The sequence below is a fragment of the Natronococcus pandeyae genome, from assembly GCF_008122205.1.
Classification (GTDB): Archaea; Halobacteriota; Halobacteria; order Halobacteriales; family Natrialbaceae; genus Natronococcus; species Natronococcus pandeyae.
The window spans coordinates 1-43,965 of sequence record NZ_PHNJ01000025.1 but is presented as its reverse complement, the minus strand read 5'-3'; the positions used below and the strand labels follow the sequence as shown (position 1 = coordinate 43,965).

The window sequence follows — 43,965 nt, the reverse complement described above, 5'->3', positions numbered from 1 at the left end:
AGTGCAACAGGGCGCTGGTAGTGTAGTGGTATCACGTGACCTTGCCATGGTCACAACCTGGGTTCAAATCCCAGCCAGCGCATTTCTCTGAACACAACATCGCGAGCGTTGCGTAGCAATGCGAGTATCCGTGTTCGGAGAAATCGTTCTCGGATTTGAACCACGGAAATCGAGCGTAGCGAGATTTGCATCGGGTTCAAATCCCAGCCAGCGCACTTTTCACTGAACAATTCCGATGAGCACCGCGTAGCGTGTGCTCGTCATCCGTGAGCGATGAAGTCGTCCAGGATATGAACTGGACGAGTTGCAGCCGGAGAACGAGCGGAGCGAGCGACCCGAACCGTCTGGGCGGAGTTCAGATCCCAGTCAGCCTGCTAGGCCCGTGAACGAACTCCTCGAGGCGGACATCCCAGGCTCGAATCGATCGATTCGTAACCCTTATGAATTCTCTCGAGAGAAATGCGAGTGCAACAGGGCGCTGGTAGTGTAGTGGTATCACGTGACCTTGCCATGGTCACAACCTGGGTTCAAATCCCAGCCAGCGCACTTTTCACTGAACAATAACGACGAGCGAAGCGAGTCGTCTGTTCAGTGAAAATCGGTCCTGGATTTGAACTACGGAAGACGCAGTCGAGCGAACGAAGTGAGCGAGAATCGTCTTCAGGTGGTTCAAATCCCAGCCAGCGCAGTCTCTGCATTCAACTCCCACGAGCGACCGCGGTGGGGTGTCGCGAGACGAGCACGTACTAATCACACACTGAGTCAGGTAACCACAGTGAAACCGTCCTCGAGAAAGACGCCGATAGCGCCACGACCCGGAGACTCGCGGTGAAACCACGGCCGGTCTTTATCCCGTTCGCTCGCGTGATTGGTATGCGATGACCGGACCAAATACTGCCGATCGGACCCGAGAACTCGGTATCGACTTCGGTCCGCTCGCCCGAGAACTCGAGGAACACCAGTATCCGACGACGAGCGACGAACTGGTCGAGGCGCACGGGAGCGCCGTACTCGAACTGCCCGGCGGGGAGGAGACCCTTCGCGAACTGTTCGAGTTGCTACCCGACGAGGACTTCGAGTCGGCTGCGGAGGCTCGTGCGGCCATCTTCAACACCGTCAGCGAACGGGCGATCGGGCGAAAGGGGTACAGCGATCGAACGCCGCCGGCGCTCGGCGAACGACAGGAGTGGCCGAACGAGTCGTTCTGAGCGGCGACTGCGTTTCGATCGTGTAACTCTCGACGATACCGAACCCAGCGACCGCGACGCGACTCGTCGGGCGAGGCTGTTCAACTCGTGAGACGATTCGGACGAGCGGACGCTCCGGCAGGGACGAGAGTCGTCTACAGCGACGCTACCGGCTGCGATCGGCTTTTATACTCCGAGACGTTATGATCAGTGGACAGTTGAACGATCGAGTTCTTCCTATGCAAACTGAAACCACATCCGACGACGAGACGAACGAGGTCCAGTACGACCAGGCTAACGACCGCTACGTCTTCCATTACGACGACGACGGAACTGCGACGTTAACCACGACGATCGTCCACGCGCTCGCGTCGATCGCGGACACCGACGTCTCCCAGGGAGAGTTCTCGCTTTACGACAGTATCGATCCCGACGCGCTCGATCGGATCTTCCGGCCCAAAGCGGACGGCACCAGGCGAACCGGTGGTCACATCGCGTTCACCGCCCTCGAGCACGAGGTGTACGTCTACGCGAACGGTGACATCATCATCTACCCGCCGGCGGAGACCAATCATCCGGGACCGGTCCGCTAACGAGCAGTCAATCGGTCGATCCGGTCGTTTGCAGCACGGCTCTTTCGTCTCGACGGCGGCGCCTGCTCGAGGAATCACAGTCAAGGGATGGTTTTAGAAACTGCGCACGCGTCACTGTCGAGTATGACAGTTGTTGCACTACTGAGCGTCGCGCCGGTAACCGAGGAGAGTATGGCCGGGGAAGTCGCGAAGGCAGTCGAGGCGCTCGAGGAGTACGACGTCGAGTACGAGACGAATCCGATGGGAACGGTGATCGAGACCGATTCCACCGACGAACTGTTCGCGGCGGCACAGGCCGCTCACGACGCGGTCGACGGCGATCGAGTGAGCACCGTTCTGAAGATCGACGACAAGCGAACGCGCGAGGTGGCCGCGTCGGAGAAAGTCGAGGCCGTCGAGGAGGAACTCGGACGGCCGGCGAGAAGTGGGAGCGAGTAGCCGTCGATCCGTTACGGGTCGACGTGTGCCGGGACGACCGTCACCGGTCGGTCGACGTCGAGCAGCACCGACTGGACAACGCTGCCGAACAGGACCTTGCCGACTGGGGACTGCCGTCGCGCCCCGAGGACGAGCTGGTCGGCGTTCCGTCGGTCGGCGACGTCGACGATCGCGGCGGCTGGTCGGCCGGTAGCCGCGTGGACGGCCGTTTCGATCCCCGACTCCCGTAATTCGGTCGCGATCAGTGACGCCGTCTCGGGAAGTGACGACAGGTCCTCGAGATCCGTCTCGAGCGTCCCGATCGAGACGTCCTCGATGTCTTCGGCGGAGAAATCGAGTTCTTCGCGGACGTGCAGGACGTCGACGGTAATCTCGGCAGGGGCTGCCGGCAGCCCGCGAATCGTCTCGATCTGGGACTCGACTCGTTCGTCGTTCTCGTCGATCGGCACGAGGATGGTGTACATACCCACGGTATTTGCGGGAGTACATATCAAACTACCACCCGTTTCTGGCTCCGGTAGAACGGAAAGACGAACTCCCTGGAGCGAGTGGCCCCGTGCATGGAACAAACGAAACTCGAGGTCACCGGGATGTCCTGTGGCGGCTGTGAGGCGAACGTAACCGAGACGCTCGAGGCTCTCTCGGGAGTCTCGTCGGCGACCGCCAACCACGAGAACGACGAGGTGCGCGTCGAGCACGACGAGGCGACCGACGTCGGCTCGATTCGCGACGCGGTCGAGAACGCGGGGTACGAGGTCGTCGCCTGAGATCGCAGACTCCCTCCCTCACGGAACCGAACTGACAAACTGTTTTACGCGCGGCACAGAAGGGAGTGTATGGAGAGTCTAAACCGGATGGCGATCGAGTTGGTCGACGAGGCCCTCGAGTACGCCGAGGAGCTAAACATCGGCGGCTTCGATCTCGAGAACGAGGCGACCGTCCTCGACTTCGGCGTCGAGTTCGACGGCGGAGTCGAGGCTGGACTCCTGCTCACGGAGATTCAGACCGCCGGGATGGCGACACCGAGCCGAAAACTGGGAGAGATCGATGGCGCACCGATTCCGTACGTCGAACTGAGCACCGACCAGCCGGCGCTCTCGCTGCTGTGTTCGCAGAAGGCGGGCTGGGAACTGACGACGGAGGATTTCGAGGGACTCGGTAGCGGCCCGGCTCGGGCGCTCGTCGCAGAGGAGGAGGAGTTCCGGCAGATCGGCTACACGGACGCGTTCGATCTGACGGCGCTCGCCGTCGAGAGCGACGAACTCCCGCCGGAGTCGGCGGCCGAACAGGTCGCCGACCTCGCCGAGGTCGAGACCAGCAGTGTCTTCCTGCTCGCCTATCGGACCGCGAGTCTCGCCGGGAGTATCACCACTGCCGCGCGCGCGGCGGAACTCGCCACGTACCGACTCACGGAACTCGGCTACGAGCCGCTCGATATCGTCTCGGCGACGGGTCGAGCGCCCGTCGCACCCGTCGCGGCCGACGAGGAGACCGCGATCGCCCGGACGAACGACGCGCTCGCCTACGGCGGCACCGCACACCTCACCGTCCGCGAGGATGCCGACGTCTTCGACTCAATTCCGTCGACGGCCGCGGAGGACCACGGCCGCCCGTTCGCCGACGTCTTCGACGACCTCGACTGGGAGTTCGAGGAAGTCCCGTCTGACCTGTTCGCCCCCGCGAAGGTCACCGTCGACGTGCTCGGCGGGCCGACGTACGTCCATGGCGAGACCGACGAGGAACTTCTCGCCGAGTCGTTCGATCTGTAGGCGTGCAGTTCAAACCCGTTCCTCCGGCGTCCAACTCGCTCGAGTTTCTCGAGACCGTTCGACGGGCCGTCCCTCGAGATCCGGAGGATACGGACGACTGCTGTGCCCGACTCGTCGACCGAACCGAGATCGAATCGCGCGACGCGGCCGCCGAGTGGCTGACCTTCCTCCGTGCGCTCGAACTCGCGACCGAGCAAGCGGCGGGCTTCGCTCGCACGCAGGTGGATCTCGACCTCGACGAACTCCAGCGGACGTTTCGCGACCGTCTCTACGGTGCGGACGAACTGCTCGCTCGACTCGAGGAAGCGGACGAGCCGCTCTCCGCGACGGCGGTCGCGACCCGACTCGAAGCGGCAGGTCGAGGGGATGAGCGACACGAGCGCTCGAGTCGCCTCGAAGCGCGCCGAGAAGAACGAATCGAGCGGCTGCTCGAGTGGGCAGTGCTGCTCGAACTGGTCGAACGAACCGACGGCGGGTACCGACACGAGTAACCTCCAGGTCCAGCGCGGATCGCGGTCGACCGATCGATTTTTCTCCCGCTCGGTCGTCTCTGCAACCGATGGAGGCGCCGACCGAGGCCGTCCTGTTCGATCTCGACGACACGCTTTGCAGCTACCGTCGCAGTGCAGCCGACGTACTCGAGGTGGCGTTCGAGCAGGCCGGCGTCGGGCCCGTCTTCGAACCGGCGACCTACTACGGACGGTATCGCGAGTACCTCGAGAAGGACGTCGAGTTCGCCGACTTCCACGAGCAGTGCTTCGGCGACCTCGCCGTCGAGGCGGGTCACGATCGAGCAGACGGGGTCGCCGTCGCCCGCGCGTTCCGCGAAGAACGCGACCAGCGAAACGTCGAACCGCTGCCGGGAGCGATGACCGTGCTCGACGCGTTCGCCGACGAGTACGCCCTGGGATTGGTCACGAACGGCCACCCGGAGATGCAGCGACAGAAACTCGAGGCGATCGAGTTCCTGGAGTCGTTCGAGACGATCGTGTACGCGGGATGCGACACCAGGCCGAAACCCGACCCCGAACCGTTTTCGGTCGCGCTCGAGGCGCTCGAACTGGAGGCAGAACGCGCGGTCTACGTCGGGAACTCCCTCTCGTCGGACGTCGCGGGCGCCAGGGCTGCGGGAGTGCGATCGGTCTGGATCCCCGAGGCCGGATCGGCGTCCGAGGCGCCGGATCCGGAGCCGGACTACGTCCTCGAGTCACTGACCGATCTGCGGACGCCGCTCTGGAACTAACCGAGGAAGTCGCGTTCGCGACGAAAAACCGGTGCGTCACCGGGCCGGGTGGACGTCGGTTACGGTCCCGACGCCCTTGCTTCGACCTTCGCGAAAGACGAACTTCTGGCCCTCTTCGACGAGATATGGACGGAACTTGAACCGGACGGTCGTCTCGCCTGTGTCGCCGGGGAGAAGCCGGCCGTCTTCGGGGTAGAACGCGGCGGCCTCGCCGATCGTCTCGAGGTGGACGACCGGTTCGTAGCCGTCGCCGATGCGGGTCGGGTGGTTGAGCACCATGACCTCGGCCTCGAACTCCCTGACGGGGTCGGGATCGGCGTCTCGCGGGAGCAAGACCATTCCGCGTTCGATAGCGCTCTCCTTGATCCCTTTGAGCGCGATTCCGACGATTCGACCCGCCTGGGCCCTGTCGACGCGGTGGTAGTGCATCTCGATCGAGCGAACCTCGACCTCCTGAAACCGACCGTCGGGCATCGGGCCGATCAGCAACTCGTCGCCGGCCTCGACCTCGCCGGCCATGACGGTGCCCGAGGCCACCGCGCCGACGCCGGTTACGGAGTAGCTTCGGTCGACGTACATCCGGAACTCGCCGGCGTCCTGGGAGGTCTTCGGCAGGCGATCGAACAGTTCGTCGAGCGTCTCGAGGCCGTCCATCGTGATCGCGCTGGTCGCGACGATCGGGACCACTCGCTCGCTGATCTCTTCGACGGCGGCGTCGACGCCGTGGCGGGCGACCCGTAGCGGTGATTTGTCGACGTCCCGGAGGAGTCGCTCGACTTCGCGTTCGACCTCCTGGACCCGTTCCTCGCTGACCGCATCCGTTTTCGTGATCGCGACGATCGTCGGGAGATCGGTCGCCAGCAGGACCCCGAGGTGTTCCCGCGTCGTTCGCGTCGGGCCGTCGTCGGCGGCGACGACGAGCAACCCGTAGTCGAGTTTCTGCCCGACGAGTCCGCGGATGGTCGTCCGGAGCCACGGCTCGTGGCCGACGGTGTCGACGAACGAGACGAGTCGATCAGCCTCCTCGACGACCTCGGCGCGGTCGGCTTTCCGGTTCGGGTTGCGTACGCGGACCGGCCCGTCGTCGTCGAAGCCGTAGACGGCGTACGAGAGGTCTGCCGAGAGCCCGCGCTCGACCTCGTGGGGTTGGACGTCGAGGTATGCGCGCGTCGCGCCGTCGCCGTCGTCGGCCGTCCCCGTGACGAGCGAGCCGACGAGCGTGCTCTTTCCGTGGTCGACGTGGCCGGCCGTCCCGATGACGACGTGTTCGTCGTCGGTCTCGAGGATCGCGCCGTCGCAGATCCGCGCGACGCCGACGATTCCCCCCTCGAGACCCCACGTCTGGACGTCGTCGATGTGGGCGTCGGCTTCCTCCGCGAGCAACGAGAGGACGTCCATCGTTTCGGAGAAGGTGTCGGGATCGATACCGGCGAGGCCGCCGTCGTCGGTGACGCCGACGACGTACGTCGCCTCGCCGTCACCCGAGAGCATGCGGTGTCGGAGTTGCGCGGCCAGACTCTCCCTGCGTCCACCTTCGAGGTGGACGTCTCGGAGCAGCCGTTCCTTGAATTCGACGCTACCCCCGTCCTGTTCGCCACGTTCCAGGGCCCGGTCGAGGAGGGCCCGGTCACGGCTCATGCGTGCGGGTAGCAGGCGAACTGATAAAAACTTCCCGCCCCGGTGAAGTGTTACCACAGTACACAGCCAGTGGCTAACTCGCGGGGAGAGCGACTCACGAACGAAGACAGTCGCGGTCAAATTTCGTTTCGATCAGTACAGGGATCAGCCCAGTCGGTGCTCGTCTCGCCGATCGACGAATCTCGAGCGAAATCCAGTATTATCCCTGGAAAACACGTATTACGTCCCGGCAACTGCGGCACCGCTCTGGACCATTTCACGGGTACCTCTCGGGCTTGTTTCGGTTCTGATCCAGTAATCTGTAATAAATACAGTATTACAGTCTCTGATTTTTTGATGACGTATGGAAGGCCTTATTGATCACGTTCTAAAATTCTTAGGAAAATTATATGATCTCGCACGATCACAGTAATGATGTAATGTCATCGAGTAACAGCCAATTACGAGCGTTCTTCGCAGACCACCCCCGACTGATGGGCGTCCTGTTCGCCGCCTGCCTCCTGCTGTCACAGGCCGGCACCGTCGCTGCCGGGAACGGCGGCGGCACGTGGTAACGCCCGACTCGGAACGCCGTCGCTACAGCGTAGCGAACCGATCGTCCGTCGACCAACAAAATTCTTCGTCGTACTCCACGGGTATCTGAGCGAGTCGCAAGAACCGCGACAGCGTCTCACCGGAAACCTCCATCGGCGGAAGTTCGTTGCCGGCGAGGAAGTGACAGTCCACGCCGTCGAGGTAGGGGATGTACTGCGCACCGACACCGCTGTCGACGTGATACAACCGCAACTGAAGCCGGTACGTCTCGTCGTCGATCCGGTCGATACGACAGCTGTTCGGAACGCCGCTTCCCGCCTGTCCGACGGCCACGCCGCCGTCGCCGACGACGATGTACTGATTGCCGACCAGGCGGTGAGAACGCGCCAGTGAGACCGCAGACCGGAGCGTAAACCCGTTGTTCAGGAGTTTCGCGACGAACCGGCCGACCGCGATCGCGTCCTGATTGCCGACCTCGCTAAGCGTGACGATTCCGCCGACACCCCCTTCCTCGATGAGCCGAGTTCCGACGTCGTACGAGCGACACCCGTTGAGCAGGAAGGCATCGACACCGATATCCGGGAGCGATCCGGTGTCGAGCGTCCCGTCGGAACAGACGAAGGCGCCATTCCTGACGTGGCCGACGTAGTGGAGGAAGTCGACGTCTTCGGCGAAGAGCCGACGCAGGTCGCCGCTGGAGACGTTTCGGTGGACGGTGACGTCGAAGGGGAGCTTTTCGCGCTCACCGTAGAGGCCATCTTCGCTCGCTTCGAACTCCGCAGCCATCTTCGGATCGTTACAGACGATCGTCACCTCGACACCCTCGCTGGACGTCGATCGATCGAGTCCGTTCTCGAACGCGGTTCGTGAGAGTTTGTTCGCCCCGATCGGAACGCCGTCGCCCAGCCACGCCTGTTCGAAGGCGTCGACGTCGGGCGGTGAGACGTAGGAGTCGATCGAGGCCGAGTCGAGATCGTCTTCCGCCGACCGGGTGCTCGAGCGCGTGAACTCGTCGATGGCGGCTGGTCGCGCCGACGAGGAGGCGTCGCGTTCTCTCCCTTCCGGGGCCGTCCGGACGACGGAGAGCTCGTTTGCGAGAAACGGAAGCGTCGCCACGTTCTCCGACGCCGCCGTCGCGTGTGTAACGAGGTGCCACTGCGGGGCGAGGTCAGCGACGGTCTCGAACGGCACCGAAAGCACGGTGGCCAGCCGATCGGCCAGCGGCGCCTCGTACAGCTCGTCGAACGCCAGCTCGACGCGCTCCTCGAGACGGCGGCGCTCGTGGAGGTCGACCTGATACAATCCCTCCGTCCGAGTCACGCAGTCGAAAAAGAACACGTGTTCGAGAACCCGCTGGACCGTCCGGTCGAACGGTTCGTCCGACCGATCGAGCGAGAACTCGAATCCGCGATCGGTTTCGATCCGGGGGTACGACCCCGTTTCGACGGTCGCCCCGAGGTAGTAGGCCAGCGGGCTGACGGCGTAGACCGCCGTCCGCTCCGGTGGCACGACGATCGTGATGCCGGTATCCGGCGATTCGACCCCCTCCGGAATTCGGAGTTCGTCCTCGAGTACGAGACGAGGTGGATGGCCCCGAAACGAGGGAAGCGATCGATCGCAGCGGGTCGTCTTCAGTGCGGAGCCGAACGTGGAGACGGCGCGCGCCAGATCGGCCGGTTCGGCCGTCGTCGCGACCGTCGCCGCGGGACGCTTGTGACGCGAGCGTGCGCCCAGTCGAACGGACGTCGGTCCGCCGAAATCGAACGACAGGCGGTCGTCGGAGGACGCGATCGTCAGCCCGCTTCGAACGCGGACGTAGAGTTTGATCGGAGCCATCAACTCGAGGATGTACGTTCCCTCGGGTAGCGTCTCGTAGGCGTAGTGTTCGGCCTCGAGGATCATCTCGCCCGACGGATCCCGGACGTAGATCGGGACGACGTAGGGCAACACGAGCTCGTTCGTGGTGAACGAGACGGCGGCGTCGACCGGAAAGTAAAACCCCTCGGCGTCGGTCGAGTGCGGCGAGACTGCGCCGGAGGTCTGGAACGGATACTGTTTGTTTTCGACGGGATCGACGACGGTCAGTCCGGGTCTGTCGTCGACCGGTTGAAACGTTGGGTTCACGCTTATCCTCGAGTGGCGATCGCGTTTCGTTCGCGAGCGACACGTCCTCGGGTGGGATCGCGGGCGTTCACTGAACGGAGGTGAGGGCGAACCAGTCGGTCGTGTAATTGCTCTCGTGGAGGTGCCACCGCTGTTCGGGGCCCGACTCACTCACTCGAAGTTCGATCGTCGCGTCGAACAGCGACTCGAGCGTCCGGACGACCGGATCGTCTCGGTCGACCGGAAGGACGTAGTGTGCGAGTCCCGACGCGTCTCGGATCGAGTCGAAGATCGGTTCGAGAAACGCGATGGTCCCCTCCGCGCCGCGCTGATCCAGCACCGGCCGCAGCGAGTCGACACAGAGGCGAATCTCTCCGGGTTCACAGAGGGGCGTTCCCGTCACGAGCGTCTCGATCTGCGTTTCGATCGCTGCCCCGAGTTCGTCAAGGTCGGCCGGTCGGTCGGTGACAGCGGAACCGTCGTCAGCGCTTGGCTGTGCGCTCGCTGCAGAACGCGACGCCGCTGCGTAATCGACGACGCGTGCGGCCGTCTCGTCCGTCGAACCCAGACGGGCGGGGACGACGGTGTCGTCACGGTCGAGTAACGCGAAGACGTGTCGTCGACCGCGTTCCGGATCGCCGAGCAGGTTGGCGCTGGCGACGTCGGTGAGCGCGTCGGGGACGACGCCGGCGATGAGCACGTTTCCGCCGGTTTGCTTCAGTCGTTTGAGTGTGGATCCGACGGCGATCGTCCCGTTGGACTCGACGACGACGTCGTAGCCGAGTACCGAGAACAACACGGTGGCTCCGGATCGCGACGCCCCGTTTCCGCGGTCTTCGCCGAGTCGAGCGATCGCGTCGATATCGACGACGTTTCCGATCGCAGACTGAACCCGTTCGAGGTCCCGTCCGGAGTGTTCGGCGACCGCCGACACGGTGCGCGTCGCGACGTCCGCCTCGTCCGACGTCTCTACGATCGAAACGTGCGTCCACTCGTCTACGACCGAGATCTCGGTCGCGTCGGGACTCGAGAGCGTCACCTGGCCGTCCGCGGTCACACAGACGCGGTGGTTCGCGTACGTGAAGACGACGGTCGGCCGCGCGTCGCTCGCTGACTCGTCGGTGTCACCGAGCAACTGGGACAGCGCGTCCGCGTCGATCGTGTCGTTCAGCGGCGGCAACTCGAGCGGCGAAATCCCGGATTCGTCCGCGATCTGCTCGACGATTGCGACACTCGGACAGGTCCGGATCTCGGTAGCCGTAGCGTCTTCGCTACCCATTCGAGATCCGTCCTCGGTCCGAGGGCAGTCGTTCGTCATCTGCAGCGGAGTACGAGGGTGCTCCACGAAAAGGTCGCGGATATCCTACCGGAAAAGAGGATAGAAATAATGCGAACTCCTGTCAAAACAATCGTGCCTGTTACATCTGACTTTGTATTTGTTTCCGACGTTCCGGCAGAGTACTTCTCTAACAAGTTTATTAGCGTTGATCGATACTGCACAGATATATGGGTGATTATCGTTCGGAAAACTCCGACAAACGGTCAGCACCGGGCGAATTTCGGCTCGACACGCCTGCTGTCGGCGGCCAACGGTCGCCGATCGACGAACTGCTCTCGGCGCTCAGCCACCGACGACGCCGTGACGTTCTGTACGCTCTCTCCGAGAACGAGGTCACGGACGTCGACTCGCTGGCGACGACCATCGCCGCCCGCGAGGCCGACCTCCCACCTGAACAGATCGACGACGACGAACGGGAGCCGGTACTGATCGACCTCTATCACAATCACCTGCCGAAACTGGCCGACCACAACCTGGTCGAGTACGACAGTCGGAGCGGCGCGGTCAGGTGGACGCCGCTGTCAGACGACCTCGAGCAGATCCTCGAGTGCTGTCACGCACTCGAGATGGACACCGAGTAGCACTCCGATCGACGGAGACCGATTCGTGTCACACCGTCATTTCCCACCACTGACCGCAGGAGTCGCGACGGCGACCCGGTACTGCCGGGCACCCTTTCAAGCCCCTCGAGTCCGTATGGACTGACATGAGCATCAGTGGCCTCTGTCAGATCTGTGAGTCGCGGCAGGCTCAGGAGCGGTGTCCCAACTGCGGGACGCTCGCGTGTGAGGTACACTACGAGTCGGAGCTGGGCCTCTGTGCCGACTGCGCTACCCAGGCACAGCCCGATCGACAGTCCGACGACGTCGACATCCACCGGTTCTGACCGATGGGGCGTGATCCGCAATGACGTCGATTCGAGACCTGCTGAGCGAGTCGCTCGCGGTCGGTGAGACGTTCTGTCTCGAACTCGAGCAGCGAGACGAAACCCTCGTCGCCACCCATCCCTACGACGCGAGCCCGATGGACGTCGCCGTCGTCGAGGGACTCGACCTGCTCGAGGAGCGACCGCCGCCGCAGCCGGTCGAGGTGGAGATCGTCGGCCGGGTCGTCGACGGACTGGTCGCCGGTCGCGTCGTCTCGCCGACCTGCGAAGATTAGTCCCGGTACTGATTCAGCCGCTTTTTGAGCCGTTTCGCCGCCTGGCCGCTGGCGCTCGCGAACCCCTCACCCCGGTTTTCTCCCGCGAAAATGATCCCTCGCGAGGAGTTGATCAACCCGACGCCATCCGCCAGTCCGTACTCGACGGCGGCCTCGGCGTCGCCGCCCTGCGCGCCGACGCCCGGTACGAGGAACGGGAGGTCGGGAACCTGCTCGCGGAGGTCCTCGAGTTCCTCGGGTTTGGTCGCGCCGACGACGAGACCGACGTTGTCGTTCTCGTTCCAGAGGTCCGCCAGCGCAGCCACTCGTTCGTAGACAGGTTCGCCGGTCTCGAGTTCGAGATCCTGGACGTCCGCGCCGCCGGGATTCGAGGTCCGACAGAGGACGAAGACCCCGGACTCCTCGTCCGACAGGAACGGCTGCAGTGAGTCCCGTCCCATGTAGGGGTTGACCGTAATGGCATCCACGCTGTCGAGCATCTGGGCGTACTGGCGCGTCGTGTTCCCGATATCCGCCCGCTTTGCGTCGAGGAGGACCGGTACGCCCTTCCCGTGCGCGTACGCGATAGTCTCCTCCAGAGCTCGCCACCCGTCGGGATCCTCGTAGAAGGCCGCGTTCGGCTTGAAAACGGCCGCGTGCTCGTGCGTGGCGTCGATGATTCGCCGGTTGAACGCCCACCGCGGGAGGTCGTGCTCCTGGAGATGATCGGGAATGCGCGACGGGTCGGGATCGAGTCCCACCGAGACGACGCTGTCGACCGTCCGAATTCGGTCGTGCAAGCGGTCGAAGAAGTTCATAGCGGGGAGTCGCTACCGAACGGTCGAAAAGATTGCTATCCTGTCGGGATCGGTCGACGTGACTCCGACCGGAAACTGAACAGTGATCTGAAAACAACTCCAAATTCTGGGCGAGTTTCCCACGGGGTGGGAACCTTCTACTCGGTATATGTAATGAGGGAACAAACGAATAACTGTAAAGGTGACCGAAAATGTCTACGACAACTCGAAACCGGCTCGAAAGCCGCTATGGGGGAATCGATCTGACTGGCGAACCCCACGCACTCAGCGCGTGGTTCGTCGTCGCACTACGAGCCGTGATGGGGGGCATGATGCTGTTCGCCGGGCTCGGCAAATTCGCGTTCGTCAGCGGTGAGCCGTTCGACGCCGGCGGCTTCCTCGTCCACGGTGTCGACCCAGTTAGCCCCGTCAGCGGGCTCTACGCCGCGATGGCGGGCAACGCGATGCTGCTCGAGGTCATCAACGTCGTCGTCCCGGTGACCCAGGTGCTGATCGGCGTGGCGCTCATCGCCGGCGCGTTCGTCCGACTGGCCGCCCTCGGCGGGGCGATCCAGATGAGCGCGTTCTACCTCGGCGGCTGGGAGGGACAGTGGCTCGCGCTGTTCGACTCGACGCTGATCTACGCCGTCGTCTTCCTGGCCATCGCGGCCTTCGGCGCCGGCCGGATCCTCGGCCTGGACCGCTACATCGAGCGGATCGAGGTCGGCGGGCAGACGCTCGTCGAGCGCTTCCCGACGCTCCGGTACGTCCTGGGCTGAGGGCCGCGGCGGATCTCTTTTCAGTACCTTCGCTACTCGCTTCGAACCTTCGTTTCTTCACGCCTTATGTCTCGAGCAGTTCCACGAGGTTCCCCTCGGGATCGCGCAGAAAGCAGATCGACGTTCCGCTCTCGGTCGTTCGCGGCTCGCTTATCGTCGGAACGTCGTCAGGGAGGGACGCGTAGACGGCCTCGAGGTCGTCGACGGCGAGTCCGACGTGGGCCGCTCCCGGCTCGTTGAGGTCGGGCGCCGGGCGGGCCGGCTCCGCGGGCTCGTACGCGACGAGTTCCAGCCGGATGTCGCCGGCCTCGAGGTGGGCGAACCGGGCGCTCGCACCGTCGACGTCGACGGCGTCGGCGAAGGCATCGCCGCCGACCTCGAACCGATCGACGACCGAGAGACCGAGCGTATCGCGGTAGAACGCGAGCGTCTTCTCGAGGTCGCTGACGGTGATCCCGACGTGGTGTGCGCTGAGTGTGGACATGCGTTCGATCCGGTGGGGAGGCGCCAAAAGCGCTTCGTCCCGGGTCCATTCGCGATGGTGGTCGTCTCTCTCCGTTCCCATCGAAATCCGTTCGGTCGTGTTTCGCCCAGTGTTATGTCCCTCTGGACCGACGGTCAGGTATGACTCGCGTCGCGCTCATCGCTCACGACGAGAAGAAGTCGGATCTCATCGAGTTCGCACAGGCCCACGAAGAACAGTTGCGGGAGTACGAACTGATCGCGACCGGGACGACGGGGAAGCGACTGATGGACGAAACCGACCTCGAGATCGATCGGAAGCAGTCGGGCCCGCTCGGCGGCGACCTGATGATCGGCGCCGACGTCGCGGAGGACAGACTCGATGGACTCGTCTTCCTTCGCGATCCGCTGCGCGCCCAGCCCCACGAGCCGGATATCTCCGCGCTCCTGCGGATCTGTGACGTCCACGACACGGCGCTGGCAACGAACCTCGCCTCCGCGGAGTTCCTCATCGAAGGGCTCGCCGACTGATACTGTCGGACAGACGTCAGTGAGGGGTCGGTCGCGAAATTCAGGCCGTCACCACCGGTGACGACCGAGTTCGAGCGACAGATCTTCGACTGGTGTTGTCCGACAGTATGGGCGGCCGTCGCTCACTGGGCGAGGCCGGCCCACAGGTTTCGAACTGCCGGTCGGTTCAGCGTCCACCACCCCACGGCACCGCCGGCACAGCCGGCGAACGCCAGCAGCCCGTCGGTCGCCCCGCCGGTGACGAACAGCGCCAGTCCGCCGAGTGCCACGGCGACCGCGAACGCCCGCTCCGGATCGCCGTCGAGCGCCGCTTCGGCCGCGAGCAGGTATGTTGCGCCGAAGCCAACCGACGCAACGATGTCGACGAAGTAGTGGACCCCGATGACGAGTCGCGACAGGCCGACGAGTCCGACGAGGATCGCCGCACCGAGCAGCCGTCGGCGGCGCGTGGACGTCGTACTCCAGAGCGCCAGCGCTCCCCAGAGAATCGTCGCCGCCATCGTGTGTCCGCTGGGGAACCCCTCACCCTCCCGCGGAATCGCCTGCATCGATTCGGGCGGCCGCGAGAACCCGAACGCGCTCTTCAGAACGAGCGTCAGCGCCAGTCCGCCGAGGACGATAGCCAGGACGAACCCCGTCCGCCTCGAGAGCGGTCGATCGGCGCCCCGTCGGACAGAACGGACCGCTTCGGCGGTCGCGATCCCCAGCAGGACGGCCACGACGAGGTACTCGTCGCCGAGAAGCGCGATCACGTCGAAGAGGGAGACCGTCCACTCCGGCACTGTACGACGGACCGCTTCGGTGACGCCGAGATCCCTGTCCATACTCCAGTTGTACCGTCGTTCACCCCCGAATCAAAAGACTGCTTGGAAAACGATCGATCGTTCACCCGCTTCGGAGAAAAGCGTATCTGTGCCGAATCTCCAAACCCTGGTATGATCCGGGTCTCCCAATGAGTCAGATCGCCCTCGCCGCCGATTTTGCAATCATCGTCGTCGTCGCGACAGTCATCGGTATCCTCGTCAGGCAGCTTGGGCAGCCGACGATCATCGCCTACATCGCCGCGGGAGTCATCCTCGGCCCGGTCGCGTTCGACGTCGTCACCGACGAGGGACTGGTCTACCTGATGTCCGAGCTCGGCCTCGGATTCCTCCTGTTCCTGCTCGGGATGAAGATGCGGTTTTCCGATATCCAGGAGATCCTCCGTCCGGTGACGAACGTCGCCGTCGGACAGACCGTTCTACAGACGGCGCTTGCCTTCCTGGTCGCGCTGGCACTCGGGTTCGGAACGATAGAGATCATCGTCATCTCGCTGGCGACGGTGTTCGGTGCGACGCCGATCATCGTCAAGGTGCTCTCTGACAAAGACGAGATCACCACCCTCCCCGGAAAGATCGACGTCGGGGTCCTCATCGTTCAGGACATCTACCTCGTGGTCGTTCTCGCGATGTTCAGCGCAGACTCGCTCGACAACGCGGGCGAGATCCTCCAGACGCTCGCGGTCGTCTTCGCGATGATGGCCTTCATCGGCATCTTCTCGATCGCCTCCTCGAAGTACCTCCTCCCGCAGCTGTTCCGCCGCGTTGCGGACAACAAGGACGTGTTCCTGATCGTCGCGATCGCCTGGGCGTTCCTGTTTATCGCCGCCGCGGAGAGCCAGTTCGACGGTGGCATCGAGATCGGTGCGTTCCTGGCAGGACTCAGCCTCGCACAACTGCCCTACAGCAAGGAACTCGAGGACCGGATCACGCCGATCACCGACTTCTTCATCCTCGTGTTCTTCGCGAGCATCGGTCTCCAGATCGAGGGCGGCGCCGCGAGTCTCTTCGCCTACTGGCAGGAGGCGATCGTCGCCTCGATCGTGCTGATGGTCGGAAACTTCTGGATCATGTTCTACCTCATCGATCGGGAAGGGTTCGGCGTCGAGCCGACGTTTCTCGCCTCGGTCAACATGATTCAAGTCAGCGAGTTCTCGCTGATCGTCGGGGCCTTGGCAATCCAGCAGGGGTATATCGGTCCCGACATCCTCGGCTATCTCACCCTGATGGCGCTGCTGACGATGACCGTCTCGACGTACATCGTCGCCAACAACCACGCGATCTACGCTCGCGTCGAGCCGTGGTTCCGTCGATTCGAGTCGGAAGACGACCGCGACGCGGAGATCGCGACCTACAGCGATCACGCCATCGCGATCGGTCGGGACGACATCACCGAACGGCTCCTCCCGTTTCTCGCGGAACGGTACGACGATGTCGTCCTCATCGACCGCAGGGCAGGACAAGTCGAGAGCGACGAGGACGAGCCCTACGATTACATCTTCGGGGACTTCCGCCACTCCGAGATCCGAAAGGAGGCGAACCTCGCGGAGGCGAGTTTCGTGTTGAGTTCGAGCGTCGAACGCGAGGTCAACGAGGCCCTGCTCGAGGAGGTCGACGACGACGCCGTCGTCTTCGTCGAGGCCGAGCGGATCGACGACGCTCGCGCCCTCTACGACCGCGGCGCGACCTACGTCGTCATGAGCACGCACCTGACCGCAGAGATGCTCGGCGAGTACCTCGAGCGGTATCTCGAGGATCAGTCGTCGTTCGACGAGACGATCAACGACGATCTCGAGCGGCTCAGACGGCGCGGTCACGAGCCGGCCGACAGGATGGTCGGAGACGGGGGTGAGACCGATGGTTGAGGCGCTGATCGTCGATCTCGGCATCATCTTCGTTGCCGCCGGTGTGCTATTGTTCGTCGCCAACCAGTTCCGGCTGCCGACCGTTCCGTTCTATCTCCTCGCCGGGCTCGCCGTCGGATGGACCATCGGGCTCGACGAGCTGCTGGTGTTGGCCCAGTGGGGGATCGCGTTTCTCGTGTTCGTCTTCGGGATCCGGCTCGACCTCGGCGACGTCCAGTCGGTGCTCAGAGACGGCGAGATCGCCGCGATAACCCAGCTACTCGTCGTCGCACCGATCGCGTTCGGCGCCGGCTACGTCCTCGGCGAGGTCTTCGGCTTCGCCGATCCGCTCAGAAATGCCATCTACTTCAGCGCCGCCGTCACCCTGAGCTCGACGCTCGTCGGCGCCGGGATGCTCGAGACCGAGATCCGCGACAACCTCGTCCACGGTCGGCTCGCGTCCTCGATCCACTTCTTCGACGATCTGGTCGCGATCGCGCTCCTCCTGATCCTCAGTACGGAGGTAATGACCGCCGACGCCGTCGCGTCGAAGATCGGATACGGCGTCGTGTTGATCGTCGCCGGGCTCGTGATCTACCGTCATGGGTTTCCGCTATTGGTCCGGGCCGCCGACGGCTCGGACGAGCTCGTGTTGATGGGGAGCGTCTCGATTCTGGTCGCTTTCCTCGCGGCCGCCGAGTACTTCGGGATCTCGATCGTCGTCGGCGCCTTCGCCGCCGGGATCGCGATCAGAAACGATGGCACGCAGTCGCTCGCCGTTGGCAACGGAATCGACTCGATCAGGGACTTCTTCGTCACCATCTTCTTCGTCACCGTCGGCGCGCTGGTCTCGATCCCGACCCTCGAGACGGCGACGATCGCGCTGGTGCTCGTGGCGCTGGTAGCGGCCGTCAATCCGATCGTCTTGCTTCTGGCGTTCGTCTACGAGGGGTACGACGTTCGAACGGCGTTTTTCGCGACGACCGGACTCAACCAGGTCAGCGAGTTCTCGCTCGTCATCGCGATCCAAGCGCTGCTCATGGGGACCATAACCGAGGATATGTTCAACGCGATCATCCTCGGAGCGGCCGTGACGATGCTGCTCACCGCCGTCGCCAGACGCACCGAGGAAGATCTGTACTCGGCGGTCATCTCGCGGTTCTTCACCGAGCAGCGAACGCGGAAGGTCGACCAGTACAGCCGCGTCGCGGACGACCTCTCCGATCACGTCGTGATCGTCGGCTACGGCCGGCAAGGCCGTCGCCTCGTCGAAACTCTCGAGGACCTCGATCGGGACTACGTCGTCATCGAGAACGATCCCGCGCTGTACGACCGGCTCGAAGCCGAGTGCCGGAACCACGTCTTCGGCGACGCGATGTCGACCTACCCGTGGCAGAAGGCCAGCCTCGAGGACGCCGCGCTCGTCGTTTCGACCGTCGATCACCGCCCGGTTTCCGACCACCTGCTCGAACTCGAGACCGACGCCAACGTCGTCCTTCGGTCCGACGACGCCGAACAGGCCGCGAAACTCGTCGAGACCGGCGCGACGTACGTCACCGTCCCGGACATCCTGGCTGGCGAACAGCTGGTCGAGATCGTCGACGCGTTGCTCGAGGACGAGACGGACGCGGAGACGCTCGCATCGGACCACCTCGACAGCCTGGCCGAACTCGAGCGGTACGGGTTCACAACGCAGCGCGAACAGTACTGAGTGGGGCCAGGTGCCCTCGCTTCCGTCGACGGCGAGCTCGATGGGGCTTAGAACGGGCCGTCGAGGTACTCGTGAACGGCGAGGACGACCCCGAGCCCGAGGGCGAGCAACAGTCCCGCGATGACCGCGGGAACGTCGATCACGTCGATCAGTCCGATCGCGCCGACGATCGCGACGAGAACCGCTACGACGTAGATGCCGAGGTTCCGGAGCAGACGGACGGGATCGACTGACTCGAACATCGGTGTCGCTACCGTACTCAGGGCAGATGGAAAACCCTTGGCGGTACGACGCTTGCGCCCTCAGGATCGCTTCGAAGCCGACGGGTCGAGACCACGCTCGCCGACGGACGGCGCCTCAGTGGAAAATATGTGGGAGACGGTCGGCACGGTCCTCCAGTTCGGCTTGCTGTCGTTCGCGAAGCTCCGCCGGCGTCAGTTCGCCGTCGACGAGCGCCCGGATCTGCTTGGCGAGTTGCTGTCCGGCGAGCAGATCCGAGTGGCTGACGTACAGTGCCCCTTCGTCGAGCAGTTCCAGGGCGCTTTCCCGGTCACCCGAACGCAGGGTGAGGTCGGTGTCGAATCCGAACGAGAGGATGCGTCTGGAGACGAACTCGGATTTGACCGTCGAAACCACGATTCGTGCGTCCTCGGCGTTCGCTTTCTCCCAGGTGTATCGTTCCATCGCGTCGCCGAAGACGAACGCGTCACAGTCGGCGACCGCGTCCCTGCGGGCCGGGTCGTTTTCGATGACGACGTACGGGTGGTCGAGGTGTTCGCAGGTTTCGACGAGGGTCTGCCCTTGCCGGCCGTAGCCGACGATCACGACGTGATCGGAGAGGTCGGCCGGCACGTCGCTCCACTCGTCGATTTTCTCGTGTCTGCTGCCGAGGAGCCCGTGGTCGGCCAGCGTTCGGTAGATCTGCTCGTCGTAGCGCTGGCTGAGACTCGAGGTCGCCATCGTCACCGCCGCGGCGAGGATGATCGCGTCGAACACCGACTGGGACAGGAGTCCGAGCAGCAGCGCTTCGATCGCGATGATGAGCGCGAACTCGCTGACCTGGTCGGTGTTGAGGCTGGTCAGCGTCGCCGTACGAGCCTCGTACCCCTGGGAGATCAGGATCGCCGTGGTGACCGCCGGCTTCACCACCGCGGTCAGGAGCACGAGGCCGCCCGCGAGAAGCAGCTTTTCGACGGATTCGGTCCATCCGAGTTCGACGAACGGCAGGACGACGAGCGCGCCTATCGTCACGAAGAAGATGGCGACGAAGAAGTCTTTGATCGACTCGAGGCCGTTGAACAGACCCAGATACTCGACGGGGTCGTGACGAACCGCGAGCCCGGCGGCGAAGGCGCCGACGACGATCGAGATGCCCGCGAACTCGGCCGCGCCGACGAACAGCGCGAGCAACGCGACGACCGCGAGGATCATGAGTTCGTCCGAATCTCCAGCGAATTCGCCGACGACGTCGAACAGATAGCGGTTGACGATGAGGGCGGCGACGAGCAACCCGACGCCGTATCCGACCACCGTTGCGACGGAGTCGACCGCGAGCGTCGCGGCGCTCAGGACGAGCACGAACAGGATGGCGAGCAGGTCCTGTACGAAGTGGATGGATCTGGCCAGCCGCCCGCGAACCAGGTTCGTGTCGAACTCCCGTTGCAACAGTGCGGCCCCGACGATCGTCGAGGAGAGCGCCGCAGCGGCGCCGAGGTAGATCGATTCGCCGGGCGGAACGCCGAGCAGGAGTCCGAGGCCGAACCCGAGCGAACCGACGACGAGAATCTGTCCAAACGCGGCGAGTTCGCTGTCGACCAGCACCGTCCGAACTGTCGAGAGTTCGATGTCGACGCCGAACGAGAACACGAGCAGTGCGATCCCGTACTGGGCGAGTTCGAGGGTGAGCTCCGGGTCGACGAAGAAGCCGACGATGACCCCCGCGAGGACGAAAAACGGGACGGTCGGGAGCTCGAACCGGTTGGCCACCAGCAGAAACGGTCCCGTGATGATGAACATGATCGACACCGCAGTGAGCAGGTCAGTCATCGAGATCACCTCCGAGGCGGTCGGCGGGTTCCGGGAACGGTTCCGGACTCTCCAGTAACTCGACGTCGTCGTCGATCGCCTCTTCGAAGGGCGCTTCCTCCTCGAGATACGCCCGCAGGTAGTCGGCGAGTCTGTCGGCGGCGAAGTACGGCGGCATGACGACGCAGTGTGCACCTCTGTCGTAGAGTTCGGTCGCGTGCTCGATCCGCTCGGCCTCGACGAAGACGACGGTGTCCTCGCTGACCTCTCTGAGCAGCGCCTTGTTCACTTCCGGCTGGACCGACGACGAGAGGGCGAACGCCGCCTTCTTTATGGCCGCGTCCTTCCGGATCGTGGCGTTCCGGAAGTCCCCGTAGATCGCGTCGTACCCCTCTTCCTCGAGCGTCTCGATGTGATCGACCGTTCGGTCGACGACGACGACGTCCTCGTAGCGGTCCGCGAGGATCGGGAGGGCGTTGCGCGTCACTTCGTCGTAGCCGATGACGACCGCGTGATCGCGGTACTCCCGCTTGCCGCCCTCGAACGAGCCGTCGCCGGTCCACCTCGAGAGCGTCGGTTCGAACCGCTCGAACAGCTGGTGGTTGAACTCGATGAAGTACACCGAAACGCTCATCGTGAAGATTGCGAGCAGCGTCATGAAACCGAGTACCTCGGCGTCGATGAACCCGCCCTCGAACGCGACGGCGGCGACGATGATGCCGAACTCGCTGACCTGCATCATGTTGATACTGCCCAGAAACGTCGTTTCGGTACCGAACCCCTGCCAGTCGATCAGGTAAAAGAACACGAGGAACTTCACGGGCATCAATACCAGCGCGGCAATAACCGCCTCCTGTGCGTAAAAGAGGAGCTGATCGGTCCCGAGGTCGAGCGCGACCGAGACGAAAAACACCATAACGAACAGGTCGGTCAACGGATTGACGCGGTCCTGCAGCTCCTTGCTGTAGGGGAGCTGTGCGATCGCCAACCCGGCGAGGAACGCCCCCATCTCGATCGAAAGGTACGCCTCGATGCCGAGCGGCGCCAGAAAGAGGTTGACGTTGTCGGAGACGAATACGAACAGGAACGCCCAGGAAAGTGCGACGAGGAAGAACACCTCCTTGTTGTCGGCGATCCGGCGGAAGACGAGCGGTAACACCGTCTGCGACGCGGCGACGGCCGCGACGGTGACGAGTGCGACGAGGACGAGCACGACCCCGAGCGTCGTCGCGACCTCGGCTACGTCGTCCGGACGGCCGGCCGCGAGCACGGCCAGAATGATGACGACAACGATGTCCTGGACGAGCAGGACGCCGACGTCGATCTTGCCGTGTAGCGACGTCGCCTCGTCTTTGTCGGTGAGCATCTTGACGACGACCGCAGTGGAGCTGTACATCACCGCGAGACCGATTAGCAGCGACTCGAGCGGGGTGAAGCCGAGCGCCAGCGAGATCCCCGCACCCGCGAGAAAGACCGCCGTCATCTGCGGAATCGAAATCTTGACGATCGGCGAGAGGATGTACTGGATCTCCTCGAGTCGCATCTTGATTCCGAGCAGAAACAGCAAGAACGCGAGCCCGAGTTCGGACAGCAGCTCCGTCAGTTCGCTCACTTCGACGAGTCCGAGGGCTGCCGGACCGATCACTATTCCGGCGACGATGTAGGCGATGATCGTCGGCTGACCGGTTTGCTTGGCGACGAACCCGGCGAGCGTCGCACTGAAAACAATAATTGCGAGATCGATGGTGAGTGCAACCTCGGAGACCATTCGACCGGGCGTTTGCGTCGAACGGGAATGAGAGTACCGGAACCCGTTTCGGCGGATTCCGTCGAAACGTACCGTCCCCGCCTCGCTCCGTCTCCGGTGATTTAATAGCGACGACGACGGTCACTGACGTATGCCGATTACCGAAAGTGACCTCCCCGGCGTCGGGAAGAAGTTCCAGATCGACCTCGACGATGGACAGACGCTCGTCGTCGTTATCCACAACACCGGTCAACGCGACGTCTTTCTGAAACCCGACGAGGACGCCGATTCCGAGAAGCTGTTCGAACTCTCCGATCAGCTCGCTCGAACGGTCGGCACCATCCTCGAGGGAGCGTACTTCCAGCCGATCAAGACCGAGGACAAAGAGACGACACTCGGCGACGGCACCAGCATCGAGTGGTTCGACGTCCCGGCCGGCTCGCCGCTCGCGGGCGAGTCGATTGCCGACATCCTCGCGGACGAACGGATCGACGTCGCGGTCGTCGCGGTACAACGCGGCGACGATGTCATCCCCGCTTCGACGGCCGAAAAGCGGATCGAGGGCAGCGATACGATCGTCGCGGTCGGCGAAACGACTGCACTCGACCAGTTCGAATCGATGCTCGAAGCTACCGACGGGTCCGCCTGAGATATGCCTGGAACGAGACCGGTAGGAGACGGAACGCGACCACGAGGAGGGAGAACCGATGGCAGCTGAATCGACCGCCCTGATCGACGTCGGCGTCCTGTTCGCAGCCGTCGCTTTGGCCGGACTGCTCGCCAACCGAATCAACCAGTCGGTCATCCCGTTTTACATCCTCATCGGGATGGCGCTGAACCCGTACGTGCTCGGCCGGATCGACTTCCCAGCGCTGCTCGGGACCGATCTCGTCTCGCACGGCGCAGCACTCGCGCTCGCGGAAACCGACTTCATCCATCTCGCCGCCGAACTCGGGATCGTCCTCCTGTTGTTCTTCCTCGGCCTCGAGTTCAACCTCGATCGGCTGATCGCCGCCAAGGAGCGAATCGGGAAAGCCGGAACGGTCGACCTGATAATCAACTTCGGAATCGGCCTCGTGATCGGCTACGCCGTCTTCGGCGCGTTCCTTCCGGCCTTTCTCACCGCCGGGGTCGTCTACATCTCCTCGAGCGCGATCATCACGAAGTCGCTGATCGACCTCGGCTGGATCGCCAACGACGAGGCCGACCCGATGCTCGGGACGCTGGTCTACGAGGACCTGTTCATCGCCGTCTACCTGGCGATCGCGTCCGCGCTCGTCCTCGGGGGCGGCGACATCGGCGAGGCAGCCGGCCAGATCGGCATCGCGGTGGCGTTCATCCTCGTCTTGCTCTTGCTCGTCTACCTCGGCACCGCCTGGTTCCAGCGCAGCCTGGAGATCAACTCCCACGAGTTCGTCGTCCTTCGCGCACTCGGGATCACCGTCCTCATTTCGGGCGCCGCGCTCGCACTCGGGGTCAGCGAGGCCGTCGCGGCCTTCTTCGTCGGGATGGCGTTCTCCTCGACCGACCACGTCCACGAACTCGAGAACCTGCTCGAGCCGCTTCGCGACACCTTCGCGGCGATCTTCTTCTTCTGGATCGGCCTGATCACCGATCCGACGCTGTTCCTCGGCGTCGTCGGACTCATCGCGCTCGCCGTGCTCCTGACGGCACCCTCGAAACTCGTCAGCGGCTACCTCGGCGGCCGCATCTACGATCTCGACGAGCGCCGCTCCGTGCGGGTCGGCCTCGGTATGACGACCCGCGGCGAGTTCTCGCTCATTATCGCGAGTATCGCGCTCGCGGGTGCGGGAACCGGACTCGCGGTGGAAACGGCCGAAACGATCTACGCCTTCGCCGTCGGCTACGTGCTGTTCATGAGCATCCTCGGCACGACGTTCATGCAGTACGCCAACCGGATCGAGGACGTCGTCGTCCCGTTCCTCGAGAGCGAGACGGAGCCGACACCGCAACCGAGCGACGACTGATACTGTCGGGCAGCACTAGTCGAAGATCGGTCGCTCGAACTCGGTCGTCATCGCCGGTGACGGCCGGAATTTCGCGACCGACCCCTCACTGACGTCTGTCTGACAGTATAAGCGCCACTCGAGCGGCGGATCGACCGACTCGTCCCCGCGGTTCGTTCGCGTCCCCTCCGTTCCTGAAACAGTAGGTTCAAGCACGTTGACTTCCTCTCGAAGAGCATGTTACAGGCGGTCGTCTTCGACCTCGATTACACGCTCGCCGTTCCCCAGCGGGACCGGGCGACGATCCTCGAAGACGCAGCGAACGCCGTCGGTGCGCCGGAACTGTCACGAAGCGCGTACCTCGAGGCCCACCGTCGAAATCTCACCCGTGAGACCAGAGAACCAATCTTCGAAGAGTTACTCGCCGGGCGAGACACCGACGCCGAGCCGGCCGACGTCGCCACCGCCTACCGCGACGAGATCGCGGCGTCGCTCGAGCCGCTTCCCGGCGTCGAATCGATGCTCGCGGAACTCGGCGACGAGTACCGGGTCGGACTGCTGACGAACGGCCCCGTCCGCGCCCAGCGGGACAAACTGTCGACGCTGGGATGGGAGGACGCCTTCGACGCGGCGCTGGTGACGGGCGAACTCGAGGCCGGAAAGCCCGACCCCCGCGCGTTCGAGGCAATTACCGACGCCCTCGACGTCGACGCCGAGACGGCGGTGTACGTCGGCGACGAGGTCGAGGCCGATATCCAGGGGGCGACGGGCGCCGGGATGAGCGCGATCCAGGTCCTGCTCGAGGGCGGCCCCGAGCCGGATCCGCGCGCCGTCGCCCACGTCGAGCAGTCGGACGTCTCGACCGCCGTCCCGTCGGCGGTCGCCGAACTCGCCGGGACGACTCACAGTATCGGCTCGTAGAAACTGATTTCTCACCCGTTTCGATCGTGCGACACCGCGACGAGCGCTTCGCTCGCGTGGTTCGATCGAAAAATCACTCCGCACGGACGACGGCCTGAATCACGTCCGTCGCCCGCTTGACCGCCGCGCCGCTCTCGACGAACACCAGCGTCTTCGGTGGCTTCGTCGCCTTCGGCCGGACCCGGAGTTCGACGTCGGACGCCGCATCTGCCGCCGCGTCCTGGCCGCGCTCGAACTCGAGGTGGATTCGATCCGGGTGGACGAACGCGCGCACGAACGGTTCCTCACGTCCGTCGACGACGACGTCGTAGGCGCGGGCGCCGTCCGCCGACGGTTCGACGTCGCGATCGGCGTTGATAACGGAGACGTCCGCGAGTATCCCGTCCTCGCGGCCGTCCAGTTCGGACGCGAGCAGTTCGGCGATCCGTCGACCGTCGGTGGTCCGGTCCTCGACCATACCTCTCGGTCCGTCGGCGGGACCCTAACGCTCTTCGATCAGCGCCGAGCGTGCGACGGTGACGAGGTCGTCGACGTCGATTCCCTCGCGGCGGGCGTAGACGACGGCCGCGGCCTCGATCGTGAGTCCGAGCTCCTGCTGGAGGCCGTTTATTGCGCCGACCGCCTCGTGTTTCTCCATTCCCTCGGCGACGAGCGCGTCGAGAACGCGCTCGAACGCCGACCGTCCCTGGAGGAGGTCCTCCTCCGGAACGAACTCCTCCGGAATCGTCACTTCGGCGGGATCGAACGTGGCCGCGAGTTCGCCGTCCTCGTGCTCGAGCAGTCCCTCCTGGACGGCGACGTCGATCAGTCGCTTCGCCTGATCGGGGGAGAACCAGTCGCGGTCGAGCGAGAGGGCGACGACGAACTCGTTTTCCTGCAGTCGACGACTCCCGTTCTGGATGAACGGGGCGGCAGCGGCGACGCGAAGGCTCATCGAACACGACTCTCTCTAGCGACGAGAAAACGGTGGCGGTTCAGAACGAGGTCGGACCTCGCGCCCCTGGACGACCGCTCTCCAGTGAGGCGGTCGTCGCCTCAGTCGGAGGCTCGTCCGCTGCCACCGTTGCGGTCGGCTCGAGACGGTGGCGGGAACTCGGTCGCCGCCGTCGTCTCCGGGGGGTCCGGGAGGACACAGCGATCGGCCTCCTGGTTTACGTGCTGGTACTGGGTCGGGGCGTTCGCGAGCGGGTGTGCGGGGTTCTGGTCGCTGTCGATCCGGGCGGCTCGAATCTCCGCGAAGCCGTTGAGTCGGGCCTGGATCCCGCGCCAGTGATAGCGCGTTGCCGCCGGTACCGAGACCGGCCGTGGCGGCTTTCTATCCGGGTGTCCCGTCGCGAGGACGGTGTTGTTGACGTTGCTGGCGAGCGCGTCGTGGTCGACGAGGACGCCGACGCGGGCGTCTCGCGGCGCTCGAGCAGCGAGTACGTCCAATCCGAGGTGAAGCGCCCGATACTCGGCCACGTTGTTGTCCGGCGGCGTGTCCGTGGTCGCGATCCGAGCGACACGGGTGCCGTCGCGCGTTTCGATGACGGCGCCCAGACCGCCACCCGACTCGCGGAAGGACCCATCGGTGGCGACGTAGAAGTCACGGTGATGGGTGCGCGGAGGATGGGCAATATGCGGCGTGGGCGACTCGTCGAACAGGTCCCGCAGGGCAGACCGGCCGTGAGCGGCCATACCCGATGTAGGAGGTGTAGCTCACTTAAGCTTGTGGGCGATATCACAAGGTGCGAAAGATTTGCGTTTGCACAGTCGTTTCGTTCGAAGAAACAGCATCTCTGGGCAGACGGTAAAATCACCAACACTTATTAAAGACGTGCCTCTTTTTCCATGTGGTATGAAGGGTGCCAAGAGATACGCCATCGACCGACGAACGCTGTTGAAGATCACGGGTGCCGCGGGAGCCACGACCGGGCTCGGTGCTATTGCCGGCTGTCTGGACGATCCCGACGCAGGCGACGACGAAGACCCCGACGAGATCACGATTACGCTGTCGCAGTTCCCGGACACCATCGACCCCCTCGACCACATCACCGGGGACTACTTCGACGTGTACGACCACATCTACGAGCCGCTGTTCGACTTCGAACCCGGTGAGGGAATCTTCGCACGCGTCGTCGAGGACTGGGAGATCCTCGAGGGAGAGGGTGCAACCGAACTCCAGTTGCGGGACGACGTGGTGTTCCACAACGGCGATGATCTGACCGCAGAGGACATCGCATGGACGATCGAGCGGACGGTCGACCCCGACATGGGCGTCGTCAGCGACATCGGCTCGTTCGGCCTCGGTTCGATCGAGGGCGCGGAGGCCCTCGACGACACGACGCTCGAGGTCCAGTACGCCGCCGCGCCGGGACTCGCGGAGTTCGAGTTCGGCAACTACGCCCGTGCACTCAACATGGAGTGGGCAATCGAGAATCACGACGCCGAGAACGAGGCGATTTCCGGCGCCGACCCCGAGGATTTCAACGGGACGGGCCCGTACGAAGTCGTCGACTTCACGTCCGGCGAGGAGATCGTCCTCGAGCGGTTCGACGACTACTGGGGCGACGAACCGCCGTTCGAGCGCGTGACGTTCAACGCGGACGGCGAATCCAGCGGTCGTGTCGCCTCGCTCGAGACCGCCGAGACCGACCTCACGATCAATATCCTGCCGGAGGACGTCACGACCGTTGAGGAGGCCGACGACATCGAGATCAGGGAGGTGACGAGCTTCCGGAACATCTTCTGTCCGATGAAGAACACGGTCGAGCCGTTCGATAGCGAGGAGTTCCGGCAAGCGATGAACTACGCCGTCGACAACGAGGAGATCGTCAGTTCGGTGCTCAACGGCTACGGCGAAGCGCGAGGTCAGCCGGTTGCACCCGGAATCAACGGCTTCAACGACGAGATCGAACCCTACGAGCAGGACCTCGGTACCGCCGAGAGCCTCGTCGAGGAGAGCGGCTACGGCGGCGCTGAGATCGAACTCACCGTGCCGCAGGGTCGGTACCTCAACGACGCCGAGGTCGGCGAGACCGTCGCCGACCAGATCGACCAGCTCGACAACGTCAGCTGTGATGCGAATATCGTGGACTTCGGCGTCGTCTCCGACGCGAACTCGGCAGGGGTCGATCCCGATACGATCGAGATTCCGTTCTACCTGATCGGCTGGGGGACCATCACCGGCGACACCGACTACGGGGTGCAGGGCTTCTTTACCATCCCCGACAACCCGGCCCGAACGTTCGACGACGAAGAGCTCAGCGACGCGATCCTCGAGAGCCAGGAGATCGAGGACCCGGACGAGCGACGAGCGCAACTCGAGGAAGTCAACCAACTGGCCCACGAGAAGGCGCCGTTCCTGTTCCTCCACACCCAGGAGAGCATCTACGGCGTCAGGGAAGATATCCAGTGGGACCCACGTGAGGACGAAACGGTCTACATCTGGGAGATGGAGACGTAGAAACTCCGGGCAAAGCGAAACCGTAATTACATCTCCCTCGGTTCACTCGATACGTTCCAATGACGGCGGGTAATACGTTCCTATGACTATGGGGAAGTTCCTCGTTCGGCGGATACTCCAGGGTGTATTCGTCATCTGGGGTGTTATTACGATCATGTTCGGGCTCCGAGCAGTGTCTCCGGGCGATCCGGCGACGCTGATGCTCGGGGAGGGAGCGACGCAGGAACTCATCGAGCACGTCCGCGAACAGGAGGGGCTGAACGAGCCGATCTACGTCCAGTACTTCGACTACCTCCAGGGAATGGTCATCGGTGACTTCGGCTACTCCTGGCGGTCCAACAGACAGGTCGAGGCGATGGTGATCGAGCGGGTTCCGGCGACGCTCGAACTCGCGATCGCCGCGACGATCGTCGCGATCGTCATCGCGATTCCGCTGGGCGTGATCTCGGCGACGCGCCGGAACGAGCCCTCCGACTACGGCGCGACGCTGTTCTCGCTGCTCGGCATCTCGACGCCCAACTTCTGGCTTGGTCTCATGCTGATCTTGTTGCTGGGTGTCTGGGCTGGTCTCTTCCCGACCGGTCGCCGGCCCGTCGGATTCGCCGAGGCCGTTACGACGCTCGTGCAGCACGGCTCCGTCTACGACCTGGGGATCTGGTTGAAGTACATCACGCTCCCGGCGATCACGCTCGGAACGTACTTTACGGCGCTCATCACTCGCCTCACCCGGAGCGGCATGGTCGACGAACTCGGCAAACCGTACGTCACGGCGAGTAAGGCGAAAGGACTCCCCTCGGTGCTGGTTCGGTACAAGCACGTGCTGCGCAACACGATGATTCCGATCATCACCGTCCTCGGGCTCCAGATGGGGACCCTGATGGGTGGTGCGGTTATCACGGAGACGGTGTTCAACTGGCCGGGACTCGGACTCCGTCTCATCGACGCGCTGGACGCGCGAGACTGGCCGCTCATGCAGGGTATCGTCGTGTTCATTGCCATCGCGTTCGTCTCGATCAACATCGTCGTCGACGCGCTGTACTCCTACCTCAATCCGCAGGTGAGAGAAGAATGATCTCCGAGAGAGTCAAATCCAATCTGAAACAGACGTTCTCCGAGAGCTTGCTCCCGAAACTCGGCCTCTTACTGCTGGTTTCGATCGTCTTCATGGCGATATTCGCGCCGCTTCTGGCCACGCACGACCCGACGCGAACGGGACACTACGACGAACAGGGCGCCGAGTACCCGCCGCTCGGACACGAGTATACGACGCAGACCCCGCACGAGGGTGATATCGTCGAGATAACGGTCGAGCCGACCACCGAGCACGTTCTCGGGACGAACAACGTCGGACAGGACGTCTACTCGCGGTTCCTCTACGGGGCGCGAGTCTCGCTACTCGTCGGGATTCTCGGGACGAGTATGGCGCTGGCGATCGGCGTCCCGGTCGGGCTCGTCGCGGGCTACTACGGCGGGCGAGTCGACGACGGACTGATGCGCATCGCGGACACCATGCTGGCGTTTCCGGCACTCGTGCTCGCACTGGCCCTGATCGGCGTGTTCGGGGAGTCACCGGTCATGGTCCCAGATCCGATCGTGATGGCCGGCCTCGCCGACGGGATGCCCGAATCGATTCCGATACCAGGGACTGTCACCATCGTCGTCGCGCTCGTCACCTGGGTCTGGTTCGCCCGCGTCGCCCGCGGCGAGGCGCTGTCGATCCGCAACGAAGAGTACGTCAAGGCGGCGCGGAGCTTCGGAACGAGCAACAAAACGATTCTGCTCAAACACGTACTCCCGAACAGTCTGACACCGATAATCGTCCTCGCGACGATCCAGGTCGCAGTTATCATCCTGCTCGAGGCCTCGCTCGCGTATCTCGGATTCTCCGGGACGACGCTCTCGTGGGGCTACGAGATCGAGCGTGGGCAGGACGTCCTCAGGACTCGGCCGTGGGTTTCGATGTTCCCGGGGATCGGCATCGTGTTGGCAGTGATCAGCGTCAACCTGCTCGGCGACTGGTTCCGCGACGCACTGGATCCGAACATCGAGGGAGAAGGACGATGACAGAGGATATACTACAAGTACGCGGTCTTTCGACGCGGTTTTTCACGCAGGAGGGACAGGTAAACGCGGTCTCGGACCTCGACCTGACGATCGAACGCGGGGAGGTCTTCGGGATCGTCGGCGAGAGCGGGAGCGGAAAGAGCGTCACCGCTCGCTCGATCATGGACCTGATCGAACCCCCGGGAGAGATTACCGAGGGCGAGATCCGGTACCGGAACGCCGACTTCGCCGAGACCGTCGGCGACGACCATCCGGGTGCAGTCGACGGAGAGTTCGTGAACCTGCTCGAGTTGCCCCCAGCCATCAGGCAGTCGCTCCGGGGAACGTCGTTCAGCATGATCTTCCAGGATCCGGAGAGCAGTTTCAACCCGACGCTCACTGTCGGCGAGCAACTCGCCGAAGCCGTCGAGGTCCAGCGGCGGGCCAGCGCCCGCCCCCGGTCGACCCGCGCTCGAACCGAGTCCGAAGAGTACTCGCTGGGATCGTTGATGCTCTCGACGGTGTTGCCGTCCAAGAAGTACGTCAGCGACGAGAGCCGCGAGCGGGCGATCGAACTGCTGGAACTGGTCGGGATCCCTGATCCGGTCGAGCGCGCCGACGAGTACCCCCACGAGTACTCCGGCGGGATGCTTCAGCGGGCGATGATCGCCCAGGCGCTCGCCGGCGAGCCGGATATCCTGGTCGCCGACGAGCCGACGACGGCACTCGACGTGACCATCCAGGCGCAGGTGCTCGACCTCCTCGACGACCTCCAGAAGGAGACGGGAATGACGATCCTGCTGATCACGCACAACCTCGGCGTCATCGCGCGCATGTGTGACCGAGTCGGCGTGATGTACGCCGGCGAAATCGTCGAGCGAGGATCGCTCACCGACACCTTCGACGAACACGTTCACCCCTACACCGAGGGCCTGCTCGGCTCGGTACCCGACCTGGAGGGTGCAAACCGCCGACTCCAGCCGATTCCGGGTAACGTTCCGACCCTCCTCGACCACGAAATGGAAGACCGGTGTCACTTCGCCGACCGGTGTCCGAAGGCGATGGAGGACTGTCTCGACCATCCGCCCGAGTTCGACGCCGACGAACGCGGAGACCACGAGGTCCGCTGCGTGCTCGCGGAACGAGACTACGACGAAGGGCGAGCGCTTCCCCCGGACTACTTCGACGAAACCGAGCGGACCGCCGCGGACAAGCACGCCGATCCGGATCGGACCGAAGAGGACGTGCAGCCCGAGCGAACGCAGTCACCCGTCGAGGACTCTGGAGGTGGTGGACTGTGAGCACCGACCGATCGGAACGACCGCTCGTTCGCGTCGATGACCTCCAGAAGTATTTCTGGGAACAGGACTCGATCTTGGACCGGTTGCTGGGCGACGAGCCGGTGCCGGTCCGGGCGGTCGACGGCGTGAGCTTCGAGATCAGGGAGGGTGAAACGCTCGGCCTGGTCGGCGAATCCGGCTGTGGTAAGTCGACCACAGGCGAGACGCTCCTGCGACTGCAGGAGCCGACGGACGGCCAGGTCGAGTTCGACGGCGACAACGTGTACGATCTCTCCGGCAGCGAACTCACCGACTTCCGACGGGAAGCACAGGTCGTCTTCCAGGATCCGTTCTCGAGTCTCGATCCCCGGATGACGGTCGGCGAAACCGTCCAGCAACCCCTCGACGTTCACGAGATCGGCACGGACGACGAGCGACGCGAACGGGTGCGAGACCTCCTGGAGCGCGTCGGCCTCTCGGCCGATCAGCTCGACCGCTATCCCCACGAGTTCTCCGGCGGACAGCGCCAGCGAATCGGCATCGCCCGCGCGCTCGCGCTCGAGCCGGAGTTCATCGTGCTCGACGAGCCGACCTCGGCGCTCGACGTGTCGGTCCAGGCTCAGGTGCTGAACCTGCTCGACGATCTGCAGGCGGAGTTCGATCTCACATACCTGCTGATCAGCCACGATCTCTCCGTGATCCGCCACGTCTGTGACCGCGTCGCCGTGATGTACCTCGGCGAGATCGTCGAGATCGGGCCCGTACAGGAGCTGTTCGACGACCCGAAACACCCCTACACGCAGGCGCTGCTCGAGAGCGTCCCGCGCGCGTCGACCGACGAGCGAGACCGCGATCGGGAGACCCTCGCCGGCGACGTCCCCTCTCCCCGGGATCCGCCGAGCGGCTGTCGGTTCCGGACCCGGTGTCCGCAGGTCATCTCGCCCGAGGAACTCGAGATCGATCAGGAGACCTACCGCGAACTGATGACCCTGCGCGAGCGCGTCGAGCGACGCGACATCTCGCTCGAGACGGTCGGCGACGAGGACCAGTTCGACCTCGACGATGGCACCGTCCCCGACGAAGACGTGCCCGCGTTCGTCGAGGCCCTTCGAAACCGACTCCTCGACACGGATCTCCCCGCAGCCCACGAGGAGATCGTCGAGCGAGCACTGGCGGAACTGGCGAGGGGCAACTGGGACGAGGCCGCAGCGCAGTTGCGCGAAGAGTACGAGAGCGTCTGTGAGCGACAGAATCCCGATCTCGGGAACGGAGGTCACCCGGCTGCGTGTCACCTCTACGGCGAGGCGGCCGACCGACACGAAGGGACGGAGCCGCTGCAGTAGGCTGACACGAGAACCGGCAGCTCGAGTCTTCTCGCCCGATAGAACTTCGGAACAGCGGACTACCTAAAAAACAGAATGACTATCATCGAGAGTGAAGAGCCAATTCGTTTTGGCAGCAGGTGTAATTACAAACGGTGGCTTTCCTCTGGTATGACGCAGACGACCCACTCTCGTATGGAGGCCGCATGTTCGCTGTTAGCCGAATCGGAACGCCGGTATCTGCTCTACCAGCTCGCCGAGAACCGCCGCGGAAACCTCGAGGAGATTACCTCCCGGATCGCCGCGTGGGAGCGCGAGGACGACGGGTCGCTCGACTCTGACCACAGACAGCGCGTCTACGTCTCGCTCGCTCACAACCACCTGCCGCGGCTCGCGGACTACGATATCATCGACTACGATCTGCGAAGCGGCGACGTCGTGCTCAAGGACGGGTTCGACGACATTCGACCGCTGCTCGAGCAGTTCAAACAGACCGAAGAGAAGCCCGAGATTCGCGAGCGACCGTTGCTCTAAAACGCCTCAGCCCATCGCACCCGAGGTTGTCTCGGGTCGTCTGATCCGAGACTCACACCGACCACCGTGCGCTGCCAGCCTCTCGAGTTCGGTCATCTTCCGCTCGATCTCGCTCGATGTTCGTTTCGATTCGAAACGCATAGATCCTCACTCGTGAAACGGCGAGTGTGAGCCGATACCGAAACGCCGCTCTCTTTCTCGTTCTCGCGGCTGTCTGGGGGAGTTCGTTCGTCGCAATCAGCGCGGGGCTCGACCACTTCCCTCCCGTCTTGTTCGCCGCACTCCGGTACGACATCGCGGGTGTGGTGATGCTCGCGTACGCGATGTACGCCGTCGATCACTGGCGACCCGTGGGACGGGCCGAGTGGGCGACGGTCGTCGTCGGCGCCGTCCTGTTGATCGCGGCCTACCACGTGTTTCTGTTCGTCGGCCAGCAGAACACGACGGCGGCTGCCGCCGCCGTACTGGTGAGCCTTTCGCCGGTGTTGACCACCGGGTTCGCGCGGGCTCTGGTCCCGTCCGACGCGCTCTCCGCTATCGGCGTCGTCGGTGTCCTCGTTGGTCTACTTGGCGTCGCCGTCGTCGTCCAGCCGGATCCCTCGAATCTGCTTGCGACGGACGCCGTGGCGAAGTTTCTCGTCTTCTGTGCGGCGGCAGCGTTCGCACTCGGGAGCGTCCTCACGCGACGCATCGACGCGCCGCTTCCGATCGAGACGATGGAGGCCTGGTCGATGCTCGGCGGCGCCCTCCTGATGCACCTCGTGAGTCTCGCGCTCGCCGAACCGATCGAGCCCGCGACCTGGACCGATCCCGAGGCGATCGGCGCGTTAGCGTACCTGGCGCTGGCCGCGAGCGCGTTCGGCTTCCTGCTCTACTTCGACCTGCTCGAGCGACTCGGCGCGGTGGAGATCAACATGGTTTCCTACGTCGCCCCGGTCTTTACGGCGCTCGTCGGCTGGCTCTACCTCGGTGAGGTCGTCGGTGCGACGACCGTCGCCGGCTTCACGCTGATCGCGGTTGGCTTCGTTCTCGTCAAGCGCCGCGCGCTCCGCCAGGAGGTCGTCGCCGCCGGACGGCGTCGCTCCGGGCAGTAAGCCGAGCAAAGAACGGAAAGGCCCGAACTCTACTGTCGGTGTGCGTGACCGACGTAGAGTGCGAGGAGGTTGACCGCCAGCAAGAGGAGAAACGTCCCGGTCTCGGTCGCCGTCGACAGCCCGGTTACGAGCAGGGGGACGTACAGGAACGGCAGCACGATCGCCGTCCAGAACCCGGTCTTTCGAATGGGGTCGGCGAGCGTGGGGAAGAGCCGCTCGATAACGCCGTCGGTGTCCTGTTTTTCGGTGCTCTCACTGGAGGGAGAAGTGCGGGAGTCGTGGGTTGTTGGGGGGCTCGACATCGAAACACCTGGAGACGGATAGTGGTCGACTGCGGTCGCACATATATCGGCGAGACCGTTTCGACTGATTGCGGAGAATTCACTCGAGTAAGGGTCTAGCTGAACCGAATCGAGCGCGAGTGAACGGTTGTTCTGCAACGCTCCGTCAGACGCTCGGCTGACGGAGTTGCACACGCTCTCGACGCGTACAATCATTCGTTTCGACGAACAGTTCGGACCGTTCGCTCGATGGAACGAACTCGACGGTCCTCCATTTCCGAGCGACGGTGTTCGACCGTCTCGGAGATGGTACTGCCAAATATTCGTTCGAAAGTAGACAGAGAACGCTCAGAAACCGGACCCTATTATCAGTTCAGACCAACGTTCGAACGCTGAACGATGGTCGCCGCGAACGCGGCGTCGGGCGACCGTCGCCGTGCCGCGCGATGGGGCTACTGGAAGCCGATCCGGCTGCCCCGACGACCGGTCGGGTCGGGACCGCTCGAGCCGCCCTGGAACTCCTCTTCGATCTGCTCGTAGTAGTCGAGGATGTCGTCGGTGATCGTCGGTCGGACGTTCTCCATGGCCTGTCGGAAGTGGCGCATCTCGACGACGTCAGCGTCGTGATCCTCGCGCAGTGCTTCGATCGCTCCCTCGCGGGCGATCGACTCGAGGTCACTGCCGACGTAGCCGTCCGTGATCTCGGCGATCTCGCGCAGGTTGACGTCTGCCGCCAGCGGCGTCCCCTCCGTGTGGATGTCGAGGATACGTTCGCGACCCTCCATGTCGGGCTCGCCGATCATGACCAGCCGGTCGAATCGACCAGAGCGCAACAGCGCGGGATCGATCATGTCCGGTCGGTTCGTCGCGCCGATGACCATCACGTTCTCCATCTCCTCGAGGCCGTCGAGTTCGGTGAGTAGCTGGTTGACGACGCGCTCGGAGACGTTCGAGCCGACCTCGCCGCCGCGGCCCGGTGCCAGCGCGTCGAGTTCGTCGAAGAAGACCACCGTCGGGGAGACCTGCCGCGCCTTGCGGAAGGTCTGGCGGATCGCCTTCTCGGACTCGCCGACCCACTTCGAGAGCAGCTGCGGGCCGCGCACCGAGATGAAGTTCGCGTTGGTCTCGTTGGCGACGGCCTTGGCCATGAGCGTCTTTCCGGTGCCCGGCGGGCCGTACAGCAGGACGCCGGCCGGTGGATCGATTCCGAGCCGCTCGAACCGGTCGGGGTTGTTCAGCGGCCACTCGACGGACTCCTTGACCTGATCCTTGGCGTCGTGTAGTCCGCCGACGTCGTCCCAAGAGATCTTGGGGAGTTCGACGAGAACCTCCCGCATCGCCGAGGGCTCGACCTCGTTCAGCGCGCCGCGGAAGTCCTGGCGCTTGACGATCATCCGGTCGATCAGGCTCGGCGGGATATCCTCCTCGTCGAGATCGATCTCGGGCAGGTACCGGCGAAGGGCCTTCATCGCGGCCTCCTTCGTCAGCGACTCGATGTCGGCGCCGACGAAGCCGTGGGTCTCGTCGGCCAGGTGTGCGAGGTTGACGTCGTCCGAGAGCGGCATGCCGCGCGTGTGGATCTGGAGAATCTCCTCGCGACCCACCTCGTCGGGGACGCCGATCTCGATCTCGCGGTCGAATCGGCCCGGTCGACGGAGTGCGGGGTCGACCGAGTCGACCCGGTTGGTCGCTGCGATGACGATGACCTGGCCGCGAGCCTCGAGGCCGTCCATCATCGTGAGCAGTTGGGCGACGACGCGGCGCTCGACCTCGCCGGTCACGTCTTCGCGCTTGGGCGCGATCGAATCGAGTTCGTCGATGAAGATGATGGCGGGCGACTCCTCGCTCGCGTCCTCGAAGATCTCGCGTAACTGCTGTTCGGACTCCCCGTAGTACTTCGAGATGATCTCGGGGCCGGCGATGGAGAAGAAACTGGCGGAGGTCTCGTTGGCGACCGCCTTGGCGAGCAGCGTCTTCCCCGTCCCTGGCGGTCCGTGTAACAGGACGCCCTGGGGCGGCTCGATCCCCAGTTTCTTGAAGATCTGGGGATGTTTCATCGGCAACTCCACCATCTCGCGCACGCGCTGGATCTCGCCTTGCAGGCCGCCGATGTCCTCGTAGGTGATCCCGCCACCGGTCTTCTCGAAGCCGGAGATCGGCTCCTCCCGGAGTTCGACGTCCGTATCCTCAGTGATGAGGACCACGCCCTCCGGTTCGGTTTCGACGGCGATCAGCGGGATCGCCTGACCGGGCGACCGCATAAACGGATGGTTCGTCGAGGACATCACGGGAACGATGTCCCGGCCGACGACCGGACGCTTCAGGATCTGGCGTTTCACCATGCCGGCGGCGTCCGATCCGAACTGGACCGACGCCTCCTCCGGCGGCGCGAGGACCAGTTTATCGGCCTTCGTCGCCTCCGCTTTCCGGATGGTCACCCGTTCGCCGATACCGACGTCGGCGTTCTGCCTGGTGAATCCGTCGATGCGGACGGTATCGGTGTTCCAGTCCTGCCGGTCAGCACGCCACACCTTCGCGGCAGTCGTATCTGCACCTTCGATCTCGATTATGTCGCCCGGACTGAGCTTTAAATGCAACAGCGTGTCCGGGTCGAGTCGGGCGATGCCACGACCCGAGTCGTTCGGGTATGCCTTCGCGACCTCCAGTTGGACTTCGTTCATGATTCGGGATGGACGGCGATGTCAGTGATTCCGATTCGGGAGCGGATATGTTTTTTGCTAGCGTTAATCTCCACCGTGCTAGGTAACACCACATCTAATTCAGATGGGAGGATACATAGATGTACCGGCTTCGGTGGGTTTTGAGCCTTCTGCAGGAACTGAAAACCGTTTTGCAGAAACTGAGAAGGTGCCTTTTTGAGTCCTCCGATCGCCCGTTGGAGTATGCAAACGCTCGCGTTCGACGGCCGAATGGGTGCAAGCGGCGACATGATCCTCGCCGCGTTGCTCGACGCCGGGGCCGACCCGGCGGCCCTCGAGCCCGTCACGACGGCGCTGGACCTCGAGTATCGGATCGACGAGGCAGTCAAGAGCGGCATCGCGGCGACGAGCGTGGACGTGCTCCTGACCGACGCCGACGCCGGCAGTGACGGTTCGGACGAGCACGAACAGAGCCGCGACGATGGGCACGAGCACCCGCACGACGGCAACCACGGTCACGAACACGGCCACGGGGCCGATCACGAGCACGGCGAAGATGACCACCAGCACGCACACGACGAGCATGGCGCACACGACCACGCCCACGACGAAGGCGTCCGCGCCGAGGGTCACGGCCCCCACCGCAGTTACCTCGAGGTCTGCGAGATCGTCGAGGGGATGGGGCTCGAGCCGGCGGTCGAACGCGACGCGCTCGCGATCTTCGAACTGCTGGGCGAGGCCGAGGCCAGCGTCCACGGCGAATCGCTCGAGGAGATTCACTTCCACGAGGTCGGTGCCGACGACGCGATTGCGGACGTCGTCGGCGCAGTTCTGCTGGTTCACGACCTCGAGCCCGAACGGATCGTGACGACTCCGCTCGCGACCGGCGGCGGGACCGTCTCGATGAGCCACGGCGAGTATCCCGTCCCGACGCCCGCGGTCGTCGAAATCGCCCAGCGAGCGGACTGGCCGCTTCGCGGCGGTCCGGTCGACGCGGAGCTGCTGACACCGACCGGCGCGGCGATCCTCGGCCACCTCGCCGACGGCGTCGACTCGCTCCCGTCGCTCGACCTCGAGGACTCGGGTTACGGTGCCGGCGGCTACGATCTCGATCCCCATCCGAACGTGCTCCGGGCGCTGGTTGGCGACGGCGGGCGCGAACTCGTGAAAGACGATATCGCGGTGCTCGAGACCAACCTCGACGACGCGACGCCGGAGGTGCTCGGCGGGCTTCAGGAGACGCTCGCGGACGCGGGCGCACGGGACGTTTCTATTCTTCCGGCGACGATGAAGAAGTCTCGTCCGGGTCACCTCGTGAAGGTGATCTGCAAGCCAGAAGACCGTGAGCGCGTCGCGCGAGCGCTCGCCGAGGAGACCGGGACGCTCGGCGTTCGCGACGCCGGCGCGACCCACCGCTGGATCGCCCAGCGCGAGTTCGAGACGGTGGCACTCGAGGTCGAGGGCGAGACGCACGAGGTGACGGTGAAGGTCGCAAGCGACGCCGATGGGACAGTCTACGATGTCAGCGCGGAGTACGACGACGTCGCGGCCGTCGCGACCGAGACGGGTCTGCCTCGCAGGGAGGTGTTGCGACGCGCGGAAGACGCATTCGCCTTCGAACGGTAACCCGAAACGGAACGCAGCGTCGTATCGTCACCAGGCCGTCCGTTACCCGCGACCGGCGTATCTGAAGAACGGAAACGAAGTTGCCCTGGTTCGCTACGATCGAGCACTGGCCAAGAGCAGCCAGTAGACCGACCCGGGAACGACTACTCGCACTTCGTATAGTTCTTTTTATACTTCTCGTACTCGCGCTTCTTGCGCTCGTAGGCGCGCTTTTTCTTCTGTAGTTCTTTTTCGCTCACGCAACCGTTCCCGTGTTTCTTTTTATACTTCTCGTACTCGCGCTTCTTGTGCTTGTAAGCGCGCTTCTTCTCCTCGAGTTTCTTTTTGCCCTTCTTTTTCTTCGGCGGTTCGGGCGGCTCCGGCGGTCCGGGCGGCTCTGGTGGCACCTCCGCACACGGGGCGTCGATCGCCTGCACGTTCGCGTCGAACAGGACGTCATCCTCGTAGACGATGAGGAGGGACGAGGGATCGAGGTTGCCGGGAAGCGGAATTACGGCGACGCCATCCGCGCCAACTGGCACGTTGTACGTCTCGACGATGTCGCCGACGAAGGTCACCTGCGCGAAGAGGGTGTCACCTTCGGGGATGTCCGTCGTCGTGATCGTGATCGCGTCACAGGTCACCTCGAGGTTCTCGATGCGGGGATCCTCGGGCTCGGGTGGGTCCGGCGGTTCGGGCGTACACGGAGCATCTTCGGCGACAACCTCTTGATTGTCAAGTACGAGGTCGTCGAGCAGAACGACGAGGTTCGTGGGGTTGAGATTTCCGGGGAGTGCGAACGTCGTCTGGTTGTTCTGAACGGTAGCCTGGAACGTCTGCTCCGTCTCGGTGCCATCCGCGTCGAGGAAGGTAACCACCGCGGTCAGCGTCGCCCCGTCGGGGATGTTCATCGTGGTGACGGTGATCTCGTCGCAGGTCACCGTGAAGTCCATGAGCGCGGGTTGTGGGTCGTCGGGATCGCACTCGTAGAACGTCGCGTTGCTGATGTCGGGTGAACCCGGCGGCAGACAGAACGTGGTGACGCCTGACTCGACGGGGGCGATGTAGCAGTTCAGTCCTGCCTTGAGCGTGACGTAGTCCGCACCCTCGGGAATCTCCTCTGGTGTGAAACACTGCCCGGTAAGTCCCGTAAACAGCGGGAACAACGGGGATGGGACGTCGCAATCAGGCTGTGCTTCGACGCACGCGATACACTGTCTGACCTGCGGTCCGGGGACGAACGTCTCGCAGAACTCGGCGACGACGCTCCCCTGGTTCTGTTGAGGGGCGGTCTCTTGCTGTGCATCTGCAGACATTGTCGATAGTCCACCCAACCCGACCGCACCGGCCGCGCCGGCTGCGGCGATTCCTTGTAGATATGTTCTCCGTTTGAATCTACTGTCGGTGTTAGCTTCCTCGCGTACCATACACGATTCTCAAACAGTATTACTTGCTTTTGTTATGAAGAAATTGAAACTAAATAGAGGAGTATTCCCTGTCAACGGACCGGTTTTGTGAAAGCAACGATCAACGAACTCGTTTCGAGGGATGTCCGGCGACGAGTGGCCGCCTGCTCTCGAATAAGGATTACCGTACTGTAGCGAGGTATCGGCTGAACGGCTGTCCTCCATCTCCATCATCGAACCCGAAGGGACGTCCACCGGGTGTCACGGACGCGGTCGATATCTGGAATCGCCAAAGCGAACTGATCCATGCGGTTTTCTCGATCGTCGGTGCCGTCCGGCTGCCCACGATCTCGAGACAGTGGCGCTCGAGGTCGACGGCGAGTGGTATGAGGTGACGGTGAAAATCGCAAGCGACGTCGACAGCGAAGTGTACGACGTGAGCGCGGAGGACGACGACGCGGCGAGGGTGGTTCGAGAGACTGGAGTAGCGATCCGCGAGATCGCCCAGCGTGTCGAACATGCAGTACCCGCGGCACAGAAGAGACAAATCGAGTGACGAGCACGAGACGGCGCTCGCTCGCAAACTCCGGCGTCGGTTCGTCTTTCGACTCCGGAACAGATCGCGAACGGCTGCAGGAAAGTGTGACTGGCGATCACCGAGGAGACACCGGTCGCTACGATCGGCTCGTCGACAAAGGAGGTATCACGGCGACAGTCGGATCAGTCGTCGATGTCGATATCGATGTCGATCGAGTCATCTCCGAGAGACGTGCTCGTCGACTGTGAGACGTTCACGCTGGTGCTTACCTCGCCGTCAGCACCGTCTTCACCGTCTTCGCCGGGCTCGCCGTCCGCCTGGACGACCGCCGTCGACGTCGATTCGGTTCCGTCGTCGGAGACCGTGGTTACCGAGAGGGAGACGGCCTCCTCGGCGTCGACGATCACGTCGACGTGGGCCGCGTCGGTATCGGAGTCATCCGTGTAGGTCACCGCACCCCATGGAAACGTCTCGGTGTCGGTCAGTTCGTTTTCGTCGGCGTGGTCGTCCGTCGCGCCGGACTCCGTCGTCGTCGAGACGGAAACGTCACTCGATTCTTCGACGACCACGTCGACGTGCGTTTCGCCAGTCTCGGGGTCGGTTTCGTGGGTCACCGTTCCCCAGTGGAATTCCGTTTCAGTCATCGTTTCAGTGCCGTTCGATTCGTCATCGGCGAGGTCGGTCGCGCTCGCTACGAGCGGGGCGCCAAAAACTCCCGCAGCGACGACTACGCCGAGAGTTAGTCCAAGTCCGATGAGTACTATGCTCGCCGTCTGTCTATTCATGTTGAATGTTCCTCCACCGAGAGCCACCATCGGTCTCTCGCTACGTCGTCGAACCACCCGGTTCGTTTTGAACGGCTGGAATCGTTTCACCGGTAGTCGTCCCCTGATCGAGTCACCGGTTTCGATCCGGTGTTCACAACGACTGAATACAATACCGACAAAAAACGTGCAACGTCGACGAGCACAGGACATATACAATTCATTACTGCCGAACAGAGGGGGCTCCTCGATTGTTTCACCGTCGATGCCTCTGGCGGAGCGCTAGCCTCGAGAGGTCAATTCTCTTCGACGAGTCCCGTTCCGATAGCCGCAGGCGAACTGAGCTCTCTGCGACGAATCGATCAAGCCCGACGGCTCGAACCCAGTCACGCGCCTGTTCGAACGGCGAATCCGTTATTCGTCGGCATCATCCTCTCTTGGGGTCCGGTCCCGACGGTTTCGGCGGCTCCGTCGCCCCCCGTTTGCGGTCGTGTTCAGCGCCGTCGACAGACACTCGAGCGGTCCGGGTCGCGTCGGTGAGAAGGATCTACGAGGATATCCTCCCGCTATCAGATGGACGTGCTCGCCACACCACCGATCGGTACGTTCTATGTGGTCATGATAGTCAGTTCCGTAGAAACCCGTTCGAGACGGTAGAGTTACTCGAGAGTCACGACGTCACACATCGTCCACTCCAAGAGATCGATCCATATCGAACAACCTGGGACGGCGAGTTCCCGGATGGCCACTGTGATCCATTTCGACATCACTGGTAAGCGCTGCGAGCATCAGAATCACGCTTTCGCTCTCGGCCACCTGAGAGCCCGCAGTCGTTGCGGAGGGTGCCGGGACTTGTCGACGACAGTTACTGTACTCGGATAGGCGGACCCGTGGCCGCTAGCCGTTGTTCGGCGATGATCGACAGGGTACGGAGCCAGAACCCTCGATAAAATTGGTCTGATCGTCCGTATGGAACGGCAATTCACAGCAAAAAAAGCCGTAATACAGTTCTATCGATTAGGTGTCGATATCGATCTGGATGTCGACATCGCTAACGTTGCCGGCGTCGCCGCCGTCGCCACCGTCACCGGCGAAAGCAGTCTGGTCCACGTCAGCGAAGTTCTGCTGGTTTACGAACTGGGTCTGAGACACTCCAGCGCTGGCGAACGCGCCGTTACCATTGTGTTTCTTGTCTTTCTTGTCGTGCTTCTTGTCTTTCTTGTCGTGATCAGCAGCACCATTAGACACGCTTGCCTCAGCAGCAGCTACCTGACTGTTGGAGTTCTGCTGATTCACCTCGGCGAAGTTGACTGCGTCACCGCCGTCACCGCCGTCACCGCCGCTAGCGTCAAGCCCGATGTCGACGTCTTGAGCCGCCGCTGTTCCGGCGAACCCCATGAACATGAG

General features: G+C 63.5%; 45 protein-coding genes and 2 tRNA genes. 29 read left to right on the top strand and 18 right to left on the bottom strand.

Annotated elements, in window-relative coordinates; genetic code table 11:
- The first annotated feature begins 11 nt into the window (after positions 1-11).
- The 5 genes from CV102_RS24815 to CV102_RS24795 all read left to right on the top strand — a co-directional run bounded on the left by CV102_RS24815 (position 12) and on the right by CV102_RS24795 (position 2,218).
- A tRNA-Gly gene (locus CV102_RS24815) sits at positions 12-82 on the top strand.
- Positions 83-475: 393 nt separating this feature from the next.
- A tRNA-Gly gene (locus tag CV102_RS24810) sits at positions 476-546 on the top strand.
- Positions 547-878: 332 nt separating this feature from the next.
- Positions 879-1,208, top strand: a complete 330-nt coding sequence (locus CV102_RS24805; protein WP_148860683.1) for a DUF5789 family protein — start codon at positions 879-881, stop codon at positions 1,206-1,208.
- A gap of 218 nt (positions 1,209-1,426) precedes the next feature.
- Entirely contained in the window at positions 1,427-1,780 is a 354-nt protein-coding gene (locus CV102_RS24800; RefSeq protein ID WP_148860682.1) for a HalOD1 output domain-containing protein, read from the top strand.
- 123 nt (positions 1,781-1,903) lie between these two features.
- Positions 1,904-2,218, top strand: coding sequence for an MTH1187 family thiamine-binding protein (locus CV102_RS24795; protein WP_148860681.1), 315 nt, complete (start codon positions 1,904-1,906; stop codon positions 2,216-2,218).
- An 11-nt stretch (positions 2,219-2,229) separates the two neighbouring features.
- On the opposite strand, the gene CV102_RS24790 is transcribed toward CV102_RS24795, so the two are convergent.
- Entirely contained in the window at positions 2,230-2,682 is a 453-nt protein-coding gene (locus CV102_RS24790) for a universal stress protein (protein ID WP_148860680.1), read from the bottom strand.
- 96 nt (positions 2,683-2,778) lie between these two features.
- On the opposite strand from CV102_RS24790, the gene CV102_RS24785 reads away from it, so the two are divergent.
- The 4 genes from CV102_RS24785 (at position 2,779) to CV102_RS24770 (ending at position 5,230) form a co-directional block, all read left to right on the top strand.
- Positions 2,779-2,985: a heavy-metal-associated domain-containing protein gene (locus CV102_RS24785; protein WP_148860679.1), complete on the top strand. Its 207-nt coding sequence runs from the start codon at positions 2,779-2,781 to the stop codon at positions 2,983-2,985.
- A gap of 69 nt (positions 2,986-3,054) precedes the next feature.
- Positions 3,055-3,987 (top strand): methenyltetrahydromethanopterin cyclohydrolase, encoded by a 933-nt coding sequence (gene mch, locus CV102_RS24780; protein ID WP_148860678.1) that lies wholly within the window; start codon positions 3,055-3,057, stop codon positions 3,985-3,987.
- A 2-nt stretch (positions 3,988-3,989) separates the two neighbouring features.
- Positions 3,990-4,478: a hypothetical protein gene (locus CV102_RS24775; protein WP_148860677.1), complete on the top strand. Its 489-nt coding sequence runs from the start codon at positions 3,990-3,992 to the stop codon at positions 4,476-4,478.
- Positions 4,479-4,546: 68 nt separating this feature from the next.
- Complete coding sequence (locus tag CV102_RS24770; protein ID WP_148860676.1) at positions 4,547-5,230, top strand: HAD family hydrolase; 684 nt, start codon at positions 4,547-4,549, stop codon at positions 5,228-5,230.
- A 36-nt stretch (positions 5,231-5,266) separates the two neighbouring features.
- Here CV102_RS24770 and CV102_RS24765 read toward each other — a convergent pair whose 3' ends face one another.
- Complete coding sequence (locus CV102_RS24765; RefSeq protein WP_148860675.1) at positions 5,267-6,868, bottom strand: GTPBP1 family GTP-binding protein; 1,602 nt, start codon at positions 6,866-6,868, stop codon at positions 5,267-5,269.
- 419 nt (positions 6,869-7,287) lie between these two features.
- Here CV102_RS24765 and CV102_RS27110 point away from each other — a divergent pair, with 419 nt between their 5' ends.
- Complete coding sequence (locus CV102_RS27110; RefSeq protein ID WP_267903145.1) at positions 7,288-7,422, top strand: DUF7503 family protein; 135 nt, start codon at positions 7,288-7,290, stop codon at positions 7,420-7,422.
- Between the two features lie 22 nt (positions 7,423-7,444).
- Here the strand turns inward: CV102_RS27110 and CV102_RS24760 are convergent, their stop codons facing one another.
- Positions 7,445-9,526, bottom strand: a complete 2,082-nt coding sequence (locus CV102_RS24760; RefSeq protein ID WP_233710816.1) for a hypothetical protein — start codon at positions 9,524-9,526, stop codon at positions 7,445-7,447.
- A 67-nt stretch (positions 9,527-9,593) separates the two neighbouring features.
- A complete protein-coding gene (locus CV102_RS24755; protein WP_187433109.1) occupies positions 9,594-10,823 on the bottom strand; it encodes a DUF7504 family protein in 1,230 nt (409 codons plus the stop codon).
- A 188-nt stretch (positions 10,824-11,011) separates the two neighbouring features.
- Between CV102_RS24755 and CV102_RS24750 the strand changes: the two genes are divergently transcribed.
- The 3 genes from CV102_RS24750 to CV102_RS24740 all read left to right on the top strand — a co-directional run bounded on the left by CV102_RS24750 (position 11,012) and on the right by CV102_RS24740 (position 12,005).
- Positions 11,012-11,425, top strand: a complete 414-nt coding sequence (locus tag CV102_RS24750) for a DUF7344 domain-containing protein (protein ID WP_148860674.1) — start codon at positions 11,012-11,014, stop codon at positions 11,423-11,425.
- Between the two features lie 125 nt (positions 11,426-11,550).
- Positions 11,551-11,730: a hypothetical protein gene (locus CV102_RS24745; RefSeq protein ID WP_148860673.1), complete on the top strand. Its 180-nt coding sequence runs from the start codon at positions 11,551-11,553 to the stop codon at positions 11,728-11,730.
- A 20-nt stretch (positions 11,731-11,750) separates the two neighbouring features.
- Positions 11,751-12,005: a hypothetical protein gene (locus tag CV102_RS24740; protein ID WP_148860672.1), complete on the top strand. Its 255-nt coding sequence runs from the start codon at positions 11,751-11,753 to the stop codon at positions 12,003-12,005.
- Here CV102_RS24740 and pyrF read toward each other — a convergent pair.
- Entirely contained in the window at positions 12,002-12,802 is an 801-nt protein-coding gene (gene pyrF / locus CV102_RS24735) for an orotidine-5'-phosphate decarboxylase (RefSeq protein ID WP_148860671.1), read from the bottom strand. The genes CV102_RS24740 and pyrF overlap by 4 nt on opposite strands.
- Before the next feature lie 191 nt (positions 12,803-12,993).
- Between pyrF and CV102_RS24730 the strand changes: the two genes are divergently transcribed.
- Positions 12,994-13,560, top strand: a complete 567-nt coding sequence (locus tag CV102_RS24730) for a DoxX family protein (RefSeq protein ID WP_148860670.1) — start codon at positions 12,994-12,996, stop codon at positions 13,558-13,560.
- A gap of 64 nt (positions 13,561-13,624) precedes the next feature.
- On the opposite strand, the gene CV102_RS24725 is transcribed toward CV102_RS24730, so the two are convergent.
- Positions 13,625-14,044 carry a VOC family protein gene (locus CV102_RS24725; protein ID WP_148860669.1) on the bottom strand — a complete coding sequence of 140 codons (420 nt, stop codon included), beginning with the start codon at positions 14,042-14,044 and terminating at the stop codon, positions 13,625-13,627.
- Positions 14,045-14,184: 140 nt separating this feature from the next.
- On the opposite strand from CV102_RS24725, the gene CV102_RS24720 reads away from it, so the two are divergent.
- Complete coding sequence (locus CV102_RS24720; RefSeq protein WP_148860668.1) at positions 14,185-14,553, top strand: methylglyoxal synthase; 369 nt, start codon at positions 14,185-14,187, stop codon at positions 14,551-14,553.
- Positions 14,554-14,675: 122 nt separating this feature from the next.
- On the opposite strand, the gene CV102_RS24715 is transcribed toward CV102_RS24720, so the two are convergent.
- Positions 14,676-15,377, bottom strand: a complete 702-nt coding sequence (locus CV102_RS24715; RefSeq protein ID WP_148860667.1) for a phosphatase PAP2 family protein — start codon at positions 15,375-15,377, stop codon at positions 14,676-14,678.
- Positions 15,378-15,505: 128 nt separating this feature from the next.
- Here CV102_RS24715 and CV102_RS24710 point away from each other — a divergent pair, with 128 nt between their 5' ends.
- Both CV102_RS24710 and CV102_RS24705 read left to right on the top strand, forming a co-directional pair.
- Positions 15,506-17,236: a cation:proton antiporter gene (locus tag CV102_RS24710; RefSeq protein ID WP_148860666.1), complete on the top strand. Its 1,731-nt coding sequence runs from the start codon at positions 15,506-15,508 to the stop codon at positions 17,234-17,236.
- On the top strand, positions 17,229-18,926 hold the full coding sequence (locus CV102_RS24705) for a cation:proton antiporter (protein WP_148860665.1): 1,698 nt from the start codon (positions 17,229-17,231) through the stop codon (positions 18,924-18,926). The genes CV102_RS24710 and CV102_RS24705 overlap by 8 nt, the downstream gene beginning before the upstream one ends.
- 47 nt (positions 18,927-18,973) lie before the next feature.
- On the opposite strand, the gene CV102_RS24700 is transcribed toward CV102_RS24705, so the two are convergent.
- From CV102_RS24700 to CV102_RS24690, 3 genes are all read right to left on the bottom strand, one after another.
- Complete coding sequence (locus tag CV102_RS24700; protein WP_148860664.1) at positions 18,974-19,168, bottom strand: hypothetical protein; 195 nt, start codon at positions 19,166-19,168, stop codon at positions 18,974-18,976.
- A 115-nt stretch (positions 19,169-19,283) separates the two neighbouring features.
- Complete coding sequence (locus tag CV102_RS24695) at positions 19,284-20,972, bottom strand: cation:proton antiporter (protein WP_148860663.1); 1,689 nt, start codon at positions 20,970-20,972, stop codon at positions 19,284-19,286.
- Entirely contained in the window at positions 20,965-22,719 is a 1,755-nt protein-coding gene (locus tag CV102_RS24690; RefSeq protein ID WP_148860662.1) for a cation:proton antiporter, read from the bottom strand. The genes CV102_RS24695 and CV102_RS24690 overlap by 8 nt, the downstream gene beginning before the upstream one ends.
- A gap of 130 nt (positions 22,720-22,849) precedes the next feature.
- Here CV102_RS24690 and CV102_RS24685 point away from each other — a divergent pair, with 130 nt between their 5' ends.
- The 3 genes from CV102_RS24685 to CV102_RS24675 all read left to right on the top strand — a co-directional run bounded on the left by CV102_RS24685 (position 22,850) and on the right by CV102_RS24675 (position 25,586).
- Complete coding sequence (locus CV102_RS24685) at positions 22,850-23,347, top strand: cation:proton antiporter regulatory subunit (protein WP_148860661.1); 498 nt, start codon at positions 22,850-22,852, stop codon at positions 23,345-23,347.
- A gap of 58 nt (positions 23,348-23,405) precedes the next feature.
- Complete coding sequence (locus tag CV102_RS24680; RefSeq protein WP_148860660.1) at positions 23,406-24,686, top strand: cation:proton antiporter; 1,281 nt, start codon at positions 23,406-23,408, stop codon at positions 24,684-24,686.
- 216 nt (positions 24,687-24,902) lie between these two features.
- On the top strand, positions 24,903-25,586 hold the full coding sequence (locus CV102_RS24675; protein ID WP_148860659.1) for an HAD family hydrolase: 684 nt from the start codon (positions 24,903-24,905) through the stop codon (positions 25,584-25,586).
- Between the two features lie 73 nt (positions 25,587-25,659).
- Here CV102_RS24675 and CV102_RS24670 read toward each other — a convergent pair whose 3' ends face one another.
- From CV102_RS24670 to CV102_RS24660, 3 genes are all read right to left on the bottom strand, one after another.
- Positions 25,660-26,043: a hypothetical protein gene (locus CV102_RS24670; protein WP_148860658.1), complete on the bottom strand. Its 384-nt coding sequence runs from the start codon at positions 26,041-26,043 to the stop codon at positions 25,660-25,662.
- A gap of 24 nt (positions 26,044-26,067) precedes the next feature.
- Positions 26,068-26,520: a DUF2240 family protein gene (locus tag CV102_RS24665; protein ID WP_148860657.1), complete on the bottom strand. Its 453-nt coding sequence runs from the start codon at positions 26,518-26,520 to the stop codon at positions 26,068-26,070.
- A 101-nt stretch (positions 26,521-26,621) separates the two neighbouring features.
- On the bottom strand, positions 26,622-27,263 hold the full coding sequence (locus CV102_RS24660) for a reverse transcriptase-like protein (RefSeq protein ID WP_148860656.1): 642 nt from the start codon (positions 27,261-27,263) through the stop codon (positions 26,622-26,624).
- Between the two features lie 160 nt (positions 27,264-27,423).
- On the opposite strand from CV102_RS24660, the gene CV102_RS24655 reads away from it, so the two are divergent.
- The 7 genes from CV102_RS24655 to CV102_RS24625 all read left to right on the top strand — a co-directional run bounded on the left by CV102_RS24655 (position 27,424) and on the right by CV102_RS24625 (position 35,304).
- Positions 27,424-29,031, top strand: coding sequence for an ABC transporter substrate-binding protein (locus CV102_RS24655; protein ID WP_148860655.1), 1,608 nt, complete (start codon positions 27,424-27,426; stop codon positions 29,029-29,031).
- A gap of 82 nt (positions 29,032-29,113) precedes the next feature.
- The gene (locus tag CV102_RS24650; RefSeq protein ID WP_148860654.1) at positions 29,114-30,103 is read left to right on the top strand and encodes an ABC transporter permease; all 990 of its coding nucleotides are present in this window, start codon (positions 29,114-29,116) and stop codon (positions 30,101-30,103) included.
- Complete coding sequence (locus CV102_RS24645) at positions 30,100-31,095, top strand: ABC transporter permease (protein WP_148860653.1); 996 nt, start codon at positions 30,100-30,102, stop codon at positions 31,093-31,095. The genes CV102_RS24650 and CV102_RS24645 overlap by 4 nt, the downstream gene beginning before the upstream one ends.
- Positions 31,092-32,375, top strand: coding sequence for an ABC transporter ATP-binding protein (locus tag CV102_RS24640; RefSeq protein WP_148860652.1), 1,284 nt, complete (start codon positions 31,092-31,094; stop codon positions 32,373-32,375). Before CV102_RS24645 ends, CV102_RS24640 begins: the two co-directional genes overlap by 4 nt.
- Positions 32,372-33,697 carry an ABC transporter ATP-binding protein gene (locus tag CV102_RS24635; RefSeq protein ID WP_148860651.1) on the top strand — a complete coding sequence of 442 codons (1,326 nt, stop codon included), beginning with the start codon at positions 32,372-32,374 and terminating at the stop codon, positions 33,695-33,697. Before CV102_RS24640 ends, CV102_RS24635 begins: the two co-directional genes overlap by 4 nt.
- Positions 33,698-33,847: 150 nt before the next feature.
- Complete coding sequence (locus CV102_RS24630) at positions 33,848-34,210, top strand: DUF7344 domain-containing protein (RefSeq protein WP_148860650.1); 363 nt, start codon at positions 33,848-33,850, stop codon at positions 34,208-34,210.
- A gap of 167 nt (positions 34,211-34,377) precedes the next feature.
- Positions 34,378-35,304: a DMT family transporter gene (locus CV102_RS24625; RefSeq protein ID WP_148860649.1), complete on the top strand. Its 927-nt coding sequence runs from the start codon at positions 34,378-34,380 to the stop codon at positions 35,302-35,304.
- A gap of 29 nt (positions 35,305-35,333) precedes the next feature.
- Here CV102_RS24625 and CV102_RS24620 read toward each other — a convergent pair whose 3' ends face one another.
- Together CV102_RS24620 and CV102_RS24615 are read right to left on the bottom strand one after the other, a co-directional pair.
- Entirely contained in the window at positions 35,334-35,606 is a 273-nt protein-coding gene (locus CV102_RS24620) for a hypothetical protein (protein ID WP_148860648.1), read from the bottom strand.
- A gap of 431 nt (positions 35,607-36,037) precedes the next feature.
- Positions 36,038-38,266 (bottom strand): CDC48 family AAA ATPase, encoded by a 2,229-nt coding sequence (locus tag CV102_RS24615; protein ID WP_148860647.1) that lies wholly within the window; start codon positions 38,264-38,266, stop codon positions 36,038-36,040.
- A gap of 222 nt (positions 38,267-38,488) precedes the next feature.
- On the opposite strand from CV102_RS24615, the gene larC reads away from it, so the two are divergent.
- On the top strand, positions 38,489-39,871 hold the full coding sequence (gene larC / locus CV102_RS24610) for a nickel pincer cofactor biosynthesis protein LarC (RefSeq protein ID WP_148860646.1): 1,383 nt from the start codon (positions 38,489-38,491) through the stop codon (positions 39,869-39,871).
- Between the two features lie 143 nt (positions 39,872-40,014).
- Here the strand turns inward: larC and CV102_RS24605 are convergent, their stop codons facing one another.
- A complete protein-coding gene (locus CV102_RS24605) occupies positions 40,015-41,166 on the bottom strand; it encodes a hypothetical protein (protein ID WP_148860645.1) in 1,152 nt (383 codons plus the stop codon).
- A 448-nt stretch (positions 41,167-41,614) separates the two neighbouring features.
- On the opposite strand from CV102_RS24605, the gene CV102_RS24600 reads away from it, so the two are divergent.
- Positions 41,615-41,812 carry a hypothetical protein gene (locus CV102_RS24600; protein ID WP_187433108.1) on the top strand — a complete coding sequence of 66 codons (198 nt, stop codon included), beginning with the start codon at positions 41,615-41,617 and terminating at the stop codon, positions 41,810-41,812.
- A gap of 164 nt (positions 41,813-41,976) precedes the next feature.
- Here the strand turns inward: CV102_RS24600 and CV102_RS24595 are convergent, their stop codons facing one another.
- The gene (locus CV102_RS24595) at positions 41,977-42,438 is read right to left on the bottom strand and encodes a hypothetical protein (protein WP_148860644.1); all 462 of its coding nucleotides are present in this window, start codon (positions 42,436-42,438) and stop codon (positions 41,977-41,979) included.
- 1,137 nt (positions 42,439-43,575) lie between these two features.
- A partial coding sequence (locus tag CV102_RS26310) for a hypothetical protein (RefSeq protein ID WP_187433107.1) occupies positions 43,576-43,965 on the bottom strand: 390 nt, incomplete at its 5' end.

What these genes read in the sequence shown, in the direction of transcription:
- CV102_RS24690 (WP_148860662.1), bottom strand. Translation starts at nt 22,719, where the DNA reads ATGGTCTCCGAGGTTGCACTCACCATCGATCTCGCAATTATTGTTTTC.
- CV102_RS24705 (WP_148860665.1), top strand. Translation starts at nt 17,229, where the DNA reads ATGGTTGAGGCGCTGATCGTCGATCTCGGCATCATCTTCGTTGCCGCC.
- CV102_RS24785 (WP_148860679.1), top strand. Translation starts at nt 2,779, where the DNA reads ATGGAACAAACGAAACTCGAGGTCACCGGGATGTCCTGTGGCGGCTGT.
- CV102_RS24660 (WP_148860656.1), bottom strand. Translation starts at nt 27,263, where the DNA reads ATGGCCGCTCACGGCCGGTCTGCCCTGCGGGACCTGTTCGACGAGTCG.
- CV102_RS24740 (WP_148860672.1), top strand. Translation starts at nt 11,751, where the DNA reads ATGACGTCGATTCGAGACCTGCTGAGCGAGTCGCTCGCGGTCGGTGAG.
- CV102_RS24790 (WP_148860680.1), bottom strand. Translation starts at nt 2,682, where the DNA reads ATGTACACCATCCTCGTGCCGATCGACGAGAACGACGAACGAGTCGAG.
- CV102_RS24755 (WP_187433109.1), bottom strand. Translation starts at nt 10,823, where the DNA reads ATGACGAACGACTGCCCTCGGACCGAGGACGGATCTCGAATGGGTAGC.
- CV102_RS24685 (WP_148860661.1), top strand. Translation starts at nt 22,850, where the DNA reads ATGCCGATTACCGAAAGTGACCTCCCCGGCGTCGGGAAGAAGTTCCAG.
- CV102_RS24670 (WP_148860658.1), bottom strand. Translation starts at nt 26,043, where the DNA reads ATGGTCGAGGACCGGACCACCGACGGTCGACGGATCGCCGAACTGCTC.
- CV102_RS24655 (WP_148860655.1), top strand. Translation starts at nt 27,424, where the DNA reads ATGAAGGGTGCCAAGAGATACGCCATCGACCGACGAACGCTGTTGAAG.
- CV102_RS27110 (WP_267903145.1), top strand. Translation starts at nt 7,288, where the DNA reads ATGTCATCGAGTAACAGCCAATTACGAGCGTTCTTCGCAGACCACCCC.
- CV102_RS24700 (WP_148860664.1), bottom strand. Translation starts at nt 19,168, where the DNA reads ATGTTCGAGTCAGTCGATCCCGTCCGTCTGCTCCGGAACCTCGGCATC.
- CV102_RS24665 (WP_148860657.1), bottom strand. Translation starts at nt 26,520, where the DNA reads ATGAGCCTTCGCGTCGCCGCTGCCGCCCCGTTCATCCAGAACGGGAGT.
- CV102_RS24640 (WP_148860652.1), top strand. Translation starts at nt 31,092, where the DNA reads ATGACAGAGGATATACTACAAGTACGCGGTCTTTCGACGCGGTTTTTC.
- CV102_RS24725 (WP_148860669.1), bottom strand. Translation starts at nt 14,044, where the DNA reads ATGTCCACACTCAGCGCACACCACGTCGGGATCACCGTCAGCGACCTC.
- CV102_RS24615 (WP_148860647.1), bottom strand. Translation starts at nt 38,266, where the DNA reads ATGAACGAAGTCCAACTGGAGGTCGCGAAGGCATACCCGAACGACTCG.
- CV102_RS24770 (WP_148860676.1), top strand. Translation starts at nt 4,547, where the DNA reads ATGGAGGCGCCGACCGAGGCCGTCCTGTTCGATCTCGACGACACGCTT.
- CV102_RS24795 (WP_148860681.1), top strand. Translation starts at nt 1,904, where the DNA reads ATGACAGTTGTTGCACTACTGAGCGTCGCGCCGGTAACCGAGGAGAGT.
- CV102_RS24620 (WP_148860648.1), bottom strand. Translation starts at nt 35,606, where the DNA reads ATGTCGAGCCCCCCAACAACCCACGACTCCCGCACTTCTCCCTCCAGT.
- CV102_RS24745 (WP_148860673.1), top strand. Translation starts at nt 11,551, where the DNA reads ATGAGCATCAGTGGCCTCTGTCAGATCTGTGAGTCGCGGCAGGCTCAG.
- pyrF (WP_148860671.1), bottom strand. Translation starts at nt 12,802, where the DNA reads ATGAACTTCTTCGACCGCTTGCACGACCGAATTCGGACGGTCGACAGC.
- larC (WP_148860646.1), top strand. Translation starts at nt 38,489, where the DNA reads ATGCAAACGCTCGCGTTCGACGGCCGAATGGGTGCAAGCGGCGACATG.
- CV102_RS24750 (WP_148860674.1), top strand. Translation starts at nt 11,012, where the DNA reads ATGGGTGATTATCGTTCGGAAAACTCCGACAAACGGTCAGCACCGGGC.
- CV102_RS24765 (WP_148860675.1), bottom strand. Translation starts at nt 6,868, where the DNA reads ATGAGCCGTGACCGGGCCCTCCTCGACCGGGCCCTGGAACGTGGCGAA.
- CV102_RS24680 (WP_148860660.1), top strand. Translation starts at nt 23,406, where the DNA reads ATGGCAGCTGAATCGACCGCCCTGATCGACGTCGGCGTCCTGTTCGCA.
- CV102_RS24675 (WP_148860659.1), top strand. Translation starts at nt 24,903, where the DNA reads ATGTTACAGGCGGTCGTCTTCGACCTCGATTACACGCTCGCCGTTCCC.
- CV102_RS24650 (WP_148860654.1), top strand. Translation starts at nt 29,114, where the DNA reads ATGACTATGGGGAAGTTCCTCGTTCGGCGGATACTCCAGGGTGTATTC.
- CV102_RS24695 (WP_148860663.1), bottom strand. Translation starts at nt 20,972, where the DNA reads ATGACTGACCTGCTCACTGCGGTGTCGATCATGTTCATCATCACGGGA.
- CV102_RS24605 (WP_148860645.1), bottom strand. Translation starts at nt 41,166, where the DNA reads ATGTCTGCAGATGCACAGCAAGAGACCGCCCCTCAACAGAACCAGGGG.
- CV102_RS24730 (WP_148860670.1), top strand. Translation starts at nt 12,994, where the DNA reads ATGTCTACGACAACTCGAAACCGGCTCGAAAGCCGCTATGGGGGAATC.
- CV102_RS24645 (WP_148860653.1), top strand. Translation starts at nt 30,100, where the DNA reads ATGATCTCCGAGAGAGTCAAATCCAATCTGAAACAGACGTTCTCCGAG.
- mch (WP_148860678.1), top strand. Translation starts at nt 3,055, where the DNA reads ATGGAGAGTCTAAACCGGATGGCGATCGAGTTGGTCGACGAGGCCCTC.
- CV102_RS24805 (WP_148860683.1), top strand. Translation starts at nt 879, where the DNA reads ATGACCGGACCAAATACTGCCGATCGGACCCGAGAACTCGGTATCGAC.
- CV102_RS24715 (WP_148860667.1), bottom strand. Translation starts at nt 15,377, where the DNA reads ATGGACAGGGATCTCGGCGTCACCGAAGCGGTCCGTCGTACAGTGCCG.
- CV102_RS24710 (WP_148860666.1), top strand. Translation starts at nt 15,506, where the DNA reads ATGAGTCAGATCGCCCTCGCCGCCGATTTTGCAATCATCGTCGTCGTC.
- CV102_RS24800 (WP_148860682.1), top strand. Translation starts at nt 1,427, where the DNA reads ATGCAAACTGAAACCACATCCGACGACGAGACGAACGAGGTCCAGTAC.
- CV102_RS24630 (WP_148860650.1), top strand. Translation starts at nt 33,848, where the DNA reads ATGACGCAGACGACCCACTCTCGTATGGAGGCCGCATGTTCGCTGTTA.
- CV102_RS24595 (WP_148860644.1), bottom strand. Translation starts at nt 42,438, where the DNA reads ATGACTGAAACGGAATTCCACTGGGGAACGGTGACCCACGAAACCGAC.
- CV102_RS24720 (WP_148860668.1), top strand. Translation starts at nt 14,185, where the DNA reads ATGACTCGCGTCGCGCTCATCGCTCACGACGAGAAGAAGTCGGATCTC.